General features: G+C 44.7%; 46 protein-coding genes, 1 tRNA gene and 2 pseudogenes. 12 read left to right on the forward strand and 37 right to left on the reverse strand.

All coding sequences use genetic code 11. From position 1 onward, the window contains the following. Nucleotides 1-106: DUF6783 domain-containing protein (locus LIZ66_RS20100; RefSeq protein ID WP_408611552.1), on the forward strand; the 106-nt coding region annotated here is incomplete at its 5' end. Between the two features lie 54 nt (nt 107-160). Further along, nucleotides 161-1,531: an MATE family efflux transporter gene (locus LIZ66_RS13690; protein WP_227200935.1), complete on the forward strand. Its 1,371-nt coding sequence runs from the start codon at nt 161-163 to the stop codon at nt 1,529-1,531. A gap of 80 nt (nt 1,532-1,611) precedes the next feature. Here the strand turns inward: LIZ66_RS13690 and LIZ66_RS13695 are convergent, their stop codons facing one another. Then, on the reverse strand, nt 1,612-1,785 hold the full coding sequence (locus LIZ66_RS13695) for a hypothetical protein (RefSeq protein ID WP_148461707.1): 174 nt from the start codon (nt 1,783-1,785) through the stop codon (nt 1,612-1,614). 87 nt (nt 1,786-1,872) lie between these two features. Next, a complete protein-coding gene (locus tag LIZ66_RS13700; RefSeq protein ID WP_204453979.1) occupies nt 1,873-3,219 on the reverse strand; it encodes an MATE family efflux transporter in 1,347 nt (448 codons plus the stop codon). A 71-nt stretch (nt 3,220-3,290) separates the two neighbouring features. On the opposite strand from LIZ66_RS13700, the gene LIZ66_RS13705 reads away from it, so the two are divergent. Next, complete coding sequence (locus tag LIZ66_RS13705; RefSeq protein ID WP_148461709.1) at nt 3,291-4,193, forward strand: AraC family transcriptional regulator; 903 nt, start codon at nt 3,291-3,293, stop codon at nt 4,191-4,193. A gap of 427 nt (nt 4,194-4,620) precedes the next feature. Here LIZ66_RS13705 and LIZ66_RS13710 read toward each other — a convergent pair whose 3' ends face one another. Both LIZ66_RS13710 and LIZ66_RS13715 read right to left on the reverse strand, forming a co-directional pair. After that, on the reverse strand, nt 4,621-5,979 hold the full coding sequence (locus tag LIZ66_RS13710; protein WP_118582740.1) for a M20 family metallopeptidase: 1,359 nt from the start codon (nt 5,977-5,979) through the stop codon (nt 4,621-4,623). A gap of 83 nt (nt 5,980-6,062) precedes the next feature. Then, nucleotides 6,063-6,953 carry a 4Fe-4S binding protein gene (locus LIZ66_RS13715; RefSeq protein ID WP_173717264.1) on the reverse strand — a complete coding sequence of 297 codons (891 nt, stop codon included), beginning with the start codon at nt 6,951-6,953 and terminating at the stop codon, nt 6,063-6,065. 147 nt (nt 6,954-7,100) lie between these two features. On the opposite strand from LIZ66_RS13715, the gene LIZ66_RS13720 reads away from it, so the two are divergent. Beyond that, nucleotides 7,101-7,274: a chorismate--pyruvate lyase gene (locus LIZ66_RS13720; RefSeq protein ID WP_118582657.1), complete on the forward strand. Its 174-nt coding sequence runs from the start codon at nt 7,101-7,103 to the stop codon at nt 7,272-7,274. Nucleotides 7,275-7,312: 38 nt separating this feature from the next. On the opposite strand, the gene LIZ66_RS13725 is transcribed toward LIZ66_RS13720, so the two are convergent. The 11 genes from LIZ66_RS13725 to LIZ66_RS13775 form a co-directional block, all read right to left on the reverse strand. Then, nucleotides 7,313-7,912 (reverse strand): HDIG domain-containing metalloprotein, encoded by a 600-nt coding sequence (locus LIZ66_RS13725; protein ID WP_173772756.1) that lies wholly within the window; start codon nt 7,910-7,912, stop codon nt 7,313-7,315. 171 nt (nt 7,913-8,083) lie between these two features. Continuing rightward, nucleotides 8,084-8,434, reverse strand: a complete 351-nt coding sequence (locus LIZ66_RS13730; RefSeq protein ID WP_227200934.1) for a molecular chaperone Hsp90 — start codon at nt 8,432-8,434, stop codon at nt 8,084-8,086. A gap of 215 nt (nt 8,435-8,649) precedes the next feature. Further along, nucleotides 8,650-9,450: a transcriptional regulator gene (locus tag LIZ66_RS13735; protein ID WP_227200933.1), complete on the reverse strand. Its 801-nt coding sequence runs from the start codon at nt 9,448-9,450 to the stop codon at nt 8,650-8,652. Nucleotides 9,451-9,618: 168 nt separating this feature from the next. Next, on the reverse strand, nt 9,619-11,241 hold the full coding sequence (locus LIZ66_RS13740) for a recombinase family protein (protein WP_008791695.1): 1,623 nt from the start codon (nt 11,239-11,241) through the stop codon (nt 9,619-9,621). 107 nt (nt 11,242-11,348) lie between these two features. Next, nucleotides 11,349-11,534 carry a hypothetical protein gene (locus LIZ66_RS13745; RefSeq protein ID WP_004849804.1) on the reverse strand — a complete coding sequence of 62 codons (186 nt, stop codon included), beginning with the start codon at nt 11,532-11,534 and terminating at the stop codon, nt 11,349-11,351. A gap of 270 nt (nt 11,535-11,804) precedes the next feature. Next, entirely contained in the window at nt 11,805-13,145 is a 1,341-nt protein-coding gene (locus tag LIZ66_RS13750; RefSeq protein ID WP_009321442.1) for a virulence-associated E family protein, read from the reverse strand. Continuing rightward, the gene (locus tag LIZ66_RS13755; protein ID WP_014079457.1) at nt 13,030-13,770 is read right to left on the reverse strand and encodes a CHC2 zinc finger domain-containing protein; all 741 of its coding nucleotides are present in this window, start codon (nt 13,768-13,770) and stop codon (nt 13,030-13,032) included. The genes LIZ66_RS13750 and LIZ66_RS13755 overlap by 116 nt, the downstream gene beginning before the upstream one ends. Before the next feature lie 47 nt (nt 13,771-13,817). Next, nucleotides 13,818-15,290, reverse strand: coding sequence for a MobQ family relaxase (mobQ, locus tag LIZ66_RS13760; RefSeq protein ID WP_074104019.1), 1,473 nt, complete (start codon nt 15,288-15,290; stop codon nt 13,818-13,820). Nucleotides 15,291-15,292: 2 nt separating this feature from the next. Then, on the reverse strand, nt 15,293-15,610 hold the full coding sequence (locus tag LIZ66_RS13765; RefSeq protein ID WP_008816380.1) for a DUF3847 domain-containing protein: 318 nt from the start codon (nt 15,608-15,610) through the stop codon (nt 15,293-15,295). Nucleotides 15,611-15,896: 286 nt separating this feature from the next. Further along, nucleotides 15,897-16,100 (reverse strand): hypothetical protein, encoded by a 204-nt coding sequence (locus LIZ66_RS13770; protein ID WP_004614949.1) that lies wholly within the window; start codon nt 16,098-16,100, stop codon nt 15,897-15,899. A 147-nt stretch (nt 16,101-16,247) separates the two neighbouring features. Next, a complete protein-coding gene (locus LIZ66_RS13775) occupies nt 16,248-16,472 on the reverse strand; it encodes a helix-turn-helix domain-containing protein (protein WP_005362423.1) in 225 nt (74 codons plus the stop codon). A 302-nt stretch (nt 16,473-16,774) separates the two neighbouring features. Here LIZ66_RS13775 and LIZ66_RS13780 point away from each other — a divergent pair, with 302 nt between their 5' ends. Then, nucleotides 16,775-17,815, forward strand: coding sequence for a DUF6076 domain-containing protein (locus tag LIZ66_RS13780; RefSeq protein WP_008816376.1), 1,041 nt, complete (start codon nt 16,775-16,777; stop codon nt 17,813-17,815). Nucleotides 17,816-18,039: 224 nt separating this feature from the next. Here LIZ66_RS13780 and LIZ66_RS13785 read toward each other — a convergent pair whose 3' ends face one another. The 7 genes and pseudogenes from LIZ66_RS13785 to LIZ66_RS13815 form a co-directional block, all read right to left on the reverse strand. Beyond that, the gene (locus tag LIZ66_RS13785) at nt 18,040-20,406 is read right to left on the reverse strand and encodes an ABC transporter permease (protein WP_118412048.1); all 2,367 of its coding nucleotides are present in this window, start codon (nt 20,404-20,406) and stop codon (nt 18,040-18,042) included. A gap of 14 nt (nt 20,407-20,420) precedes the next feature. Continuing rightward, nucleotides 20,421-21,086 (reverse strand): ABC transporter ATP-binding protein, encoded by a 666-nt coding sequence (locus tag LIZ66_RS13790; protein WP_102289595.1) that lies wholly within the window; start codon nt 21,084-21,086, stop codon nt 20,421-20,423. A 5-nt stretch (nt 21,087-21,091) separates the two neighbouring features. After that, nucleotides 21,092-21,352, reverse strand: a complete 261-nt coding sequence (locus LIZ66_RS13795; protein ID WP_004611617.1) for a hypothetical protein — start codon at nt 21,350-21,352, stop codon at nt 21,092-21,094. A gap of 181 nt (nt 21,353-21,533) precedes the next feature. Continuing rightward, on the reverse strand, nt 21,534-21,950 hold the full coding sequence (locus tag LIZ66_RS13800; RefSeq protein ID WP_004611616.1) for a hypothetical protein: 417 nt from the start codon (nt 21,948-21,950) through the stop codon (nt 21,534-21,536). A 27-nt stretch (nt 21,951-21,977) separates the two neighbouring features. Then, complete coding sequence (locus tag LIZ66_RS13805) at nt 21,978-23,009, reverse strand: sensor histidine kinase (protein ID WP_118412049.1); 1,032 nt, start codon at nt 23,007-23,009, stop codon at nt 21,978-21,980. Further along, nucleotides 23,006-23,698, reverse strand: a complete 693-nt coding sequence (locus LIZ66_RS13810; protein ID WP_035394423.1) for a response regulator transcription factor — start codon at nt 23,696-23,698, stop codon at nt 23,006-23,008. The genes LIZ66_RS13805 and LIZ66_RS13810 overlap by 4 nt, the downstream gene beginning before the upstream one ends. 220 nt (nt 23,699-23,918) lie before the next feature. Next, a pseudogene (locus tag LIZ66_RS13815) lies at nt 23,919-24,038 on the reverse strand (helix-turn-helix domain-containing protein); the annotation flags it as partial. A 335-nt stretch (nt 24,039-24,373) separates the two neighbouring features. Here LIZ66_RS13815 and LIZ66_RS13820 point away from each other — a divergent pair. After that, nucleotides 24,374-24,844, forward strand: coding sequence for an ABC transporter substrate-binding protein (locus LIZ66_RS13820; protein WP_227200932.1), 471 nt, complete (start codon nt 24,374-24,376; stop codon nt 24,842-24,844). Between the two features lie 184 nt (nt 24,845-25,028). Here LIZ66_RS13820 and LIZ66_RS19475 read toward each other — a convergent pair whose 3' ends face one another. Continuing rightward, nucleotides 25,029-25,256, reverse strand: a complete 228-nt coding sequence (locus tag LIZ66_RS19475; protein WP_059070111.1) for a type II toxin-antitoxin system MqsA family antitoxin — start codon at nt 25,254-25,256, stop codon at nt 25,029-25,031. 5 nt (nt 25,257-25,261) lie between these two features. Beyond that, a complete protein-coding gene (locus tag LIZ66_RS13830) occupies nt 25,262-25,573 on the reverse strand; it encodes a DUF4258 domain-containing protein (RefSeq protein WP_195589140.1) in 312 nt (103 codons plus the stop codon). A gap of 206 nt (nt 25,574-25,779) precedes the next feature. Between LIZ66_RS13830 and LIZ66_RS13835 the strand changes: the two genes are divergently transcribed. Then, entirely contained in the window at nt 25,780-25,974 is a 195-nt protein-coding gene (locus LIZ66_RS13835; protein ID WP_227200936.1) for a hypothetical protein, read from the forward strand. Between the two features lie 2 nt (nt 25,975-25,976). On the opposite strand, the gene LIZ66_RS13840 is transcribed toward LIZ66_RS13835, so the two are convergent. Both LIZ66_RS13840 and LIZ66_RS13845 read right to left on the reverse strand, forming a co-directional pair. Continuing rightward, on the reverse strand, nt 25,977-26,552 hold the full coding sequence (locus LIZ66_RS13840; RefSeq protein ID WP_227200931.1) for a GNAT family N-acetyltransferase: 576 nt from the start codon (nt 26,550-26,552) through the stop codon (nt 25,977-25,979). 27 nt (nt 26,553-26,579) lie between these two features. Beyond that, nucleotides 26,580-27,212, reverse strand: coding sequence for a GyrI-like domain-containing protein (locus tag LIZ66_RS13845; protein WP_227200930.1), 633 nt, complete (start codon nt 27,210-27,212; stop codon nt 26,580-26,582). Nucleotides 27,213-27,420: 208 nt separating this feature from the next. On the opposite strand from LIZ66_RS13845, the gene LIZ66_RS13850 reads away from it, so the two are divergent. Further along, nucleotides 27,421-29,379, forward strand: a complete 1,959-nt coding sequence (locus LIZ66_RS13850) for a recombinase family protein (protein ID WP_227200929.1) — start codon at nt 27,421-27,423, stop codon at nt 29,377-29,379. Then, nucleotides 29,354-29,926, forward strand: a pseudogene (locus LIZ66_RS13855) (ABC transporter substrate-binding protein); the annotation flags it as partial. The gene LIZ66_RS13850 and the pseudogene LIZ66_RS13855, both read left to right, overlap by 26 nt. 101 nt (nt 29,927-30,027) lie before the next feature. Here LIZ66_RS13855 and LIZ66_RS13860 read toward each other — a convergent pair. The 6 genes from LIZ66_RS13860 to LIZ66_RS13885 form a co-directional block, all read right to left on the reverse strand. Further along, complete coding sequence (locus tag LIZ66_RS13860) at nt 30,028-31,068, reverse strand: LacI family DNA-binding transcriptional regulator (RefSeq protein WP_118582645.1); 1,041 nt, start codon at nt 31,066-31,068, stop codon at nt 30,028-30,030. Nucleotides 31,069-31,149: 81 nt separating this feature from the next. Beyond that, entirely contained in the window at nt 31,150-31,863 is a 714-nt protein-coding gene (locus LIZ66_RS13865; RefSeq protein WP_118582642.1) for a YesL family protein, read from the reverse strand. 160 nt (nt 31,864-32,023) lie between these two features. Beyond that, nucleotides 32,024-32,881 (reverse strand): carbohydrate ABC transporter permease, encoded by an 858-nt coding sequence (locus tag LIZ66_RS13870; protein ID WP_226815327.1) that lies wholly within the window; start codon nt 32,879-32,881, stop codon nt 32,024-32,026. A gap of 3 nt (nt 32,882-32,884) precedes the next feature. Then, complete coding sequence (locus LIZ66_RS13875) at nt 32,885-33,802, reverse strand: carbohydrate ABC transporter permease (protein ID WP_118582639.1); 918 nt, start codon at nt 33,800-33,802, stop codon at nt 32,885-32,887. Nucleotides 33,803-34,006: 204 nt separating this feature from the next. After that, nucleotides 34,007-35,362: an ABC transporter substrate-binding protein gene (locus LIZ66_RS13880; protein ID WP_204453968.1), complete on the reverse strand. Its 1,356-nt coding sequence runs from the start codon at nt 35,360-35,362 to the stop codon at nt 34,007-34,009. Nucleotides 35,363-35,449: 87 nt separating this feature from the next. Beyond that, nucleotides 35,450-37,393: a glycoside hydrolase family 127 protein gene (locus LIZ66_RS13885; protein WP_118582633.1), complete on the reverse strand. Its 1,944-nt coding sequence runs from the start codon at nt 37,391-37,393 to the stop codon at nt 35,450-35,452. A gap of 849 nt (nt 37,394-38,242) precedes the next feature. Here LIZ66_RS13885 and LIZ66_RS13890 point away from each other — a divergent pair. From LIZ66_RS13890 to LIZ66_RS13900, 3 genes are all read left to right on the forward strand, one after another. Beyond that, nucleotides 38,243-39,142, forward strand: coding sequence for a damage-control phosphatase ARMT1 family protein (locus LIZ66_RS13890; RefSeq protein ID WP_118582630.1), 900 nt, complete (start codon nt 38,243-38,245; stop codon nt 39,140-39,142). A gap of 135 nt (nt 39,143-39,277) precedes the next feature. Further along, nucleotides 39,278-40,390 carry an ABC transporter ATP-binding protein gene (locus LIZ66_RS13895; RefSeq protein WP_118582627.1) on the forward strand — a complete coding sequence of 371 codons (1,113 nt, stop codon included), beginning with the start codon at nt 39,278-39,280 and terminating at the stop codon, nt 40,388-40,390. Between the two features lie 224 nt (nt 40,391-40,614). Then, the gene (locus LIZ66_RS13900; RefSeq protein WP_173735058.1) at nt 40,615-41,697 is read left to right on the forward strand and encodes a PucR family transcriptional regulator; all 1,083 of its coding nucleotides are present in this window, start codon (nt 40,615-40,617) and stop codon (nt 41,695-41,697) included. Between the two features lie 293 nt (nt 41,698-41,990). On the opposite strand, the gene glpK is transcribed toward LIZ66_RS13900, so the two are convergent. The 5 genes from glpK to LIZ66_RS13925 form a co-directional block, all read right to left on the reverse strand. Then, a complete protein-coding gene (glpK, locus tag LIZ66_RS13905; protein ID WP_227200928.1) occupies nt 41,991-43,499 on the reverse strand; it encodes a glycerol kinase GlpK in 1,509 nt (502 codons plus the stop codon). A 911-nt stretch (nt 43,500-44,410) separates the two neighbouring features. Beyond that, on the reverse strand, nt 44,411-45,313 hold the full coding sequence (locus LIZ66_RS13910; RefSeq protein WP_227200927.1) for an undecaprenyl-diphosphate phosphatase: 903 nt from the start codon (nt 45,311-45,313) through the stop codon (nt 44,411-44,413). A gap of 301 nt (nt 45,314-45,614) precedes the next feature. Continuing rightward, on the reverse strand, nt 45,615-48,830 hold the full coding sequence (carB, locus tag LIZ66_RS13915; protein WP_227200926.1) for a carbamoyl-phosphate synthase large subunit: 3,216 nt from the start codon (nt 48,828-48,830) through the stop codon (nt 45,615-45,617). After that, a complete protein-coding gene (locus LIZ66_RS13920; RefSeq protein ID WP_118584285.1) occupies nt 48,830-49,906 on the reverse strand; it encodes a carbamoyl phosphate synthase small subunit in 1,077 nt (358 codons plus the stop codon). Before LIZ66_RS13920 ends, carB begins: the two co-directional genes overlap by 1 nt. Nucleotides 49,907-50,142: 236 nt before the next feature. Then, nucleotides 50,143-50,226, reverse strand: a tRNA-Leu gene (locus LIZ66_RS13925). Between the last annotated feature and the right edge of the window lie 147 nt (nt 50,227-50,373).

Genomic DNA, 50,373 nt, shown 5'->3' on the forward strand with positions numbered 1-50,373 from the left:
TCCCACAAATTGTGACGCACATCTTGCAGAAAGCCTTTTTCAAACACGCTCTAGACTTTTTCAAACAGGCTTTAGAGTATTTTCAAGTCATATTTCATCTTCTTAAAATGCGTTTTCTATGGTATAATAATGATACTTTACTATTTTCAGGAGATCTAAAATGAAAAAGAAACAATTAAATCTCACCTCCGGTCCTATTTTACGGACTTTGTCTGAGCTGGCACTGCCAATCATGGCTTCTTCCTTCCTGTCTACCGCCTACAACATTACAGATATGGCATGGATAGGAATGCTGGGCTCTAAAGCAGTGGCGGGTGTGGGCGTGGGAGGTATGTACGTCTGGCTCTCCCAGGGACTTTCTTCCCTGGCAAGAATGGGAGGACAGGTAAACATGGCGCATTCCCTTGGAAGAGGTGACCAGAAGACTGCCGCAGGCTTTGCACAGGCGGCTCTGCAGCTTACCATACTCTTCTCTCTTTTTGTTACCTTGATCAGTATGTTATTTACTAATCCGCTGCTGCATTTTTTTGCATTAAATGATGCAGCGACTTACAACAGTGCCAGAATTTATATGCGGATTACCTGCGGACTGATCCTGTTTTCCTTCCTTTCCCAGGTGCTGACAGGTCTTTTCACAGCCCAGGGCGATTCCAAAACACCGCTGAAAGCAAACTTCTTTGGCCTGATACTGAATATGATCCTTGATCCGCTTCTTGTTCTTGGTGTAGGACCATTTCCCAGATTAGAAGTTGTAGGAGCAGCAGTTGCAACTGTTACCGCACAGATTATAGTTCTGCTGATCCTTGTTGCAGAAATTCTCCGTGACCACGGTGAAGCCAATGTACTACACAAAATCCGTCTGCTTTCACGACCGGATATTGCCTGTTTAAAAGGTGTCTTTCGCATTGGAACCCCCACTGCACTTCAGGGAAGCCTTTACTGTATCATCTCCATGATACTCACCCGAATGGTTTCCGGATTTGGGGACGGAGCGATTGCCGTACAGCGTGTAGGCGGACAGATTGAGTCCCTTTCCTGGAACACGGCTGACGGTTTTGGCTCTGCCCTGAATGCTTTCATGGGACAGAACTACGGAGCAGGAAAAAAAGACCGAATCAAATCAGGATACCATATTTCCATTCGGCTTCTGATATGCTGGGCTGCACTGATCACTATTGCCTTTGTATTTTTTCCACGGCAGATTTCTGTGCTCTTTTTCCACGAAGAGGAGGTTATCCGGCTTTCCGTTGATTACCTGCGGATCATCGGATTTTCCGAAATTTTTCTCAGCGTGGAAATGATGACTGTGGGCGCCCTGTCTGGTCTTGGACGTACACAGCTTTGCAGTCTGATCAGCGTTGGCCTGACTGTTATACGAATTCCTCTTGCACTAGTCCTGTCAAACACTGCACTGGGACTGAATGGAATCTGGTGGGCACTGACACTTTCCACCGTTTCAAAGGGAATTATTTTTTATTTTGTGTTCCAGTATATTTGCGAACATAGTTTGTTAAGAACTACAAACAGATAATAAAAGGATCCGGCAGATGATATTTTCACAACATCTGTCGGATCTTATTATCTAATAGAATTTTCTGCTACTCCAGGCAGTTATTCTCCTATGAGTACTTCTTTTCCTTTAAATGCAAATCCGTAATGATGAATCTTTTCATTATAAAACTTGAATTCCAGAACCATAGCCGGCAGACTGCCTTCCCTTTGAGGACGCGGAATCAGCATAATATCATAGCGTCCAAAACCACTTTCCCGATTGGAACGAATCATATAATTCTCCCGTCATTCCACCCAAAACACCTTGATTATACCATCTCGCCATGCCAATATCTACTAATTTCATAAAAATACCACAATTTAAGCGGTCTGTGCGCTGTCTTTCATCATCCTGTAATAGCAAGGGATCAGAAGTGCACACGCACCGAACCAGGCCAGTGGACTGGCAATACAGACAGCCGTATAGCCAAGGATTCCTGCCATTCCAACAGTAGCAATGATCCGCATCACCAGCTCGATCATGCAGGCTGTGAAAGGAGCCCGGCCGTTTTGCATGCTCTGAATGGAAGTGCGGTATACGGCAAGCAGACCAAGAATGAAATAAAATGGTGCCACAATTGTGAGATACATATCGGAATAATGATATATTTCCTGTGTTGGATCAGACAGAAACATCCGCACGATCGGATGGCGAAGGATGAGAATTCCAACACACATAAACAGGTTAAAAGCTTCTGTCTGAATCAGGCAGGCGCGTACTCCCTGACGGATTCTGTCCTTCTTTCCAGCACCAAAATTCTGTGCCACATAATTGGAAATTGCAGTCATCATAGCATTATTTACAAGGACGGAAAGCTGGTCTGCTTTGGAAGCGGCAGTGTAACCGGCTACTGCTGCCGTTCCAAGAGAATTTACCACAGCCTGCATAGCCAGCTGTCCAATACACATAACCGACATCTGAAACCCCATTGGAAAACCGGTTTTCAAATGAAGGACTGCTGCGTCTTTCAGGTCATAAAAATCTTCTCTGTGAAGATGAAGAATCTGAAATTTTTTCATTCCTACAAGCAAGGAAAGTACAGCGGAAAGGAACTGGGAAAGTATGGTAGCCCAGGCTGCTCCTGCCACTCCCATATGCATGGGAACAATAAATAAAATATCCAGAAAAATATTCAAAACAGAAGAAAATACCAGGAAATACAGTGGTGTTTTACTGTCTCCAAGAGCCCTCAGCATATTAGAGATCATGTTGTAAAAAACGGTTGCACCGGTGCCCAGAAGCACCACAAACATATAGTCATAGGCTTCTCCGGAAATATCCTCAGGAATCTGCATCCAGCTAAGTATCTGATGCGCAAGCAGACAACAGACAAGTGTAAGAACCACCGTAAAGGCAATACTTAAAAGAGTGGAAACAGCAATGCTTTTTCGCATTCCTTTTTCATCCTTTGCACCACAACGCTGCCCCAGGCAGATACCAAATCCACCGGTAAATCCATTGATAAAACAGAACACAAAGTAGATAATAATGCTGGTGGAACCAACTGCTGCAAGGGACTCTGCTCCCAGCGTTTTTCCCACGATCACAGAATCTGCCAGAGTATAAAAAAGCTGAAACAGGTTTCCTAAAATTACAGGAATGGCAAATTTCAGCAAAGACCAGAACGGATTTCCTGTGGTCAGATCCATTTCTTTTGAACGAGACATCTGTACCTCCCTCTTGCGCTGCACATGTGCTGGCGCTATAATAAAAATATAAACCACTTGGAGAATTGTATATGTCAATGCGAAAAATTCTGGTAGACGATACCAACAGAGAACTTTGCCCTCATGGAACCGAAAGCTTTCCAATGACAGTGAGTCATGATGATCTCTGGGATTTTGAAGGAAAAAGTGTTCCCATTCACTGGCATAATGATCTGGAGATCAGCCTTCCCAGAAAAGGAGAATCTATCTATCAGATTTATCAAAAAAGCTATCATCTGAATCCAGGAGAAGGTCTTCTCATAAATCGAAATGTGCCTCACAGCTGCCATTCACCGGGCAATCAACCAGCCAGATACAGCACCATTCTGGTCCGCCCGGACTTTATGTACGGAGACTTTGGAAGTGATGTGGAGAAAAACTGTTTCAGACCTTTTCTTCAAAACGCAGCAATTCCATGTGTTCTTTTGACGCCTGATACACCTTCGCACCAACAGATCCTGGAAAAGCTTAATCTGATCGAACAGCTTTTTGATCACAAACCTTACTGTTACGAATTGAAAATCAAAGGACTTCTATGCCAGATTTTCAGTGATATTCTCTTTGAGAGTCAGAACTATTCCTCCCATTACACGCCTTCCAATCAGCTGGAGCTTGAACGTCTGGAACAAATGCTGAATTATCTGAATACGCATTTTGATTCTGTAATATCCCTACAGCAGCTTGCAGATCATGTGCATCTGTCCAGAGAGGTCTGCTGCCGTCTTTTCAAAAAAATGACGGGCAAAACCATCACTGCCTATCTGGAAGAATACCGGGCGAAAAAGAGCTTCTCCCTGGTACAAAGCGGGCAGTATTCCATGACTCAGATTGCTGCCCTGACAGGCTTCAGCAATGCAAGCCGTTTTGCCATCGGATTCCGCAAGTATTTCGGCTGCAATCCCGGTGAATACAATTCTCTGAAAAGCCAGGATTAGTGCTAACTCAGTTTAACCTGTGTTGACACTTTCTTTTCAATGCACGCCTATTATATACCTGCTTGTTAAAAAAAGACGATTCTAACATTGTCATTTCTGATACAGATATTGACATTTTCCAATTGCAATATAATCTCAATATTCTCAGAGCTTTTTTTGTGTAAAAGAAGTATTGCAAAGTAATTTCCTGATCACACAAAGAAGCCCTCGAATGCCAGTAACATTCGAGGACTTCTTCTTTTATTTTTGTATTCAAAACTTGTTTAATTGGAGGCAAGCAGATCTTCCAGGTCCGCTTTGCTACTTGCTCATAACCGAATAACTGCTTCGCAGTTTATCAGAAGGAGCTTACACTCCTCCTGATACAAGAAAGTCTCCCACTGCGTATTGCTTTTCGCAATCGCCCCAGGGAACTTACTTGATTCGGTTAAATTGCTAACAAATTCTTAATTGCTTCCATATACACTTCCACAGCCTCTTCCATCTCAGAAACCAGAATGAATTCATCTGCTCCGTGAATACGATAATCCACCCCCAGTTTCTCCGGACCAAATGCAATAATATTTTTCAGAGATTTGGCATAGGTACCACCGCCAATTACCATTGGTTTGTTCTCCGTGTCGCCAGTCACATCCACATAAGCCTTGTACAGGGCATTTACCAGCGGAGATTCTCTTGGGAAGAACAACGGATTACCGATTTCCCCCACCTCAATACGGCCATTTTCATCTTCCAGATTACCCTCTATACGATTCAGAATATCATCCTTTTTGAAGGTTACAGGTACACGGATGTCGATGGTGCAGGAAATCACACCATTCTCTGTTTTTACGATTCCATTGCAGAAGGTCAGCTCACCAAATTCATCGGCAATTTTAAGGCCAACACCGGAGCCATCACAGGCAGTTCCAATGTGCTGATTATAAAATTTAACAAAATCGTCTTCAAAGCCTGCCTTTGCAAGACATTCCATGGTAACACCTGCTGCGTTGATACCAAGTGTCGGGGTGCTGGCATGAGCCGGTACGCCTTTTGCATAAATGGTGATCTGGTTTTCGGTTTCCGTAACTTTATATTCCTGCAGTTTTGTTTCGGAAAGCATCTGCTCCAGTTTCTCCTTAAGACCAGCTTCCGCCGGAATCACAGTGGTACAGTTATCGCATACTGCATTAGAAACAAAGCCACCATTCATGGAGATAATTCTGGTATTTTTGGAATATGCCATCATGGACATATAGCCTTTTTCACCATGAATACATGGGAAATTTGCATCAGGTGTAAAGCCGCAGGATAACTCTTCCTCTACCTCATTATAATGTGCCATACATTTGGAACCGGTCTCCTCATTGCATCCCATGATCAGACGGACTCTTTTGTTCAGTTTCACACCGGAATCCTTTAGAAGTTTCATCGCATAGAGAGCTTCAATTACAGGTCCTTTGTCATCTGTAGTTCCACGTCCGTATACATGGTCGCCATCTCGTGTCAGCTTAAATGGATCGTAGGTCCAGTCACCACCTACAGGTACAATATCAAGATGACCTGCAATACCTACGATTTCCTCGCCTTCTCCCATTTCGGCGTAACCACAGTAATTATCAAGATTTACGGTTTTAAAACCAAGCTCTCTGGCAATTTCAAGCCCGATCTCAAGTGCCTCTGCCGGTCCTTCTCCGAAAGGTTTCCCCTCTGACGGGGTGCCAAGCTGGGAATCAACGGCAACCAGCTTTCCAAGATTTTCAAGCATTTCCTCAGATAATGCATGGATCTGTTCTCTTGTATTCATAGATGTTATATTTCCTCCAAATTCTATTTTATCTGTGCAGAGCATTTCCACCAATTGTAATGACTCTCCCGGGTAACGTCTTTTCACAGCTGCTCCAACAGCTGCTTCTCCACATTTTCAAAGCCAATTCTCTCAATAGTCTCCGCAAAACGTTCTCCCTTTATTCCATTGTCACGGAAGAAAAGAATGGCCTTTTCAATCACATCCAGAGCTTCTTCTTTGGATGTAAAAATCCGGCCAAGGGCTTTTCCCTGAGATACTTTTTTACCCCAGCGTCCACCTATGTATATCTTATAGCCGTAAGCGCCGTCCTCAATGGTATGGAACGGACATTTTCCAACACAGCGGCCGCAGTTTTTACATATGTTTTTGTCAATCTGAATCTTCCCATCAACCACCTTTGCCACTTTGTTTGGACAGGCAGCCTCAATGGCACATTTCTTGCAGCCTTTACATACATCTGCATTGACGTTTGGAATTCTCTGTCCAATAATTCCTACATCATTCAGGTCTGGTTTCACACAGTTATTCGGACAGCCACCCACTGCAATCTTAAATTTATGCGGAAGTGCAACCTCCCTGTAGCCTTCATAAAAACGTCTGTAAATTTCTTCTGATACTGCATAGGAATCCAGAAGTCCATACTGGCATGTAGTTCCTTTGCAGGACACTACAGGACGTACCTTAGCCCCTGTTCCACCTGTTACCAGGCCTTCCTTCGCTATAAATTTCTGAAATTCTTCAATCTTATCGTAGGGAATTCCCGGGATTTCCACGGAAAGTCTGGTGGTATACAAAAGCTCACCGTTTCCAAATTTTTCTGCAGCGTCTGCCATACAGCGATGCTGTGCTGCAGTTACTTTTCCATTTGTTGTAAGAACTCTTGCTGAAAACAGGTCGGTTCCTCTGTTATTCAGAAAGCCCATTCCTTTTACTCTTTTTTCATCTTCCGGACTGATTGTTAATGCTGACATTTTTGATACCTCATTTTCTGATGTTATTCACTGATAATTTTTTCATCTATGAATTCTATTATAGCACCTGAATTGGTATTTGAAAAACGTTTTTCTCTGTGGTATTCTATAAGCATATAAATAATACAAACCGGAGGGATAATTTCTATGTTAATTTGTGATTATATTGTAGAATCTATTGACGGCGACTACGCTCACCTGCGCAGGACAGATCTTCCCGAGGAAGAACTGAAGCTGGTAGCAAGAGCGCTTCTGCCATTTGACATTACAGAAGGATGCAGATTACATTATGAAATGATGCAGTATACCATAGTTGACTGATATACTGCATAGTAATTCATTCGATTGTAAAACAACATTCAGGCATTTTCTAGCTCCGCATTAATCGTATCTTCACTGGCTGCCATTGCCTGCAGTGTCATGGTCAGCAATTTTTCCAGTTCCCATCCAAGCTGCTGCGCACCGCGCTCAATTACTTCCCGGGAGCAGCCTGCTGCGAAACCTTTGCTCTTGTACTTTTTCTTCAGGGATTTCAGTTCCATATCTTTAGTGCTCTTAGACGGACGCATTAAAGCTGCTGCCCAGATCAATCCGGTAAGTTCGTCTGCTGCAAAGAGCACTTTTTCCATCTCCTGTTCCGGTGCTACATCAATCGTTACACCGCAGCCTACGGTTATTCCATATCCGTGAGATACCACACTGTGTATCACATCTTCGCCTACCCCTGCCTCGCGAAGCATTTCCGGTGCTTTCAGGCAATGCTCTTCCGGATAAAGCTCGAAATCAATGTCGTGAAGAAGCCCTACGATTCCCCAGTATTCAGCATCCTCTCCATATCCCAGTTCGTTTGCATACCATTTCATGACCGCTTCCACAGTCAGTGCATGCTGGATATGAAATGGATCCTTGTTGTATTTTTTTAATAATGAAAAAGCATCGTCTCTTGTGATTGTTTCCATTGTTGTCACTCCTCGTATGTCTGTATCTGAACTTGATTTCCGGATTTTTCTCCAATTACCCTCACTCACGAACATGTTGTAAAGTCCTGCTCCCGATTTTTCTTTATTGTCAAGCGGATATTCCAGGTCCGCTTCGCTACGTATCTCTACACCGAATAACTGCGCCGCAGTTTATTCGGTTAAAATCTCCTCTTTCTTCGCAAGCAGTGCCTCGCATGCTGCACATGCCGGACAATCACAGTATTTTTCACCTGCAGCTTTGCGCTCTTTTGCGTGAAGCAAAACATTTTTCACACCATCTGTACCAAAAACCTTAGCTCCCATATCAGACTCAGCAAAGGAAATCAATCCCTCGATAGGCATAATATCCGCTTCCATCTCTGCAACGTATGCTTTGGCTGCATCTGCTTCTTTTTCCGTTCCAACAGCATCCAGATAATTTTGTGCTGCGTCTTTGATCTCTTTACAAGCGGATGGTGCTGCTAATAAATCCCTGGTTAATTCACGAATTGTTTTTTCCATAATAAAACTCCCTTTCTGAAGTGTGTTCTTTCTATACTCTGTTTACCACATGAGCATATTCATGATTTGGAATAAAAGAAAAACCTTGCAAATACTATACATCGTTCTTTATTTATATACAACCATTTTGAGGAAAGTAATAATTTTGATACCAGTGTCAAAAGGTCAAAAAGCCTTATCGTGCTTGCACGATAAGGCTTTTGAATATCATAATTTTAATTCCCTGATAACAATTTTTTCCAGGGTTCGTATTCTTTCATATAAGCAAACTCTTCTGCGTTTCTGAAGCCTTCCAGCAATTCTTTTTTCATTTCTTCCGTATATGGATTTTCAACTTCCTGGAATTTCATATGTTTGTATAATTGGGATTCCTGAAAATCACATATGGTATCCACATTGTTCAGCAATTGCTTTGCAACCTGGAAAGTACCCTCCACATTGTTCTCTGCGGTCACAACATTCAACATTGCTGCACATTCATTGTATTTTCCCATATCAAATCCTGAAGCTAATGTACACATTTTCTCTGCCAGAAACCTTGCGTATCCATGATCTTTTTCCTCAAGAGCCTTAGTAATCATGATTCCAAAAGCCAAATTCAAGGTGGTATACTCTGAAAAAACAGCCTTTTCCAGCATCTCAAATGCCTCTTCTTTTTTCCCCTGCTTCATATATAATTGTCCCTGCTTCACCTTTTTCATGGGATCATAATCGGAAAAATAGTTTAAATATTTTTCTGCCATTTCATAATTCTTTTTTCGCAAATAAAAGCCAAACAGGGAATCAGCTGCATAGTGCTGAATTTTTTCATCTTTATCACTCAGCGCCATTTCGTACCAGGAATTGATCTGCTCATCGTACCTATCCGGATTCTCGCACATGCCAATGATCCGGCGCGAATCAAGCATTACCGCAATTTGCCAGATCAGCAAATTGCAGTTTGGATATTCTTTTATGGTATTTACAGCCCACTGATAAGTCTTCTCAAAGCCTTCCTCAGAAAACATTTTGTCCATTTTGTGGATCAGCTCTTCGATTTCAAAGTCAGTCAGATTTTCGCGAAAAGACAGCAAGGTATCAAGGGAAATATGCAGTAATCTTGCAATAGGAGCTAACAATTCAATATCAGGATTGGAGTTCCCCGTCTCCCTTAATTAAAGATATTGTTGGGTAAAAAAGAAAGGTCAGTCGATTTTGCCGATGAAGCGGTAGTAGATTTCTACTTCCTGCTCACGGCTTCCGTCCTCGCCCTTGACAGCTTCGTGGACGGTTATTTTTTCAATTAGAGTGTTCAGAAGTTCGGCGGTCAGCTCCACAGGGTTGACATACTGTTTCATCAGGGCAATCCACTTTTCAGCATCCGCTGCGGTCTGTACGGCGGCTTCCATCGTTTCGTGAAGCTGTCTTATTTTTGTTTCAAGCTCCTTTTGCTCGTTCTGGTACTTCTCGGACAGCATATTGAAGTTATACTCGGTTATGCGTCCGGCAGACCAGTCCTCATACATTTTAGCAAACAGCCCGTCAACCTCGGCTTTACGCTTCTCTGCCTTTTTCAGCTCCGCAGCCTGCTTTTTCTTCGCAGAGTTTCTTTCCCTGTCGCTGGCATTGAGCAGGCGTTTCAGCAGCTTGTCCTCGTCTTTCTGTGCCAGCATAGACCAGTATTGCAGTCTTGCAAGCACATAGGCATACAGTACATCATAGCGGATATAGTGCATGGAACACTGGCGTAATCCCTGCCCGTTCTTGCTGCAATGGTAGTACCCGTATGGGTTCTTATTCTGCTTGTTTTCCCCATAGGCTAAAGACCATCCGCAGTCTGCACATTTTATCAATCCTGCGAAAATCTGTGTCGTACCGTTTCTGCGTTTCCTGCGTCTGCTTGCAATCAGCTCCTGAACTTTTTGGAACACTTCTTCAGAAATGATGGCTTCGTGGGTATTTTCCACACGATACCATTCTTCCTGCGGCTTCCGCACCTTTTTCTTGTTCTTGAATGAAATGTTGCTCTGCTTGTTGTGAATGCTGTGACCGATGTAGGTTTCCTCTTTCAAAATGCTCTTGACCTGTGCTATCGTCCACGCATAGGCTTTTTCTGCGGGCGCACCGGCGTAGATATTGGCGAAAGTCCCGTATCTTTCATAGTTCAGCCAGCCGGGGGTAGGTACTTTTTCCTCCACCAGAATCCGTGTAATGCTGGCGGCTCCACGCCCGTGTACAGCAAGGTCAAAAATCTTCTCTACAATCCAGCGTGTTTCCGGGTCGATCAGAAGATGACCTTTTTTGTCCGGGTCTTTTACATAGCCCAGCGGTGCATAGGCTCCATAGTGTGCGCCATTGGCAAATCTTGTGTGCATGGCAGCCTTGACCTTTTTGCTGGTCTGTCGGGCGTGCATTTCATTCAGGATGTTTAAGAACGGTGCAAGCTCGCTTTCTCCGTTGATGGTGTCCACATTGTCATTGATGGCAATGTAGCGTACTCCCTTGCTGGGGAAATAGATTTCCGTGTACTGACCGGTCAGGATATAGTTTCTTCCCAGACGGGATAAGTCCTTTGTGACAACGCAGTTGATTTTCCCGTCTTCGATGTCATCAATCATCCTTTGGAAACTTGGACGCTCGAAATTTGTCCCACTCCATCCGTCGTCAATGTACTCGTCTACAACGGTCAGCCCATGCTCTGCGGCATACTGTCTAAGCATCATGCGCTGGGTCTGGATACTGCCGCTTTCCCCCTGTAATTCATCGTCACGGCTCAATCTCAAATATAGTGCAGTGTTATAAATCGTTGTATTGTATGGTTGTTTCACGGTTAAAAATCCTCCTTCTAAAAGAAACAACCCACGCTTATACAATACTCGCTGGTACAAGTATATCATAAGCGTGGGCTGATTGACAGTCGTTATTCCGTATTTTTTCAGGAAGCGGCGGCAGCGTGCTGGATCACATCTTCCAGCAGGCTGTCAAGCGGCTTCCCATCCTGTGCGAAATGCTCCGATACCTTGATACGGACTTTCCCCATGACAAAATACTGGGTGCCGTCTTTTTCGGTAAGCAGGGTGCCGCTGTTTTTGTTATTGCTCTCGTTTTTGCTTTTTGCCATAGGCAGTTACCTCCATAAATGAAATATGCCCGACAAGGGAATGTCAGACAGGTGTACAGCCGCAGACTGTCTCCGTGTCAACCAAACCGTGTCAACCGGCAGAAAAGACTTTGAAAACAATCCATAGGCGCTCTATTATTACTTTTTACTTTTTCTTTGATTTCTTGGTTGACATGGTTGACAAAGGAGAGAAATGCCCCAAATATCAGGCTTTTCCCCGTCAACCGGCTGTCAACCAAAGCGTCAACCAAACTGTCAACCGGTGGCTTTTCAGAATGGAAGTTCCATTTGCCGGGCTTCTTCTTCCGTGATTTCCTGAAAACCGTCCCCCTCCGGCGGAGCTTGGTTGACACGCTCCCAGCCTTTTTGAGAACCGTATTTCTTATACCGCTTCGGGCTTTTGTAGGCTACCCAGCCCTGTATGATGCCGCCCGCAATGCCGGTATTCATAATCTCGCAGATTGCCCGTGTCTCCCAGTCTGCCGGGGAATTTAAGTTCCCCAGCGCTTCCTCATAAAGCTGCTTGGAACATACCCTGTCGCCGGTGTAGTCCTCCAAATAGGCGTAGATCATGCCGGCCTGTGTGTCTTCCTGCATAAAGTCCTGCTGGTGGGCGTTCAGGTATCGGTTCATTTCCATGCTGAATGACAGCTTATACTTCCCACTGCGATAAACCGTCATGGCTTCCGCCCACATCTGTTCGATATACGCCCTCGCCGCCGCTTCATCGTCCAGTATGTGAACCTCCGCCCGTTCCGGGTACACCGTCACGGGGAGAAAGCGCCGGTTGCCGGTGCGGTCACGGGGCAAAAAGTCCTGCCGGTTGGTCGTCCCTCCAAATACACATTGCCGCAGCCGGTCTGCCGGATGTGTCTCATACGGCACTTTGTAGGTTTCTTTCTGGCGGCTTAAGAATGACTTGATTTCCTCAATACTCTTGGCGTTGGCTGTGGCAATCATCTCCGACATCTCGATAATCCAATGCCCTTGCAGCTTGCGGTACACATTTTCATCGTCCAGCTTTTTCAAATCGTCTGAAAACCATTCGTCCCTGCCTGCCAGCAGCCGGAAAAAGGTAGATTTCCCGGCTCCCTGACCACCAACCAGACAGAGCATGACCTCAAACTTGCTCCCCGGTCTGAATACCCGCCGGATGGCTCCCATCAGGAACAGTTTCAAGGCTTCATAGGTGTATTCGTCCGTATCGGCTCCCAGAAAGTGATGCAGGGCGTAACGGATGCGCTCTGTGCCGTCCCATTGCAGGCTGTTCAGGTAATCCCTGACTGGATGGTAGCGGTTTTCATTGGCAACAATCTTGATGGCGCTCTGCACCTTTTTCTCGCTGGTAAGCCCGTAATTTTCTTCCAGATACAAAAGCAGGTAGTTCATGTCCATGTCGGTCAGCGTGGTACTGGTGCGCTCCCAGCCCAGCGGCTTCACAATGTCAATCTGCTCCGTCAAAAGGTTCAGGCGCAGCGCCCCGCGAAACAGAGGGTCACGCTGGAACACCGTCAGGCAGTTTCGGATGCTGTTCTTCACGCCGCCTTTCTGCGTCCCCTCTAATGTTTCCCGGATTTCTGCCGGTGTCTGCGCCGGTTCCATTGTGTCCATCGTCCTTTTGACCGCTTCCTGCGTTTCCGGCGGCAAGCTCTGAAATTCGCTGTTCAAGCCGCAACACCTCCTTTCCCTGTGCGGCGATCAATGCCGCTTTTTCTTCTATTTCTCCGTATAACAAAATATCCAAAAGGTATTCTGTGTAGCTTATCCTCTGCAACGCTTCCACAAAAAGAGGATGCCAGATGGCATCCTGCGGCTGTGGGGCGTGTGCTGTTTTCCAATGCTCCAGCAGGCGCAGATAATCGCATAGCACCCGGAAACAATACCGTTCCGTTTCCTGAAATCTCTGCTCCGCTGATTTTTGTCGGGGCTGTGACCTGTTGTGACGCTTCCTATCTGGCGGCGCATTGCCGGATTTCTCATAGGAAACGCCGAAGTCCTCCGCAAGCCTGACCGCAGCTTCCCGTTTCCCCAATCCATGCAGCAAAGCGGCAAAGTCGATCACATCCCCGGAAGCCCCGCAGCCGAAGCAGTAAAAGCGGCTGTCCACTTTCATGCTGGGCGTGCGGTCATTGTGGAATGGACAGCAGACCATGCCGTTTCTCCCCACCCGGATTCCATAGAATGAAGCAGCCTGCCGGGTGGTAACAGACTGTTTCACCGCTTCAAATACATTCAAATGCTCCCTCCATAAAAATACTGGTAGCGGTAAAGCTGCCGGTTATATCATAGCTCCATCTCATGTTTCTTTCTCTGTACTGCCTGTGGCTGCTCCCTCCGGCGCAGTGCGGTATCTACGGCGTTCTGCACCTGCCGTAGCCGTATGACTTCCTCCCGGAGTGGCTTGTGCTGCGGAGACAGTTCGGCATACTCTGTTTTTAACTGTGCGTATTCCTGTTTCCATGCTTTCAGGGCAATGGGTTTTCCGTCCAGTTTTTCTTTCAAAATACGGCGGGCGGCATAAAACAGCCGTAACTCCGCATCGTGGGATGTTTCAAATTTCTCCCTCTGTTTCTTAAACTTGATATTGTTCAATTCCGTATGAACAGGTTTTAGCCGCTGGTAATTCTCGCCCTCCCGTATCAATTCCTGCAATTCCTTTATCCGGGCAGATTTCTTTTTCATGGAGTCGCTTAACGCTTCAAATTCTTCGTTGACAGAGGAAAGACGCTCCTGCAAATCCTCTAATGTGAGCAGCTTGTTTTCCGTCAGATAATTGACGGCTTCGGCAAACTGCTTTAAGTTTCCGGTTCTGGCTTTATTGCTCCATGCCCCTGCGTTGCGCTGGTTGTAATAAGCGATCAACAGGTCGGCAAGGCTCGGTGTCTGCGGTTTGGAAAGTTCTTCTTTTACCTCTGCCATCCAGACAAACAGGGCTTTGATCTTCTTCCTCACATCCTGCATGAGCCGGTTGGTGGCTTTAATCCAGCGGTTCAGTTCCCCTTTCTCGGTGCGGATGCCCTTTGCTTCCATCTGCCGGACATTAGCTCCCTCGTGGACAGTAGGTATCAGGTCAAGCCCCTGCCGCACATAGGAACGGTGGTCGATACGCACATCCAGCCCTTTTTCCTCAAATTTTGTATTAACGGCAGCCGCCCACTGCTCCCGCCAGTGTTCCAGCGTTTCCGGCTCATGCCAGTCTGTTGTATGGACAGCGTTAAACATATAATCGCCGTTTTTATCCCGGATTCGGTTTCCATCTTCATCAAGAAGATATTCCCGACGCTGTTTTTGTCCCCATGTGCCATCCGGGTTCAAAGGCCGCATGGTTGTCATCACATGAAAATGCGGGTTAGGGATGCCGCCGTCCTCTTTCTCCGGGCTGTGAAAAGCAAGGTCGGCAATCATGCCTTTTGTCACAAACTGCTCCTGTACGAACTTCCTCGCCAGCTCCATGTTTTCTTCCAGCGTCAATTCATTCTGCATGGCAATATCAAAGGAATAGGCAAGCTGTGCTTTTGGATGTTTCTCGCAGTTCTCCACAGCATTCCAGAGGGTCGCCCGGTCAAGATATATTTCCGGCGCATGGGGCGGCAGCATGATTTCCGAAGCGATCACGCCGCCCTTTTTGGTGTAGTCGCTGACTTCTCCATAGTAGCTGCTGTAAAGACGCTCCCCGGCTCGATAGGCTGCGCTGGCAATGGCGCTCTGACCGGCGCTGCGCTTGATCTGTGCGATTGAAAAATGATAAAGTGCTATCCTTAGTCACCGCCTTTCTCCTGCCCGGAAATACGGGCGTGGTTCTCTGTGGCAGACCGGATGAAATGCTCCGCCTGCGGCAGATTCAAAATGCTTTCCATGAGGGAATAAAATTCCGCTTCGGATAGCTCCTTTGTCTGTGGTGCAATGCTCTCAATAGCTGCCCCACGGGTAATCAGCCGGTGCGTCCTCTGTTTCCGGGAACCGCTTTCCAGATACGCCTGCCGGTTTTTCAAACGCTGCATTTTCCGTTTTTCCTGTTCCAGCAGGACAGTGGTTTTTTCATATTCCTGCTTCAACTGTTCCAAAGATTTTTCCATGTTCTCACATCCTTTGCTGATAAGATAAAGAAAGACCATCCGCAGACAGTCCGTGTGTCAGTGCTTCTATAAAACCCGATGAAAAGGGAAAACCGCAGAGCGGATTTCTCTTTGCGGCGGGTACACAGGGGATAGCCGCTTTAGCGGCGCAAGGGGGTGTAGCCACCTTGTCGGAGCGAAGCGAACGCAGACCTCGGATTGCTGATTTTATCAGCGGCAGAGGTAAGCTCCGCAGGACGCACGATACATGGTCTTTAGACTATGTATAGAAGTGCGCCCTTAGTTCCTAAGGGATTTTGCCGTTTCCGGCAGTCTTGTCCTTTTTCTTGGAACGCTTGGAAAGATACTTCGGGCAGTCAACCACAACCGCCCGGAAGCTCTGTTTACATTCGTGCTGGCATTTCCGGCACAGTTCGTTGTAAGTGATACGGCTGCGGTCATTTAAGAAGAAAGACCATTCCAACCGCCGCTTGTTACTCATTCTTGCCATAACCGGCTCCTTTCTCCGTTTCTATCTGATGTACGCAGATAGGCTGTTTTGATGTAGCGTCTCGGTATCATTTTTAAGTTTTTTTCCCTCTGTATGCCCCTTTGGAAAGTGCGGCAGTATTGCAAGTCAGGGAATGATACCTCACGCTTATTTGTCGCTTCCCGGTACGGTTTCGGAGCCTTTTGCCATCCATTCAAAGAAAGCAATTTTGCTGACCTTGATAAGTCTGCCCCTGCGGAACGCTGGAAAGCCGGGTGTGTGTACCAGCTCATAGGCGCTCGCTCTTGAAATTCCCATAATCCGCTGAATGTCCGCCACATCCAGAACCAGCGGTAAATCCTCGTAGCTGTTCAATCTCTTTTTATCGTTCATTCTGTTCCTCCCATAAATCAAATAGGTTAAAATGCTTCCTGTTGCCGTTCTCCCCAAAAGCCGTTTTCCTGCCCCATTCCTGCGGTGTTTCCCTGCATTGGTGCGCCGAATGCGTCACTTCTCCTGCCGGTCATATCCCTTTTGGACGGTCATTCACTTGTCAAGGTACTGTGCGGTACGAAATTACCAACCGCAATCATCATAGCGTACTATCCTTGACAAAGCAATGATTCTGCGATACCATGAGTGTAACGAATATAACTGAATTATATAATTACCATAAACAAAGGCAGGGGATAGGGATGGAGAATCAGTTTATACGGCATGAGCCATGTTTTGAGAGGATTTTGTTTGTCCTGACGCTGGACAGGAAGAAAATGAAAGAGCGGATTTTGATTGGGGAAGAACAGCAGATCCGCTTCCGTCTGAACGGGAGCCAAAACGCAGAGGTGCTTTGTGATATGACACGCCCACTGGGAACTTTTTTGATAAACTTTGAGCGTGACACGGACAGAGACTGGAACTTATACGGGCTTTCTCCGCTGCGGCAAGCTCTCCACTCCAACCGATGGAAACAGCCGGAGCTGGAGCAGGCGGCAAGCGAATTTCTTTGGGAGAAATATCTTAGCAACGACCCTCTGAAAATGTATGTGGCGTTCCGTATCTGGAACAGCTATCTGCTTGCCAGAGAACCCCGTGACCGTAACGCTGCCTGTGACCGCTTCATGGATAAAATGAGCAGACTGACCGGGGTATTCCAAAACGAAACCATGAGCTTTGACAGGGAGACAGGAAAACCGAAACAATTTCAAGCTGGCAGCCTTTATTTCAAAGGCGCACCGTCAGAAGATACCCGGCTTGACCTCTGGTTCCCGGACAACCGGCGCACAGAAGAATGTGTGTCTGCCTATGCGTCCCTCTACCCGTTGATTACCTATTATCTGAACAGGCTGAATGACTGGGGGCTTTGCTTCCGGCGGTGCAAGGTCTGTGGAAAATATTTTCTGGCAAAGAGCCAGCGGTATGAGCTGTGCAGCGACAAGTGCCGAAAAGCACAGGCGCTTCAAAACAAGCGGGAATTTGACGAGAGGTCAAGAGAAAATAACTATGACCTGCTTTATAAAAATGAATGCCAGAACTGGCGCAACAAAATAAACCGGGTAAAAAATACCGCAGGCTTTCCGGCTGACCGTCTGGAAAAAATACAGGCTTCCTTTTCCGACTTTAAGAAAGAAGCCTTACAGAGAAAAAAGGCTGTAAAAACAGGAACGGCCAGCCCGAAAGAATTTACGGACTGGCTGTATCAGCAGAGTAATGTAATTGTTGAGCTGACCGAGATATGAAAAACTTTCTATCGTCAATTTCGCATTATTGCAATAACAGATTGCTTCTTCCATGAATGGTAATATTATCATCAAACTTTTGGAAGAACTATAAATGTCCGAGGTGCCTTTGATTTCGACAAAAAAACAGGCTGAATTGTTACAAAGCTCGGACATTTCAAAAATTTTTTGAGAAATGGCGAAAAAAGCGGGGCAGCACACGCCGCCCCGCCGATCCCATACGGTTATTCCATCGCCCGCATTTGTTCGATCAGGGATTGTTTTTTCTGTCTGCGGACTGTCCATACAGACAAAATCAGCTCCATTCCGAACAATACCAGAATGAACAGACCCATTTCCAAAACCGGGAATTTGTAAGGCACTACTTTTCCGGCAAAAGCTCCTACACTAAATTTGCTGCAAGCAAAGATGGAAGCCGGAAGCCCAACGATCAGCGTCGCCAATGTTGCAAAGAATGCATAGCACAGCCCCTCGCAGATATTCATTTTACATAGCTGCTTTTGGGTCAGTCCGATGGAACGCAAAACACTGTTTTCCTGTTTTCTGGACATTTGATTAGAGAGGGTCGTGTTAATTAGGTTGATAACGCCAAAGAGGAATACCAGCCATGAAAGTACCTCCATACTGCCAAATACAAAAGAATTTATATTTTTTTCATACTCAATTACAGTGTTAATATCATCTAATGCAATATCCGTATGAGCGGATATAATATTTTTTAATTCATCCCTCACATGATCCGCTTTTTGGGGATCACTTACAATGCTCCATGAATAATCGAAAGAGGTGATTTCCGGGTGCAGTTCATGGAACAATGCTTCCGGTGCAAATTCCAATACACCGTCAAAGTGATGTGTTCCATGTCCATTATCCAGATTATTGTTAAACACCCCGGATATAGTAACCGGAATGGTTGATTTCCCGGAGATAAGTTCAGCTGTTTCTCCGACACCTATATGTTCACGGTTACTTGTTGCCGAATCAATTAGGATGCTGTGTGTATCCGTCGGCATAGTGCCCTCTATCAATGAAGCTTCAACCTTAGAATAATTTTGATCAGTCAGTATATCACACATACCACCATATTCAATTCCGTTGACGTTATAATTTATATGAAGGCTTTGCCTTTTTGCAATCACATCGGTTACACCGTCAATAGACAAAATTTCCTGTTTGAGTTCCTCATTCAGTGGATTTCCTGCTGCCATGACTTCTTGTTCTGACAACTTTGAATCCAGATAAACCTTATAGTCACCATCCGGGAACTCTTGTCTTGCAAGCGCCTCTGGGGAGCGCAGCAAAACAATGGAGGATACCACAAGCAGGATAATTCCACCCAAACTCAATGAGGCTACAATAGCAACGGTCTTTTTGCGGTCACGCTTAAAATTCGCAATTCCCATTGAAACAGGATTGAGCTTGATATTCTTTTTCCGGCTGCGGATGTCCTTTTGCGCCGGGGTAAAACGGACGGCTTCAATGGGGGAAATTCCTGCCGCTATTTTCACCGGCTTACGGATGGAAACAGATACCATGATCCAACTGCTTATGAGTGTCAAAATAACCGTTGCCACATAGGAAACAGCGTTAAATCCCTTGGAAAACAGGAGAAAACCAGCGCATACGCCCAGCACTGTACCGATCAAAATTCCGATACTGCCGAGTTTGCGTCCCTCTCGCTTTACAATCCGCTTGATTTGCTTTGGCGTTGCACCAATCGTCCGAAGCTGTCCGTAGCTCCTGATTTTGTCATTGATGGAGATACGGAAGATACTCTGGATCACAATATAGCCGCCGATCAGAACAATGGCAATCACGCCAGCCATCAGTGCAAAATCAAAGGATTTAGAAGCATAGGCAAAATACTTGCTGTTCATTTTGGGCATAGGAAGCTGATATTCCTCCGCAATCTCCCTGCAATAAGAGGTCATCAGTTCTTCGCCCAACTGGTCGCTGTTTTTGAAATGGGCATAGGCACGATACCCAGCCGGGTCAAACCCATCCCATTCTGTCAGGGCAGCGTTGGAAAGAATGATCGCGCAGGTATTTGCTTCTTTCTCATTTACGCTGTCCATAATGCCGGTAACGACATAATCACCATGAAAGCTCTCGGTGTCTAAGGTCACAGTGTCCCCGATCTTGGCATTGTTTCCATAGGTGGAAAGAAAGTATTCGCTTACGACAACTTCATTTGCTTTTTCAGGAACCCGGCCCTCTAACAACTCCATCTGCACCTTGGTAATCTCCATCATTTGCGCGTCACAATACACATAGGACGCATGATAGCCCTGTTCCGAAAGTTCCTCACCCAGCATATAGTAGCCGCCTACGCGCTCAAACTCTGGCACTCCTTTCAGGGTTTCAATGTCGTTTTCCTCTACGCCCATCCAAACCGCCTCATAAGTATCGACAACCTGATTGCGCTGCATTTGTGTCAGGGAAGTGGACACAATTCCCGTAAAGCAGATTAGAAACGCCGCCAGCGCAACGGCAATCACCACCATCAGATTCCGGCGCTTCTCGCTTTGCAAACTTTTCTTTGCCAGTTTCTTTGTAATGGCGCTGGTATCATTTTCAAAAGGCCATGTCATATCTTGCCACCTCCTTATTCCACGATCTTGCCGTCCTCAATGCGGACAATCCGATCTGCAAGGCGGGCAATGTCGTTGTTGTGGGTAATCATCACTACGGTTTGCCGAAACTCTGCGCTGGTGCGCTTGATAAGCCCCAGCACCTCGGCGCTGGTCTTACTGTCAAGGTTGCCGGTCGGCTCGTCGGCCAGCACAATGGCCGGTTTGGTAATCAGGGCGCGGGCAATCGCCACACGCTGCTGCTGTCCGCCGGAAAGATTGTTCGGCATGTTTTTCAGTTTATCTTCCAGCCCCAGCAGGTGAACGATCTCGTCCAAAAACTTCTGATCCACCGTGTCCCCGTCCAGCTCCACCGGCAGGACGATGTTCTCATACACATTCAGGATCGGAATAAGGTTATAGTTCTGGAAGATAAAGCCGATGTTGCGGCGGCGAAAGATGGTAAGCTGTTCGTCGTTCATCTTCGACAGTTCTTTGTCCCGGACAATCACATTGCCAGAAGTAGGGGTGTCCAGCCCGCCCATCATGTGAAGCAGGGTAGACTTGCCGCTGCCGGAGGTTCCCACAACGGCCACAAATTCGCCGTCCTCCACGGAGAAGTTCACACCGTCAAGGGCGCGGGTGATGTTCGGCTCTGTGCCGTAATACTTTTTCAGGTCGATAGTCTGTAAAATGCTCATAAAATTCAATCCTTTTTTTGTTTGTTGTAAATGCGGAACGCTGCTGCGCCGGTGGCCGCCAACTGCACCAGAATCAGCACAGCGAACAGGCCGAAGCTCTCATAGTAGAACAGTTCATCCCAAAATAGGAGAACATCACAGAGAGCAGTCAAGGCAACCGTCCAGCGGATGTGCCGGGCCAGCCATTGCCGGAACACCAGCACAAGGGCAACGGGCGGGACGATCAGCAGCGCCAGATTCAAAATCAATGTCGGGGTCAGTTCCATTGCGTCGCCTCCTCACTTTTGTTGATAAGGGTATTGTAAAACCCAAATGTCCGCGAAATGTTACAGCGGCCAAAAAATTTCATTGAAAATCGGGGTGAAATGTTACAACGCTCGGACATTTCAAAAAATTCACGGCGGACAGCCGGAAATGGTCGTCCGCCGAATCATACTACACAATCTTTTAGATAGATTGATTGTGAAATAATTTCAATCCAATCACCACATCTATCATAAGTTCCACAATGAGAATTATACTAATGGCAACATTAAAATTACATAGGTTATATAATCCGATATAGATTTCACAAGTAAGAAATACAACTTGCAGACACAAATTTAAGTATGTCACTAAATGCTCGTTAGTTCTATTCCACAATCTAAACAGGAACATTGTAAAAATAGGTTTTCCCGTAAAAGCAAAAAGCACTGACAATACCGGCACCAAAAATACATAGTAAGAATCTACTGCATTGCTGGGGGATGTACCTACCCATTGAATTGCTATTTTATCAGGAACAACGAAAAATAAAACAATAGATAAAATAACATTGATTATTAAGATGATTGTTGTTGCTTTGCAAAAATTGATTTTTTTCATGGTGTTTTCTCCTGTTATAAGTGTGCTTTATTTAGTCGGCAACATAATGGAAAATTCCGAACCCTTGCCCGGCTCCGAAACCACTTTGATATAGCCGCCCTGCCGTGTTACGATCTCGCGGGCCAGATACAGGCCAATGCCCACGCCCTGCTGTTCGTGTACTTCTTCCTCACGATAGAAGCGCCGGAAGATGGCGGCCTGATTGCTTTCGGAAATGCCCTTGCCGGTGTCGGCTACTTTGATTTCCACATACATTTCCCACAGCACCACAGACACAGCGATTTTCCCGCCTGCCGGGGTGTACTTCACCGCATTGTCCAGCAGGTTAAAGAGGGCTTCCGATGTCCACTTGCTGTCATGGGAAACGGTCAAATCCTCCGGGCAGTCCACGGACACGGCGATTTCCTTTTTCTCCGCTGCATACACGATCCCACTCATGGCCTGTGCCACGGTATCAAAGAGGCGGCCCGGTTTCTTGTCCAACTGGATCACGCCTGTTTCCAGACGGGAGGTTTTCACAAGGGCCTGAAAGAGAAAGTCCAGCTTATCCGTCTGGCTGCGGATTCCCCGGATAAAGTCGGTGCGCTCTGCCTCGGCCATAGGCTTTTCCAGCAGGGTGTCCGTCGCCATTTTCAGATTGCTTACCGGCGTTTTCACCTGATGGGAAATATCCGATACAAGGGTCTGTAACTCCTGCCGTTCCTCGTCCACCCGGCGGCGGTTCTCCTGCATGATCTGGTAGAGCCTTGCCAGACGGTGCCCAATTCTGGCAAGCTGGGTTTCGCTGTCCTCTGGGCGCTGGGGCGCTTCATTCCCGGCGATCATGTGGTCTAAGGTCTGGCACAGGTCAGCGGTAAACTGCGACAGCCGCTTTCCAAACGCCTGCGTCAGTACGAAAATCCCCACAAGGGCACACAGCAGCAGCGCCCCGCCTGTCAGCAGCACCGCCGTCTGTTTTGTCACAAAAAACAGGACTATGGTGATCCCGGACATGGAGAGGACAAGCCCTATTGCCACCCGGCCAAACAGCCGCTTTACCGAGAGGTTTTGAACCTTCATTTTGCCTCGCCTCCCGTCCATTGATAGCCCATGCCGTAAACAGTCTTGATGTAGGGTGCGCCGCCGTCGGATTCGATCTTGCTGCGAATCCGGCTGATGGAGGTTGTCAGGGTGTGTTCGTCTACAAACCTCTCGTCTATATCCCACAGCTTTTCCAAAAGCTGCCCACGGGTCAGCACTTGCCGGGGATTTTTACGAAACAGGTTCAGCATTTTGTACTCCATCGGGGATAGGGTCAGGGGCTTGCCGTTTAGGGAAGCCGTCTGCTCCGAGAAGTCCAGAAACAGCCGTCCGTCATCGTAAATGTCCTTAGCCGGTTTGTGGTGTTCCAGCATGGCGAACATGGCTTTGATCTTCCGCTGCAAGGCCCCGATTACAAAGGGCTTTGTGATGTAGTCCACCGCGCCCACCTCATAGCCCCGTATCTGGTCGCTCTCCTGATCGTTGGCGGTCAGGAATATTACGATGGTGTCCGGGTGCTGGGGCTTTATCAGCTTGCACAGTTCAAAACCGTTCCCGTCCGGCAGGTTGATGTCCAGCAGCACTAAATCAAATTCCCGCTGGCGGATGGCTTCGGCTGCGGTTCTGGCATTTAGGGCAGAAGTCACGCCGTAGCCGTCTGCGGTCAGGTTATAGTCTAACATCTTATTCAAAAAACTGTCGTCCTCGACAATTAAAATCTGCTCCATATTCTCACTTCCTTTGCTTTTTGCAGATAGTATAACAGGCAAATGTCCGAGAATTGTTACAAGGACAAATATATTTATCATTTTACAGCTTTTTTATGTGTACTGCAATTTTATAAAAGAAAGGACAGCAGTATCATCAAATTGCTGTCCTTGCGGTTTATTATAGCTGGTAGTGTATAAGCGTGGGTTCATCATATTTGGTGTGGTATCTTTAACTATGGGAAACTCCATTTTCCCACTTATTCACCGCCGGAGTGGTTACTCCCAGACGGTTTGCCATTTCTTCCTGCGTGTAACCTAATTCTTTTCTATATTTTTTAATCACATTTCCAATATTCATCATATTTTTCTCCTGAGTCAAGCGGATATTCCAGGTCCGCTTCGCTACTTGCTCATAACCGAATGCTGCTTCGCAGCTTATTCGGTTAAAATTCCAAAAGCTTTTGTGATTAAAGCATAGCAGAATTGACAGATGAGCACAATTGAATTGTTGTTAAATACATTTCATATTTTTTAACTGTTAGGAAAGTTAAAAATTCAATTACAAATTTTATCAGAAAAGGCAGGTAAATAACTTTTCTCGACCCTCTTTTTAAGCTTTGCAATATACTTATTACGAACATCTTTCCCATATTTTGCATATCCTAACAGCAGAAGTCAAAAAGGAGTCTCTGTATGAAGAATAAAAAATGGATCTCACTGGCAGCAGCTGTGATTCTTGCAGTAACTGCACTGCCAGCCACAGTCTTTGCTGCAAAGGATGGAGAATCAAAAGAGGAGCTTACAAAGGTTACCTTAAACGAAGTGGCACATTCAATTTTCTATGCACCGCAATATGTGGCGATTGAAGAAGGGTATTTCGCAGAGGAAGGGCTGGATCTGACACTTGTCACAGGATTTGGTGCGGATAAGACTATGACTGCTGTCATTTCCGGAGAAGCTGATATTGGATTTATGGGGGCCGAGGCATCTATCTATGCCTATCAGGAAGGTGCCACTGATCCGGTTGTGAATTTCGCACAGCTCACCCAGAGGGCTGGAAACTTCCTTGTGGCAAGGGAAGAAATGCCGGATTTCTCATGGGATGATCTGAGAGATACGAGAGTTCTTGGCGGTCGTAAGGGTGGCGTACATATATCCATGTAAATTATGAGACGATTGTGGTTTTGTGCAACTGGGTGGATGGGATGAATAGTGCGAAGAATGTATAAAAGAAAAAGGGGAGGGGCCTTAAGCACCCTCTCCCGATTGCAGGCTTCACAAGTTTCTGCAATCTGATCACTGATGAATACTATATTCTACTAAAACGCAATAAAAATATAGAAAATTATTAAGCTACCTGTGGATAGTCAATAACTGCGATTTCCTGCATTAATTTTTTCGCCATATCAACAATTAATTCAAGGCGTTCAGCAACTTCGTCTGTATAGTATTTTTCGCCACACTGATCACATTCAAGGCATGGAACATTTTTGATTACGATAATACAATTTTTATAATTTACGACGTGCGTTGTTGTGCTATTGACAGTTGTACTATTCTTACAATACATACACATATCCATCACCTCTTTCTTCGAGTTTTCAAATCATTTTCAAATTTCTTTGTGTCTGGGTAATATGCGGTTATGATATATATATTTATATTATCACATCCGGCGACAATATGCAAAATCCGGCCATTTACATTATATCCAAAAATCAGACAACTGGGATTTGGATAGTCATCAGGATAATCTTCTATAATTTCTCCGGTTGCAATTCCATTTTTTACATCAGCACGACTGATATCTCTTTCCTGCATCCGTTGCAGACAATGCTGTGTCCAGAGTATTTTTGACTCTGAACATAATTTCTGATATATATCTAAATTCATTCGCTCCCTCCTTAATTTTTGCTGTAATGTATATGTATTATACAACAATTTTATTGCTGATAGCGCCTCAAAAATATTTACAAGTCAGGTAAAAAGAGGTCAGTTAAGCCATTCAGGTCGTGAACGATAAAATTATTTTAAAGTGGACAGACACAAAAACTGTCCACTTTTTATATGATAATGATAGAAAATTTAACAAAAAGGATGTGATAGCCTTGCGTAAACCAACGTATTATCTCTGGCGCAGCGACTTCTCCTCGCAGGAAAAATTTGAAGCTGAATGTAAGAAATATACGGATAGTGGTTTCCGGGTTGTCACATTTCTGGATGGGAACTCGGATGCCGATATTCACAATGGTATCAAAGCAATGGTTAGAAATCACTGGGATGATATATCATGATTTCAACAAGCTGGAATTTGCTGCAATACCCAATCTTCTCTTTTTAGAATGTTTACCTCATTTTCTTCCGTTGTACCGAATGCTGTCTCATAGGTATCAAATGCATAGTGCTTGAAACCACTTTTTTCCTGAACTCTATGAGATTGCTCATTCCACAAGAAGTGACCACAGAAGATTACATCAAGATTAGCGTTCTCAAAGAGAAAACGAATTACTTCTTTCAACGCTTCCGGCATCAAACCTTGTCCCCAATATTCTTTGCTCAGAACATAGCCTATCTCACGGCATTTCTTATTTTTAAATTCCGGGAAGTGAGTTTCATTGTATTTTTCGATCCCAACAGAACCTATTACTTTGCCCTGATATTCGAGTGCAAATGTTTTCTTATGGCTAATGAACATATCAAGAATAATCTTAGATTCTTCCTTGCTTTCATGAGGCTTCCAACCCGCCATTTGCCCGACTCCATCTACTGAAGCGTAGGAATAAAAGTCATCAAGGTCGGATTGCCGCCACGGGCGAATCAACAAACGCTCTGTTTTTAGGATAACATTACTTATATCTATTTCAGGATTCATAATATTTTACTCCTCTAAATTTCGATTTCACGCTTTCTTAATTGGATGTCTAATTACAGTTTTCCATTTTTCCGGGGCAACCTTTCTTGCATCAGACATATAAATCTCGTGGTGCAATCTATCTTTGTTAATATCATTCACATACCCATTTTGTTCTAAATAAGTATCCATAAGCGCAACGGTTGCTGGCTCATCATCAAAAGAACCTATGTGCATAATTTGGACGCATAATCCTTCATCAATCGTAAGATACTCTGCGGATGAACAATCGAGTTTCTTCTTTTTTGTTGCTGTTTCTACCGCCCAGTCAAAATCAGCTTTAGAAATGAAATCAGGCAGACGAATGACAGAAATCCAGTTAAAAGCAGATTTATTTGTATAATCTACACCCTCGACATCGTCCTGCCACCAAAAGCCTTCCAATGGCGGGACAACATATTCAAAAAAACCTTCAATTTTATAATCTGTCTTGTAACTCATTTTTAATGTGTATGCAACAGCATATAAAACACTAATCGCTTGTTGATATGCACCGCCTTCTTCGTTTGGATTGCCTTTACCTCTGACTGCAATGTAATTAGCCTTCGGGACATTTACAATCTCTGGTTTTTTCTTCGGCATATAAAATTCTTTATATTCTTTCTTAAAATCAAAAGCCATAACTACCTCCGTCAAATTTCCAAAATCTATTAAATATTTTCTTAAAATCATATCAAATCTCACATGTTTTCGCAATCTATCATCAATATCAAATATTTCATATGTTTAAATTCCTTCAATTTGACTATATACTTTTTCTTACCCATTATATATATAATAAAATTACATAGTGCATAACATTTGTATTTACATTTAGAAAGGAACAATTATGAATGCAGGATATGTCCGTCTCTCCAGAGATGATGAAAAGAAAAATTACGTTTCCATAGAAAATCAGAAGCTGATCATCAGTCAATATGCCGATGATCATGGTGTAAAAATTGACCGCTGGTATGAAGATGATGGAATTTCCGGTTATATCTTTGACAGACCGGGATTTCGTCAAATGATGGCAGATCTGGATAAAGAGATTGATACCGTATACGTCAAAGACTTCTCCCGTCTTGGCAGACATAACGCAAAGGTGCTTCTGCTTCTGGATGAGTTTCAGGAACGTGGCAAACACCTGATCGTCATTGATGATAATTATGATTCTATGGATTCCAGTGATGACACCATTGGTATCAAAACCTGGTTTAATGAAAGGTATGTGAAAGATACCAGTAAAAAGATCAAACGAGCCATCGGAGCAAGGCAAAAAGAAGGAACTTTGATCACCAGACCGCCTTTTGGATACCGGCGCAATGAAAAAGATAAGACGATTCTGGAAATCGTACCAAAAGAAGCAGAATATATTAAGCAAATTTACGACTTATATCTTTCCGGTTCCGGCTATCGAAAAATCGCCACGTATCTGACAGAACATGGTGCACCTACACCTTCTATGATCCAGCGGGAACGCGAAATCGAAGAGGGAAGATTATCCAAAAGGCTGGTCGCTTCCAAATGGTCGGATGCCATGATAAAAGAAATCCTGGACAATGATTTTTATATTGGAACGTTCCGGCTGAAAAAGCGTGCAAGGAATACCGTTCATGGAAAGGACAAACGTGTCCCAAAGGAAGAACAATGTATTTTTGAAAATCATCATCCGGCGATTATTGATAAAGCAACCTTTTCACTGATGCAGGAATTAAAAGAAAAGCGTAACTGCACGAATTATCGTGGAAGCCGGGGACAATGGCTTGGTTCAGAGATTCCCCATCCCTTCGGAAGCTGTCTGTATTGTAAGGACTGCGGAAGTCGTCTTACACCAATTAAGCGCCAGACATCCAGCAGGGAACGGAAATATTATATCTGTACGACATATAATACCAAAGGCAGACGTTATTGCTCCAAGGCTCATCTGATTGAAGAAGATAATTTGATGGAGGATGTTCTGACTTATATCAAAATGTGCAGAAATGCACTCTGTGAAGTCATTGCTACCTACGATTTAAAAGATTTTGAAGCTGAAAAGAAAACAGTAGAGGAAAAACGAAAGGAACTGCATGGAGAAATATCTGACCGAAAAAATCAGTTAAAAGTTTTACTCACACAAAAAGTAAAAGACCTGGCTACCTCTTCCGGAAATGAGGATTTGATTCATGAGACTTATGATTCCATGCAAAAAGATTTACTGGCTCAGATTCATGGTCTTGAAATGCAGTTAAAAGAGCTAGCCGAAACTGCAATCGAAACACCGGATGTAAAAGATACATTACGGAATGCTCTTGATGTCGTAGATAAGATTATTGACGGGGGAACACTTGACCGCAGGGATATTGAACTACTCATAGAAAAAATTGTGGTAGACGAAGATGGAATGCCGGAAATAACTTTAAAATATGGATTATCTAATCTGATCAGCTACAGCCCTGCCAATGAAATGAACCGCAGGGAAAATACGATCATTGCCATTGTGCTGATGTTGATTGCCGAAGATACGCGTGGCTACACATCCGCCAAATATCTGTCCGAACATATCACAGACCTGGGATTCAAAAAGACAAAGCAGAGTATTCTGCCATATATTGAACTGGCGAAAAGCCTTGGCATTCTGGAGCCTACCGAAAACTCGCTGAAACCATACAGAATCGTAAAAGCAAAAAAAGAAATCACATTGCTTGCCAGTGACTATCTGCCAGAAACGTTTAATTTATCTGCAGAAATGACTGCAAAACAGCTATCGAACGGATATTTACATTGTGTTACAGACGACAGGTGGCATGCCGGAAATGGTATTTGAGTATATTTTAAAGAATCATAATATTGATCCGGCGTCGGATCTGGAAATCGACCAGAGTATTGATTTTGGTTCCACTGCAGCTGCATTTACCGGTGACATGTCGGCAGATTTTACTGTTGAATTTGAGCCTTCTGCAACCGCCCTGGAAAAAGAAGGAAAAGGCTATGTAGTGGCTTCTCTGGGCGTGGATTCCGGCTATGTCCCCTATACCTCTTACAGTGCAAAGACCAGCTTTCTTAACGAAAACCCACAGATTATCCAGAGCTTCACAAACGCCCTTCAAAAAGGCATGGACTATGTACAAAGCCATTCCCCTGAGGAAATTGCGCAGGTGATTTCCCCTCAATTCCCGGAAACAGATATGGATACCCTTACCACAATTGTCAAGCGTTATTATGAGCAGGATACCTGGAAAGAGAATCTGATATTCGAAAAAGATAGTTTTGAACTTTTGCAGGATATTCTGGAGAGTGCAGGAGAATTATCTGACAGGGCAGATTGTGAAAACCTGGTTACAACTGCATTCGCTGAAGCTGCGATTTCTTAAAAAAGTTGCTATTTAATGTGCTGGTCGTTATTCCGGACGCATTTGGACAATGCGTCCCTCCTGAAGAATTTTTCAACACATTAAATAGCAAATACCGTTCTCTATGCCTCCACCGCATTCACCGACTCCCGAATACAAGGAATACACTCCACAAAGCAATTTCCATTATCCAACTCCACTTCTTCTTTTGTCAGAATCCCAATAATGATCTGACAGGCTTTATAGCCAATATCATGAAGAGGAAGAGCCATGGTAGTAAGCGGCGGCTTTTCATAGCATGCCATTTCACGGTTATCATAGCCAGCCACAGCCACATCTTTCCCAGCATGAAGCCCAAGCTCTTCCAAACGGTCATAGGTTCCACCAGCCATGAAATCATTCATACAGAAAATAGCTGTTGCACCCTTTTCCAAAAGAATATCCGTGTTCTCATAGCCACTCTGCCGATCCCAGTCCCCATAAGTAACCATATCCGGATCATAGAGAATCCCTCCTTCGAACAAAGCCTTCTGGTAGCCCTCCAGACGGGACTGGGTATGAATACTCTCCTTCTTACCTGCGATAACACCAATTTTCCTGTGTCCTCTGGAAACAATATAACTGACCAGATCATGGGCACCTTTGATATCCTTCACCACTACAGATGGGATTTTCCCACTGCCAGTAAAGCCATAAGCAACTACCGTTGGAATGGGCAGATCCTCTGGGATAATATCGATCAGGCGCTCATGGGCAGCCACATAAATAATTCCTTCGACCTGCTTTGCCAGAAGCTTCTGGAACTCCTGACGTACAATTTCTTTGTGACGGTTATCACGGTAATAATTATCCTGGAATTTCTTATAAAGACGGAGATTTACAAGAAGAATCTGGTAATCAGCTTCCTCACAGTATTCCGTAATGCCGTCGATAATATCAGGAAGAGCAAAAACTGTCATATCTTCTGCAATAACACCGATACTTCTGGTGTTTTTGGTTTTCAGATTTTTGGCAACATAATTAGGCGTATAATTCATCTCGCGAATCACCTTCTCTACACGCTCCCTGGTGGCATCACCAACGCTGCCTTTATGATTTATAATATTGGAAACAGTCGCAACTGATACGTTACAGGCTTTTGCAATTTCTTTTATGGTCGGCATGGAACTTCTCCCTCCGGTTTTTTTATTAATTCTTTCTATCACAATCTTATCATATTTTATTCACAGCCACAATCGCCATCTCTACTCCCCTGCTCTTCTACTTTGTAATTTTTCAAAGGGCTGCAGCACCCTTCGCTCCACGGCCCTGTCCACACAGGCATATATCACCATCTGCGGAAAAGAAACGCCGATCGTAAGCAGCAGAAACAGAGAATATGGTGCCAGTGCCAGCAAAATTCCGCCGGCAATTACCACAGTGATTACGATCACCATACTCAGCTTCCATTCCAATACCATAATGAGAAATGTATTTTTCAGCAATACCCCCACGCCAAGGTCTAACATAGCGGACATTACAAAATAATATCCACCAATAAGTATGGCAAAGATCATTACACCAATCCCACACCCAATCAGCACATCATGGGTAGTTCCCTTGCCGAAATTTCCAGCAAGACTGAGCAGATAACAGGAATAGAATCCCAGAGCGCCGGTGAGCACTCCCGCCGGAAGATTTTTCAGAATATCAGACTTAAATTCTTTCCAGTAATCCTCCAGGGAAAAACCATATCCTACCCGGTAAATCGCCGAAAGATAACGGTTCAGTGCTGACAGAGCTGCCGGAATCGTCACGATTGGAATACAGCACAAAAGGAACAGCACATTTGCCCCAACCAGTCTGCCGGCGTAATTCCAGAGTACATAACCAACTCTCTTCACACCGCCCTTTGGCGTCTCTTTCTCCTTATCATTATTTCCCTGATACCAGTCCATGAATCTTTTTGTCAGTCTCATATGCTTTTCCTCAAAATTACTGCCTGATTACAGCCTCTTCATACACCCCACAAAGCATTGTCTTAGAGCGTGTTTGAAAAAGAGGCTTTTTACATCCTCATTTTAAATTTCGTACAGGCAGGACCACCGCCCTGCCTGAAAATGTTAATATTGTTATAATTTAATTTTTCATACCAGTCAGCACAATTCCTTCCACAAAGCTCTTCTGCCCGAAGATATAAATCACAATACCAGGAAGGATTGTCATAAACGTGGCTGCCAGTGCCACCGGCCAGTTAGTTCCGAATGAGCCGGTAAAGTTGGTCAGCGCAATGGCAAAGGTAAATTTGCTCATGCTGTTAATGTAAATGATCTGCTGAAGCAGGTCGTTCCATATCTGGATGAACAGCATCATTCCAACTACAACTACCGCCGGTTTAATTGAAGGAACAAGAATTGTCCATAGGATTCTCATTCTTCCAGCCCCGTCAATGGAAGCCGCCTCATCAAGTTCCTTTGGAATCGTCATCAGAAACTGCCGGATCAGGAAAATGTTGAAAAAGCCACCACCTGTTAAGAACGGCAAGATCAACGGCCAATATGTATCACCCAGTCCCATTCCCTTTGTCCAGAAAATATACAGAGGAATCAAGGTTACCATTCCCGGAAGAAGAATCGTGCCAACACAGATGTTGAAGATCAGCTTTTTCCCGCGGAAACGAAGTCTTGCAAAGGCATATCCGCAAAAAATCGCAGTGATGGTACCAAAGGTAACTGCCGGAATGATAATGGTGAATGTGTTCTTAAAATAAGTCCAGTACTCAAAAGTCTCCAGCGCTTTGGAATAGTTTGACCAGAGCCACTCATGAGGAATAAAGGAAGGCGGATATTCATTCAATGCTGCCGTGCTCATCAGGGAAGAACGGAAAATCCACCAGATGGGAAGAAGTACCAATGCAGCCAGAATCAGTACAATGAAAAACGCCAGAACATTAAAGGCTTTTTCTTTTTTCTTTCTGCTTGCCATTTTTCCAGCCATTTCTCATTCCCCCTCTCCGAAAATCTGTTCTTTCTGCGTCTTAAAGAGTACTGCCGTAAAAATTCCAACCAGGATAAAGAAGATCACAGAATAAGCAGCTGCATATCCCAGTTTGTTTTTCTTAAATGCATAAAGATAAATAACATAGGACATAAACATGGACTTTTTTCCTGGGCCGCCATCTGTAAGAGCCAGCGCCGGGTTAATAACCTGCAGGTGTGTGATCAGGGCAGTCAGCACGTTGTAAAAAATAATCGGGGAAATGCTTGGAATGGTAACGTTCCAGAAGCGCTGCCATGCATTTGCACCATCAATTTCCGCTGCTTCCATGTAAACCCGCGGTACATTCTGAAGTCCTGCAAGGAAAACCACGATCAGGTTGCCGCTTGTCCAGATTGCAATTACTACCAGGGAAGGTACTACCTGACTCGGACTGTCCAGGAATCTCTGAGGTTTCAGTCCCACCATTCGAAGGACAAAGTTAAAAAGTCCGAAGTTACCTTCATATAACCATTGCCATCCTTTGTAAACACCGATTGCAGGCAAAAGGTATGGAATGAAGAAAACAGAACGGAATAATGTCCGTCCCCATATTTTCATATTCAAAAGCAGGGCTACCAGAAGAGAATAGATAATAGCGCCTACCACAGCCAGAAGAGCGTACAAAATTGTCGCTTTTATAGAATCTGCGAAATAAATATCTTTTGTAAAAATACGCTGGAAGTTCTCCAGACCTACAAACTCCGGTGAGGAAAGACCATTCCACTTAAATACGCTTAAAACAAATACTGCCAGTGTCGGCAGATAACTGATCAGACTTACTCCAAGGAATGCCGGTATCAGACAGAGATAAGCGGTCCTTTCTTCTTTTCTACCGGCCCTTGATGTCACTTTTATTTTGTTTTTCTTATTTGCTTTCATGCCCGCACCTCTTAAAAGGGAGCTGACCGGTATCTGTCAGTAATATGAAATAATATCCTTGGACAGTAACCGGTCAGTCCAGTTGCTTTTCCTATTTTTCAGCAGATTTTCACTGCTGCTTCATGTTACCTATTATCAGTAACTGTTTCGTTCACTATTTTGCTATAAAATAACCAGCTCTAGAGCCTGTATGAACAGCTCCGATCAGCCATTGTTCTCAGCAAAGATATCCTGAAGCTCTTCCAGGTTCTCGTTAATCGCTTCTTCCATGGTCTCCTCACCAGCCCATACGCTGGAGAATACAGAATCAAGTGTGGCGTTGAACTCTTCAGTTCCGTTTACATAATACCAGGAGGTAGATTGTGCGTTGTTCATAGCATAATCCACAACTGCGCTCTTGTACATGTCTTTATCCGGATAGTTCGGGTTGTTGATCCATTTATCTGTTTTCTCAGGATCTGTGTACCAGGAATCCAGGATCGGCATCCATGTTCCAGCCTCGATCAGGGACCAGGAATTCTCTTCCTGATAATACCATTTCAGCCATTCCATAGCTTCTTCCGGGTGCTCTGTTGTGGAGAATACCACGTTTGGTCCACCAGTACAGATAGTAACTTTTTCTTTCATGTAAGGCAGAACACCTACACCGTAATCAAAATCAGCGCTTGGTCCAAGGAAGGTGCCGACGTTCCATGCACCGTCTGTTGCCATAACCACCTTTTTGCTTCCAAGGGAGGATTCCAGAGCATTAGCAGCACTTGTTACAGGAGGTGCGCAGTGGTAAACGTCTGACAGATCTGCGATTCTCTGAAGTGCTTCTACCGTTTCCGGAGAGTCAATGGTGCATTCAGAGCCATCTTCGCTGTAATATCCGCCGCCATTGGATTTTGCCCATACTTCCAGCTGCCATGGCAGTGTGTTAATGGTACATCCGTAAATATCTACATTGTCCGGATCAAAATCAGGATCCAAAGCATTCTTTCCATTGATATCCAGAGTCAGCTTCTGTGCTGTCTGGACAAAAGTATCCCAATCCCATGCATCCTCAGCATCTGCCGGAGGAGTCACCTCTGAAGGATCGATTCCCTGCTTCTCACAAACCTCTTTCAGAAGATCGTTGTTGTACCAAAGGTTCAGAACTTCGTTTGCTGCAGAATATGCAACTGGTGTGCCGTCGTAACGGAATGTCAGACAATCCAGAGGTTTGGCATCGCCTTCACCATACATAGAGCTGATGTCTGCAAGAAGTCCGTTCTCTGCAAATTTCAGCACGCCGGCCTCACTCATAATACCGGTATCCGGAAGCTCACCAGCTGTAGCCATGGCATTCAGCTTGGTAACGTAGGTATCGTGATCGATCTTCACTACTTCTACTTCGATCTTGTCCTGTTCGCTGTTGAACTTATCAGCAACTGCCTGTGTAGCTGCTGTCTCAGTTTCATTTCCCCACTGTGCATATGTGATCTTTACTCTGTCACCATCTGCTGCAAAAACCGGAACTGCTGCTCCAACCATCATTGTACCTGCAAGTAAAATCCCCAATAACTGTTTTTTCTTCATACTACTTCTCCTTTTCTTAATCTTATTATAACGGCTTTGCCTGGCCGCTGTAAACATTTACTGTTTTAAAGTTAATCTGTAATACTGTCATATCCGCAGCTTGTGCCATACAAGCATTTCCCCCTGTCCCCGGTTGTTCCACATACAATACGGAACGGCCCGCAGAGAAACTTCTTCTTTTTCCAGCTCTACACTTCCGTACAACTGATTTTCGCCGTCTGCACCTTTGTTTCTTACACGTATTCCTTTATAGGAAAGAGTTGGAACATTTCCTACCAGTTCTTCTGCGGGAGCGTTTTCTTCTATCGAAGTGTTCTCTTCTACAAAAATCTCTGAAAGGAATCTGCCGTTTTCTTTTTCCTCCAGGCAATACACCAGCGGACCTTTCATCAGGGCTGTTTTTCCTGCATCTGCCCTCACCTGGTCATTGGCTCCCATCCATCTGGGAACCACATGGAAATCAATACTGATCCGTGTGTCTCCCGGTGAAATGCAAAGCCTCTGATAGCCTTTGTCAGGCTGCGTTTTTATGGAAATTCCATTCTGCACACATTCCCATTTCTCACTGTACCAGGGAATGCGGATGTTCAGGATTCCTGGTCCGGACGACTGCACCTGGAGCTGAACCTTTCCATCCTGCAAAAGCGTGGAATCCATTTTTATCTTCATACGGCTCTCTTTGATTTCTGTATCTGCTGTAGAGGAGATAAACTGGTTAATATAAACCCCTTCCTCATCTTCTGCGTATATGTACTGTCCCAAAGAAGCAAGGGTTCTTCCCACATTTGGCGGGCAACAGGCAACTCCAAACCATTTCTGCCTTACCGGTTTCACATGCTCCATGTAAGTGTGCTCTGTGCAAAATTCCGGAACCACCTCAAGTGGGTTTACATAAAAGTACCGGTCTCCTGCAATATTGATTCCTGCAATCACAGTGTTATACAACGCTTTCTCTACATAGTCATAATAAGAAGCATCTCCTGTGATGGCTGCCATTCTCTGCCCGAACATCATCACACCGATAGATGCGCAGGTTTCAGAATAGTTGGTACTGTTTGGAAGATCGTAATCTGTAGTAAACCGCTCGCGGAAGCCGCTGCTTCCGATTCCTCCTGTAATGTACATCCGCCGTGTCGTCATGTTCTCCCAAATTCTGCTGCAAGCTTCCATAAGCCCTGAATCGGCATCTTCTCCGGCCAGATCAGCCATTGCGGAGCACATATACATTTCCCTTACTGCATGTCCAACTGCCTCATCCTGCTCTACAGGAGGCTTGTGAGCCTGGGAATATTCCAGATCGTACCTCTCGAACTCCGGAAAAAATTCCGGATGTCCTCTTCCCGCAATTTCTGCCTGCAAATAATTAGGATTCCTGCCCCTCTCCTGGATAAAATACCTGGCCTGCTGAAGATAAATCTTCTTTCCGGTCTCCCGGTAAAGCTTCACCAGGGCCAGTTCAATTTCCTGATGTCCCGGATAACCTCGTTTCTGGCCTTTTCCTGTACCAAACACCCTGCATATGAGATCTGCATTTTTCTTTGCAATATTAAGGATTTTCTCCTTACCTGTAGCCTGGTAATAAGCAACAGCAGCTTCGATCATATGTCCGGCTGTGTACAATTCGTGGCCCTCCACCAGATTGGTCCACTTCTTCGCAGGGGCATTTACGGAAAAATAAGTATTCAGATATCCATCTGGTTCCTGTGCTTTCCCTATCAGATCAATAACCTGATCTGCCAGCTCTTCCAGATGCTCCCCACGGCCACCTGCTATGGTGTAGGCAACCGCTTCCAGCCATTTGTAAAGATCTGTGTCCTGGAAAACAACTCCTTTTCTCTCTCCCTTTTCTTCACCTGCGGCAATACGGAAATTATGGATACAATAGGTAGGCTCTGAATCTTCCAGCTGGTCATTGAGAATTTTCCACTGATGGGGAATGATCTTCTCGCTTACTTTATTCACATATTCCCCAAACAGACTGTCTGTGATCCGGATTCTCTTCAGATCCAACTGTTTCAAGTGTTTTTTCATATTTGCACCTGCCTTTGCCGATTTTAATTAATCGTTTAATCTTCTTTGTAAAAAATAAAAAACCGGATTAATTCCATGTTTTTCTTTTAGTTTACTGGTTTCTCGTTAATCGTTTTACTTATCTTTAAACTGATAGTAGCACGTCAAATGGATTTTGTAAATACTATTTATTTTTTTCAGCTTTTTTTATAGATTATATACTTAATTTTTATGGATTATCACTATATTTTTCGTCTAATTAAACGTTTTTCTATATTATTTTCTCTCTATAATACATTTTATGACATACAACCTTTCAAATAACGTACAAGTTTATTTTGTTACTGTTCGCTCCGTTCGCAGTAACGCGCTTTGCGAAGCACAGAAAGACGAACCTTCTTGTGACAAGCACAAGAAGTAGCGTTTGCTGCGCAAACTTAATTCTCGGGTTTTCTGTGAACTTTGTTCACAAAAAACGCCTCGCGGAACGTTACCAGTGAACAGTGACTTTATTTTTCAAACATTCTCTGGTTCTGTCAGACAATTTCTGCTATAATGTAAGTAATTATGATACCAGTGTCAACAGGTCAAAAAGCTGTTCGTGCTTGCACAATAAGGCTTTTGAACTTGGATGAGAAAGCAGCGATTTACGCAGTAAATCAGCGGATTTCGAATATTTGAAGGATTGCGGGAGCAGCGCAGCTGCGTAGCAATCCGGGTATCAAATGAGTGCCAAAAGACCTTTTGACACTCATTTCATTAATTATAGTTTCTTTCAATGATGTGAATGTCAAAATATCTTTTGCCCTGGCTAATTTTTCAATAATGTTATTGAAAAATTAGCCAGCAACTTATTTTCAGGAGGTACGAATGAAATTAAATTCAAAATGTATGGCCTGTCAGATACGCAAACAGGAAGCAAAAATTCGTCATTTTAACGACGAAGACAGAAAAAAACAATATATGGAAGCAATCCGCCAGCGTTTTGAACATCCAAAGGATGACGACTGCGTTCCAAGCATCTCCACAGAACTGAAGAAATTCTACTGTTCCTTCTGGGGCGTTCCTATGGAAGATTTCACCCGGATCAACAAAGAATATGACCAGCTTATGCTGGATTTGGAAGCTGAGCTTCGTTCCACTATCCGTTATTCAGAAGATCCCTTAAAAGCCGCACTTATTTATGCCCGCACCGGCAACTATATCGACTTTGCGGCGCTTCCGGAAGTCAGCAAGGAAACTGCACTTTCTCTTATTAAAAGTGAAAACAAGGATGATCTTGACGAACAGGAATATCGTCAATTCTGCCAGGATATGAAAAAGGCAGAGAATGTTGTATATATTACCGATAACTGCGGTGAGATCGTTCTGGACAAAATTGCCATCCAGATTCTGAAAAAGATATTTCCAAATATACGGATCACAGCATTAGTACGCGGACTGCCCGCTGGAAATGACGCAACCATGGAGGACGCTGAATTTTGCGGTCTTACTGATGTTGTGCCTGTACTTGGAAACGGAAACGACGTAGGCGGTACCTGGCTTCACGGGATCAGTACCCACGCCAGAGAACTTCTATATAATGCTGACGTGATCATTGCCAAAGGTCAGGGAAATTACGAGACTATGCATGGCTGCGGACTGAACATCTACTACCTGTTTTTATGCAAATGTGACTGGTTTCAACAGCTTTTTCATGCAAAATTACTACAAGGAATGTTCATAAATGAGAAGCGAGCGCCAAAGGCTACTGCTTTTTCGTCAGATTGACAAGAAACTGTTTAAAAGTTTGTACGATTCTGCCCTAGCCCTTTTGGATGGTTTTCGCTATACTAACATCAGATGAAAAAAGCATCGAAACAATTTTGATTATAATAATTAATTTAGAAATTTGGAGGAAAAATCATGGCAAGCTTATCATTACAGCACATTAACAAAACTTACCCGAATGGTTTCCAGGCAGTTAAAGATTTCAACCTTGAAATCGAAGACAAAGAGTTCATCATCTTCGTTGGACCATCTGGATGTGGAAAATCTACAACACTTCGTATGATCGCAGGTCTTGAGGAGATCAGCGGTGGTACATTAAAAATCGGTGACAAGGTTATGAACGATGTAGAGCCGAAAGACCGTGATATCGCAATGGTTTTCCAGAACTACGCTCTGTATCCTCATATGACAGTATATGATAACATGGCATTTGGTCTGAAACTTCGTAAAGTTCCGAAAGATCAGATTGACAAAGCTGTTAGAGAAGCAGCCAGAATCCTTGACCTTGAGAAACTTCTTGATCGTAAACCTAAGGCTCTTTCCGGTGGACAGAGACAGCGTGTTGCTATGGGACGTGCTATCGTTCGTAATCCTAAGGTATTCCTTATGGATGAGCCTCTTTCCAACCTGGATGCTAAACTTCGTGTTCAGATGCGTATCGAGATTTCCAAGATCCATCAGAGACTGGGCGCAACAATCATCTATGTAACACATGACCAGACAGAGGCTATGACCCTTGGTACCAGAATCGTTGTTATGAAAGATGGTGTTGTTCAGCAGGTTGATACACCACAGCACCTTTATGAGCAGCCAGGCAACCTGTTCGTTGCAGGATTCATGGGATCCCCGCAGATGAACTTCCTTGACGCTCAGATTGCTGAAAAAGGCGGCGACCTTATTGCTAAAGTTGGTGAGTATGACATTGTTATCCCAGCAGCAAAAGCGAAAGTTCTGAAAGACGGCGGTTATGTTGGCAAGACAGTTGTTCTTGGTATCCGTCCAGAGGATATTCATGATTCTCAGATGTTCATCGAAGCTTCTCCAAGCGTTCCAATGACATCTACAGTTAAAGTTTATGAGCTTCTTGGTGCTGAAGTATTCCTGTACTTCGATGTAAACGGAACTCAGGTTACAGCACGAGTTGATCCTCGTACAAACTCCAAGACAGGCGATACAATCAAATTCGCATTCGATATGGAGAAATCTCACTTCTTTGATAAAGAGACAGAGCTTACTATCTGCAACTAATATTTAGAAGAATGAATTTAGTTAGGCCTCAGGGGTTTTCCCCTGGGGCTTTTTTGTGGTATACTATGAGCACTTAATGAGCGTAAGCCCACAGGTGCAGTGCGAATTTAGTGCGAATGCACACCCGGACACTTAGCAAGTCCAAGCCACAGACGCCGGACGCGCTTCGTGTGTACGCACACCTTGAGCAAACTTTATTACTTTTCTACTAAAGGAGCACACCTATGAAATTACTTCAGATTCTCCAGAAATGTCTGGAAGACTGGAAGAATATCAGTCATCTGGATTTCTGCCTTGTAAATTTAGATAACACCATTTATATCAGCACCTGCGATAGAGCCCTTCCTTCCGAAGAGAAACTGGAAGAATTTAAGGAAGATGAGGTGCTGTGTATTTCCAATATGAACTGCCGGCTGTATAAAGTGACAGAGAGTCACCAGCTTCAATATGTCCTGATCGTATGGGGAAATGCGGAGGCCGCTTCCACTATCGGGGAACTGGCAGTCTGCCAGATTGAGAGCCTGCTTACCGCTTACATGGAAAAGAGCGACAAAAACGTATTTATGCAGAATCTTCTCCTTGGCTCCTACTCTGAGGTAGACGCTTTTAACCGTGCGAAAAAGCTTCATATCACAACCACTGTACGGCGTGCTGTTTTCCTGGTGGAGACCAAACAGAGCAAGGACGAAAATGCCCTGGCTACCATCCGTAATATTTTTGCAGCTAAGACAAGAGATTTTATTACTGCTATAGACGATTCCGGAATTATTATTCTCCGTGAACTCCAGCCTTCTGAGGATTATTCCGATCTGGATGATATTGCCCATATGCTGGTGGACATGCTGAATACAGAGGCCATGACTTCCGCCTGGGTTTCCTACAGCAATATTGCAGATGACCTGAAGCAGCTCCCGGATGCTTACAAGGAAGCACGTACTGCCTTAGAAGTGGGCAAGATTTTCTATACTGGCAAGAATGTGTTTGGATATAACCGTCTTGGAATCGGTCGCCTGATCTATCAGCTGCCGGTGGAGATCTGCGAGATGTTTATCGATGAGTTTTTCAAAGAAGAAACTCTGGATTCTATTGATGACGAAACACTCGCTACCATCCGCACCTTCTTCGAAAACAACCTGAATCTTTCCGAAACCTCCAGACAGCTTTACGTACACCGAAATACACTGGTGTACCGCTTCGAAAAGCTGCAGAAAAAATTCGGGCTGGATATCCGAACCTTTGAGGATGCGTTAACGTTTAAGTTAGCGATGATGGTGGTGAATTATATTAAGTATAAGAAAGCAGAATAAAATTCCCCCTCTTAAACAATCATTTTTAACTTAACAATTTCTCTTTTAGTGGCTTTTTCAATTTGCCGACTCTGTTCTTCTGTCAGCTGCTGATTCCTATTCAAAGTAACTGTCTTGATCAAAGTAAATGCTACTTTCTTGAAAGACTGTCCATAGAGCAGAAAGGAGATTCTGGGAAACCTGAAATTGCTCTATGGTCAGATCTATTTTCTTTATTATACATGTTAAAGTGGATTTTAAATCACACGTTTATTGTAAAGTGTAAAAATAAATTCCTGATTATGTGGCATTTTTTACTTATATTCTTCTTCATCCTTCGCCCACTCAAACGTACACTTCACAGCCTTCTTCCACCCTTTCAGCTTCTTCTTACGCTCCTCTTCTGTCATCTGTGGGGTGAACTGACGGCCGATCTGCCAGTTGCTTTTTACTTCGGAGGCGTCTTTCCAGAAACCGGTGGCGAGCCCTGCAAGATAAGAGGCGCCAAGGGCGGTGGTTTCGATGCAGCTAGGGCGGACTACCTGAGTGTCGAGAAGGTCAGCCTGGAACTGCATGAGGAAGTTATTGGCGCTGGCGCCACCGTCTACGCGGAGGGCGCTGAGATCAATGCCAGAATCCTTCTCCATGGCTTCCAGAACGTCGTGTACCTGATAGGCCAGGGACTCTACCGTGGCACGCACCAGATGAGATTTTCCTGCGCCTCTGGTAAGACCAAGGATAGCGCCTCTTGCATACTGATCCCAGTATGGTGCACCGAGACCTGTGAACGCAGGAACCACGTATACGCCGTTTGTGTCCGGCACTGACAGACAATATTTCTCAGAATCCGGGGAACTCTCCAGAATTCCCACTTCGTCTCTCAGCCACTGAATAGCAGCACCTGCCACGAAAACACTTCCCTCCAGGGCATATCCCGGTGTTCCGTCTGCTTTCACTGCAATGGTGGTAAGAAGTCCGTTCTTTGACTCTACTGCCTTATCTCCTGTATGCATAAGCATAAAGCAGCCGGTACCATATGTATTCTTTACATCACCTGACTCAAAGCAACACTGTCCGAAAAGAGCTGCCTGCTGGTCTCCTGCCGCCCCGGCAATTGGGATTCTGCCCCCAATCAGGTTCTCATTGGTATAACCATAAATACAACTGCTTGGCTTCACTTCCGGCAGCATGCACTCTGGGATATCCAGGTATTCCAGAATCTCTTTATCCCATTTTCTCTCATGGATGTCAAAAAGCATGGTTCTGGAAGCGTTGGTGTAATCCGTCACATGAACTTTCCCTTTTGTCAATTTCCAGATCAGCCAGGTATCTACTGTTCCAAAGAGAAGTTCCCCATTCTTCGCACGCTCTCTGGCATCTTCTACATGATCCAGGATCCATTTCAGTTTCGTTCCGGAAAAATAGGCGTCCGGAATCAGACCGGTTTTCTTTCGAACCAACTCTGACATGCCGTCTTTTTCCATCTTCTCAATCATATCAGCTGTTCTGCGGCACTGCCATACAATTGCCGGATAAACCGGCTCTCCTGTCTTCTTATCCCACACAATCGTAGTCTCTCGCTGATTCGTGATTCCGATAGCGTGAATATCCTCTGCATCTACACTGATCTTACTCATGGCTTCTGTAGCCACTGAAATCTGGGAGGACCAGATTTCCTTCGGATCATGTTCCACCCAGCCTGGCTTCGGGTAATACTGTTTGTACTCTTTCTGTGCTACGCTGCACATATTTCCCTTTTTATCAAATAAAATACATCTGGAACTGGTAGTTCCCTGGTCCAATGCCATTATATATTTTCCCATAGTACACCTCGTTTACTTTGCTTGAATTATTTATATTATAGCCTATTTTCACATACAAGAAAATACCTTAACTTGTTATTTAATGTGTTGAAAGTTGTTAAAGGCGGACGCATTCGGGCAATGGTGATTGCTCACTCGCCGGCGCAACGCTCCAGCGAACTAACTGCTAACTGCGACTAAATCGTTCAGGAGAGCCTTCACGATTAAGTCTCCGTAAGCAGTGGATTTCGCCTACGCTAAAACCGCGCCTGAAATGGCTCGCTAGAGCAATCACCATTGCCCGAATGCAGTGTACTGGCTGGGACTTATTTGTGCGTAGGAACTTTCGACAGGTGGAGAGGGTGAGTGACTGGTTTCCCTATACTGTATCGGAAACGAAAATTTATGGGAAACTTGCCGGAAATAAGCGGCTTTTACAATTTCTATGAAGTATTTGCACATTTTAAGGGTTGTTTTGCAAACAAAAACTTGACATATTATTTTATGTGTCTTCGATACCCCATTTAGCTGGTTGATACTTCGCAACTTTATTGGTTTTACCTAATCTATCATTGTCAAGAAAGTATTGGGAAACCAATCACTTCCCCTCCCCCTCGTTAAAAGTTCCTAAATAACCTCAGTTCCAGCCGACACACAGCATTTGGGCAATGTGTATTACTCCAGCGAGCCATTTCAGGCGCGCTCTTAGCGTAAGCGAAATCCAGCGCTTACGGAGACTTATGCGTGAGGGCTCTCCCGAACGCATTAGTCGCAGTTAGCGATTAGTTCGCTGGAGCGTTGCGCCGGCGAGTGAGTAATACACATTGTCCAAATGCGTCCCTCCTGAAGAACTTTTCAACACATTAAATAGCAAAAACGCCAGCCTGCAGATTTTCCCCTGCAGGCTGGCGCCGAAATTTCTTATATGTAATTTATGCCAGTAAAATCTTGCCAATAAAGTAAACCAGAACCAGCACACCAAGTACGATTCTGTACCATCCAAATGCCTTGAAATCATGTTTCTTGATATAGCCCATTAGGAACTTGATTGCCAGGATAGAAACTACAAACGCTACCACCATACCGATCACCAGGATCAGCACCTCTGTACCGGTAAATCCAAAACCAAATTTCACAATCTTCAAAAAGCTGGCTCCGAACATAACCGGGATTCCAAGGAAAAAGGTAAACTCAGCTGCAACGGTACGGGAAGTACCAACCAGGATTCCTCCAATGATGGTAGAACCAGATCTGGATGTTCCTGGAATAACGGAAAGCACCTGAAAACAGCCGATGAGAAACGCCGTCTTGAAAGATAAATCTTCCAGACTTGTGCACTGCGGCTCTCTGCCTTTATTATAGTTTTCCACAATAATAAACAGAACACCGTAGACGATCAGTGCAATGGCAACAACCACATAGTTATTAAAATGTTCTTCAATGAAATCATCAAACGGAAGTGCGATCACAATGGTCGGCAGACATGCTACCACAATCTTAAACCACAGCACCCATTTCTCTTTATCGCAGAAGCGCTCCACAAAATTCAGGATCACCTGTGCCCATTTGGGCTTCTTCGCAATAGCCATCTGGGTTCTTCTTGGAAGCTTCTTTATGTAAAAAGGCCACAGCTTATTCCAATACAAAACAACAACTGCAAGGATGGCTCCAAGCTGGATCACAACCAGAAATACGTCCATAAAATCCTGTGAAACATTCAGATGAATAAATTCATCAACCAGGATCATATGCCCGGTGCTGCTGATAGGGAGCCACTCAGTAATTCCCTCAACAATACCCAGGAAAATTACCTTTAAAAGTTCGATAATATCCATTTCTACCCCTTTCTAACTTCAACAAAATGAGGACGGAGACCTGAACTTCTCCGTCCTCTTTAGTATATTACACAACTTTGCTTTCGTAAACTTGTATTTTGCATTTTTCGCAAAATTTAGCCTTTGTTTGTTACTGTTCACTGGTAACGTTCCGCGAGGCGTTTTTTGTGAACAAAGTTCACAGAAAACCCGAGAATTGCGGCGCGAAATCATGCGAATGCATGATTTCTGTGCATCGCGAAGCGCGTTACTGTGAACGGAGTGAACAGTAACCTTTGTTTAATATCTTAGAGCGTGTTTATTACCTTCTTGCGATAGTCGCAATATCAATCAGGCTCAGCTTGTTAGCATCTGTGTTTTCCAGACTTGTTACCAGAGCCTCTGCAGTATCGAGGCTGGTAAGAACATTTACACCTGTCTCAATAGCATTACGTCTGATCACGAAACCATCCTTCTGATGCTCAACACCCTGGGATGGGATATCAATAACCACATCAATCTTATGACCAAGAATCAAGTCCATAAGGTTCGGTGCAGGCTGCTCCAGCTTGTTGGTACGGATCACCTTAACACCATGCTCTTTCAGAGTATTGGCTGTTCCTCTTGTGGCATAGATGCGGTATCCAAGTGCCTCAAATCTCTTAGCGATCGGTACAGCGTCCTCCTGCTCTTCCGGTCTTACAGTCATGATCATGTTCTTATACTTCGGCAGACGAATTCCAGCTCCAAGGAATGCTTTGTAAAGAGCCTCATTGAAGGTCTCTGCAATACCAAGGCACTCACCGGTAGATTTCATCTCCGGTCCAAGGCTGATATCAGCGCCGCGGATCTTCTCGAAGGAGAATACCGGCATCTTGATGGCAATGTGTTTTGCCTCTGGCTGAAGACCAGGCTCATAGCCCATATCTTTCAGTTTGTATCCAAGGATTACCTTGGTTGCCAGCGGTACGATCGGGATTCCGGTAACCTTGCTGATGTAAGGTACGGTACGGCTGGAACGTGGATTAACCTCGATTACATATACATCATCCCCAAGAACGATGAACTGGATATTGATCATACCCACTACATGAAGTGCTCTTGCAAGACGTCTGGTGTACTCTGCAATAGTCTCTTTGGCTTTCTCGCTGATGGTTCTTGCCGGATATACGGAAATACTGTCACCGGAGTGGATTCCGGCACGCTCAATATGCTCCATAATACCAGGAATCAGGATGTCCTCGCCATCGCAAACGGCATCAACCTCGATTTCTTTTCCCATCAGGTACTTGTCAACAAGAATCGGATGCTCCTGTGCAATCTGGTTGATCACACCAATGTACTCTTCCACATCCTCATCGCTTACAGCAATTCTCATGCCCTGTCCGCCAAGTACGTAGGAAGGACGAACCAGAACCGGATAGCCCAGCTCATTTGCTGCTTTCTTCGCTTCTTCTGCGGTAAATACAGTGTGTCCCTTCGGTCTCGGAATTTGACATTTCTCCAGGATTTCATCGAACAGCTCACGGTCCTCTGCAGCATCTACATTCTCAGCAGATGTTCCAAGGATCTTCACGCCCATCTTGGTAAGGGCTTCTGTCAGCTTGATGGCTGTCTGTCCGCCGAACTGAACAACTGCTCCGTCCGGTTTCTCAATATTTACAATATTTTCAACATCTTCCGGTGTAAGAGGTTCGAAATACAGCTTGTCTGCAATATCAAAGTCAGTACTTACTGTCTCCGGGTTGTTGTTGATAATGATAGTTTCATATCCTTCTTTTGCAAAAGCCCAGGTACAATGTACAGAGCAGAAGTCAAACTCAATACCCTGTCCAATACGGATCGGGCCGGAGCCAAGTACCAGGATTTTTTTCTTATCTGGTGTGGCAATTGCTTCATTCTCTGTTCCTTCATCACCGTATACAGAATAGTAATACGGAGTGGCAGCAGCAAATTCTGCGGCACAGGTATCAACCATCTTGTAAGCGGCTTTGATACCAGCCTCTGCGCGGAAAGCTTTGATTTCCTCTTCTGTTTTGCCTGTAAGGCGGGCGATAATGTAGTCCGGGAACTCCATACGTTTTGCTTCCAGAAGAAGCTCTTTGGTAAGTTTTCTGGTCTTCAGGGCATTTTCCATTCCAACAAGGATTGCCAACTTGTCAATGAACCAGATGTCGATCTGGGTAATGTCATGAAGCATGGACTGCGGCATACCACGGCGGATTGCTTCTGCAATCTTCCAGATTCTGCGGTCGTCCACGATTGCCAGCTCATCCAGCAGTTCCTCATCTGTAAGCTGTGTAAAATCGTAGGACATCAGGCTGTCTACATGCTGCTCCAGGGAACGGATTGCTTTCATAAGAGCACCCTCAAAGTTATGGCAGATACTCATAACCTCACCAGTAGCTTTCATCTGAGTGGTAAGGGTTCTCTTAGCTGTGATAAATTTATCAAATGGAAGTCTCGGAATCTTAACGACACAGTAGTCAAGCATCGGCTCGAAACTTGCGTATGTTTTTCCAGTGATGGCATTCGGGATCTCATCCAGTGTATATCCAAGTGCGATCTTCGCTGCAACCTTCGCGATCGGGTAACCAGTTGCCTTACTTGCAAGTGCAGAGGAACGGCTTACACGAGGGTTAACCTCGATAACACAGTATTCGAAGCTGTCTGGTTTCAGTGCGTACTGAACGTTACATCCACCTGTGATTCCAAGCTCTGTGATAATGTTCAGGGCAGAGGTACGGAGCATCTGGTACTCTTTGTCCCCAAGAGTCTGGGACGGAGCAACTACGATGGAGTCTCCTGTGTGGACACCAACCGGGTCAATGTTCTCCATGTTGCAGACAGTGATGCAGTTTCCTGCACTGTCACGCATTACCTCATACTCGATTTCTTTCCAGCCGGCGATGCAGCGCTCTACCAGAACCTCTCCAACACGGGAAAGACGAAGACCATTCTCCAGGATCTCACGAAGCTCGTATTCATTGTGGGCAATTCCACCGCCGCTTCCGCCAAGGGTGTAAGCAGGACGAAGAACAACCGGATAGCCAATGGTATTGGTAAATGCAAGACCATCCTCCACCGTAGTAACAACCTTGGAAGCTGCAACCGGCTCACCGATTTTCTCCATGGTATCCTTGAATTCCTGACGATCCTCAGCTTTCTTAATGGTCTGGGCTGTGGTACCGATCAGTCTTACATTATGCTCTTTCAGGAAGCCTTTCTCATCCAGCTCCATGGCAAGGTTCAGACCTGCCTGGCCGCCCAGAGTAGGAAGAACGCTGTCTGGCTTCTCTTTCAGGATCAGCTGCTCTACCACTTCTACGGTAAGAGGCTCGATGTAAACGCGGTCTGCAATGTCTTTATCTGTCATGATTGTAGCCGGATTGGAGTTCAGAAGAACAACCTCCAGACCTTCTTCCTTCAGGGAACGGCAGGCCTGTGTTCCTGCGTAGTCAAACTCTGCTGCCTGGCCGATGATGATCGGACCTGAACCAATAACAAGTACTTTTTTAATGTCTTTATTTCTTGGCATTATTTATTTCCTCCCATCATATCCATAAATCTGTCAAACAGGTAACTGGAATCCTGCGGTCCCGGGCATGCCTCCGGATGGAACTGTACAGTGAAAATATTCTTTCCAACGTATGCCATTCCTTCGTTTGTTCCGTCGTTTACGTTCACAAATGCAGGATGAGCAATATTTTTCTCCTCAAGGTCCTTGGCATCTACTACGTAGCCATGATTCTGGGAAGAGATGTAAACTCTGCCTGTTGTAAGGTCTTTTACCGGATGGTTGCCACCGCGGTGACCATATTTCATCTTATAGGTATCTCCGCCTGTTGCAAGTGCCATCAGCTGATGTCCAAGACAGATTGCAAAAATCGGAACATCGGAATCGTAAAGTTTCTTTACTTCTTTAATAATAGAAGTGCATTCTTTCGGGTCTCCAGGGCCATTGCTGAGCATGATTCCGTCTGGATGATCTCCAAGGATCTCCTCTGCCGGTGTAAGAGCCGGATAAATGGTTACCTGGCATCCGCGCTTGTTCAGGGAACGGGCAATATTACGTTTCGCACCAAAATCCATGAGGGCTACCTTCGGGCCATTTCCAGGAAGGATTTCTTTCTCACGGCAGGTTACTTTTTCCACTACTTTACCAGTTGTATATGCTTTTAACTTGGGGAGAATTGCGTTTAAGTCATAATTTTCATCCACTGTGATCATACCGTTCATGGTACCTTTCTCACGGAGGATCTTGGTAAGAGCTCTGGTGTCGATTCCTGCGATTCCAGGAATATCATGCTTAGTCAAGAAATGCTGAATGGTATCAACGCTTCTGAAATTGCTTGGAACACGGGATAATTCACGTACGATAAATGCGTCGATCCACGGTCTGGTGGATTCCTGGTCATCATAACAGATTCCGTAATTTCCTATTAATGGATAGGTCATGCATACCGCCTGTCCTGCGTAAGACGGGTCTGTCATTACTTCCAGATAACCGGTCATGGAAGTATTAAAAACAATCTCACTGATGACTTCCCTTGCAGAACCAATGCTGGTTCCTGTAAATACATGGCCATCTTCTAATATCAGAAATGCTTTCATACAATCTCCCTTTCTTATGTCATTTTCTTTCTTATTTTATCCTAAATCTTCAAAATTGTATCATAGCAAAATGCTTTTTTCAACAAAATATGAGCAAAAAAAAATTCTGTTGTGCTGAAAAAAATTGCACAACAGAAAAAAGCTACTGGATCCGAGTCTGAATAAAAGAGACATCCTGTGCCTCACAGCCAACCTTATACGCAACTCTGGCATTCGTAACAAAAGAAAAAAAATAATGCAGGAGATGGGACTTGAACCCACACGATCTTGCGACCACAGGCACCTGAAGCCTGCGCGTCTGCCAATTCCGCCACTCCTGCATTTCTTATGTTTCAATCGCTCTCTCGCGACTGCTTGATTATAATACAACACATTCAGTCAAATGTCAACACTAATTTTCAAAAAAATTTGAAAAATTATGAACCATTTATGATAATGTCCTAATATACCACAAAGGAAAATGTCCC

This window comes from Blautia faecis (assembly GCF_020554845.1).
GTDB lineage: Bacteria > Bacillota > Clostridia > Lachnospirales > Lachnospiraceae > Blautia_A > Blautia_A faecis.

What these genes read in the sequence shown, in the direction of transcription:
- LIZ66_RS13880 (WP_204453968.1), bottom strand. Translation starts at nt 35,362, where the DNA reads ATGAAGAAAAAACAGTTATTGGGGATTTTACTTGCAGGTACAATGATG.
- LIZ66_RS13860 (WP_118582645.1), bottom strand. Translation starts at nt 31,068, where the DNA reads ATGCCGACCATAAAAGAAATTGCAAAAGCCTGTAACGTATCAGTTGCG.
- LIZ66_RS13745 (WP_004849804.1), bottom strand. Translation starts at nt 11,534, where the DNA reads ATGGCAAAAAGCAAAAACGAGAGCAATAACAAAAACAGCGGCACCCTG.
- LIZ66_RS13695 (WP_148461707.1), bottom strand. Translation starts at nt 1,785, where the DNA reads ATGATTCGTTCCAATCGGGAAAGTGGTTTTGGACGCTATGATATTATG.
- LIZ66_RS13820 (WP_227200932.1), top strand. Translation starts at nt 24,374, where the DNA reads ATGAAGAATAAAAAATGGATCTCACTGGCAGCAGCTGTGATTCTTGCA.
- LIZ66_RS13850 (WP_227200929.1), top strand. Translation starts at nt 27,421, where the DNA reads ATGAATGCAGGATATGTCCGTCTCTCCAGAGATGATGAAAAGAAAAAT.
- LIZ66_RS19475 (WP_059070111.1), bottom strand. Translation starts at nt 25,256, where the DNA reads ATGTGTATGTATTGTAAGAATAGTACAACTGTCAATAGCACAACAACG.
- LIZ66_RS13735 (WP_227200933.1), bottom strand. Translation starts at nt 9,450, where the DNA reads ATGGACAAAATGTTTTCTGAGGAAGGCTTTGAGAAGACTTATCAGTGG.
- carB (WP_227200926.1), bottom strand. Translation starts at nt 48,830, where the DNA reads ATGCCAAGAAATAAAGACATTAAAAAAGTACTTGTTATTGGTTCAGGT.
- LIZ66_RS13700 (WP_204453979.1), bottom strand. Translation starts at nt 3,219, where the DNA reads ATGTCTCGTTCAAAAGAAATGGATCTGACCACAGGAAATCCGTTCTGG.
- LIZ66_RS13780 (WP_008816376.1), top strand. Translation starts at nt 16,775, where the DNA reads ATGGAGAATCAGTTTATACGGCATGAGCCATGTTTTGAGAGGATTTTG.
- LIZ66_RS13885 (WP_118582633.1), bottom strand. Translation starts at nt 37,393, where the DNA reads ATGAAAAAACACTTGAAACAGTTGGATCTGAAGAGAATCCGGATCACA.
- LIZ66_RS13870 (WP_226815327.1), bottom strand. Translation starts at nt 32,881, where the DNA reads ATGGCTGGAAAAATGGCAAGCAGAAAGAAAAAAGAAAAAGCCTTTAAT.
- LIZ66_RS13900 (WP_173735058.1), top strand. Translation starts at nt 40,615, where the DNA reads ATGAAATTACTTCAGATTCTCCAGAAATGTCTGGAAGACTGGAAGAAT.
- LIZ66_RS13770 (WP_004614949.1), bottom strand. Translation starts at nt 16,100, where the DNA reads ATGGCAAGAATGAGTAACAAGCGGCGGTTGGAATGGTCTTTCTTCTTA.
- LIZ66_RS13830 (WP_195589140.1), bottom strand. Translation starts at nt 25,573, where the DNA reads ATGAATTTAGATATATATCAGAAATTATGTTCAGAGTCAAAAATACTC.
- LIZ66_RS13785 (WP_118412048.1), bottom strand. Translation starts at nt 20,406, where the DNA reads ATGACATGGCCTTTTGAAAATGATACCAGCGCCATTACAAAGAAACTG.
- LIZ66_RS13910 (WP_227200927.1), bottom strand. Translation starts at nt 45,313, where the DNA reads ATGGATATTATCGAACTTTTAAAGGTAATTTTCCTGGGTATTGTTGAG.
- LIZ66_RS13765 (WP_008816380.1), bottom strand. Translation starts at nt 15,610, where the DNA reads ATGGAAAAATCTTTGGAACAGTTGAAGCAGGAATATGAAAAAACCACT.
- LIZ66_RS13810 (WP_035394423.1), bottom strand. Translation starts at nt 23,698, where the DNA reads ATGGAGCAGATTTTAATTGTCGAGGACGACAGTTTTTTGAATAAGATG.
- glpK (WP_227200928.1), bottom strand. Translation starts at nt 43,499, where the DNA reads ATGGGAAAATATATAATGGCATTGGACCAGGGAACTACCAGTTCCAGA.
- LIZ66_RS13840 (WP_227200931.1), bottom strand. Translation starts at nt 26,552, where the DNA reads ATGAATCCTGAAATAGATATAAGTAATGTTATCCTAAAAACAGAGCGT.
- LIZ66_RS13750 (WP_009321442.1), bottom strand. Translation starts at nt 13,145, where the DNA reads ATGGACACAATGGAACCGGCGCAGACACCGGCAGAAATCCGGGAAACA.
- LIZ66_RS13710 (WP_118582740.1), bottom strand. Translation starts at nt 5,979, where the DNA reads ATGAATACAAGAGAACAGATCCATGCATTATCTGAGGAAATGCTTGAA.
- LIZ66_RS13865 (WP_118582642.1), bottom strand. Translation starts at nt 31,863, where the DNA reads ATGAGACTGACAAAAAGATTCATGGACTGGTATCAGGGAAATAATGAT.
- LIZ66_RS13720 (WP_118582657.1), top strand. Translation starts at nt 7,101, where the DNA reads ATGTTAATTTGTGATTATATTGTAGAATCTATTGACGGCGACTACGCT.
- LIZ66_RS13790 (WP_102289595.1), bottom strand. Translation starts at nt 21,086, where the DNA reads ATGAGCATTTTACAGACTATCGACCTGAAAAAGTATTACGGCACAGAG.
- LIZ66_RS13890 (WP_118582630.1), top strand. Translation starts at nt 38,243, where the DNA reads ATGAAATTAAATTCAAAATGTATGGCCTGTCAGATACGCAAACAGGAA.
- LIZ66_RS13895 (WP_118582627.1), top strand. Translation starts at nt 39,278, where the DNA reads ATGGCAAGCTTATCATTACAGCACATTAACAAAACTTACCCGAATGGT.
- LIZ66_RS13690 (WP_227200935.1), top strand. Translation starts at nt 161, where the DNA reads ATGAAAAAGAAACAATTAAATCTCACCTCCGGTCCTATTTTACGGACT.
- LIZ66_RS13795 (WP_004611617.1), bottom strand. Translation starts at nt 21,352, where the DNA reads ATGGAACTGACCCCGACATTGATTTTGAATCTGGCGCTGCTGATCGTC.
- LIZ66_RS13730 (WP_227200934.1), bottom strand. Translation starts at nt 8,434, where the DNA reads ATGGAAAAAACAATTCGTGAATTAACCAGGGATTTATTAGCAGCACCA.
- LIZ66_RS13705 (WP_148461709.1), top strand. Translation starts at nt 3,291, where the DNA reads ATGTCAATGCGAAAAATTCTGGTAGACGATACCAACAGAGAACTTTGC.
- LIZ66_RS13920 (WP_118584285.1), bottom strand. Translation starts at nt 49,906, where the DNA reads ATGAAAGCATTTCTGATATTAGAAGATGGCCATGTATTTACAGGAACC.
- LIZ66_RS13775 (WP_005362423.1), bottom strand. Translation starts at nt 16,472, where the DNA reads ATGAACGATAAAAAGAGATTGAACAGCTACGAGGATTTACCGCTGGTT.
- LIZ66_RS13800 (WP_004611616.1), bottom strand. Translation starts at nt 21,950, where the DNA reads ATGAAAAAAATCAATTTTTGCAAAGCAACAACAATCATCTTAATAATC.
- LIZ66_RS13845 (WP_227200930.1), bottom strand. Translation starts at nt 27,212, where the DNA reads ATGGCTTTTGATTTTAAGAAAGAATATAAAGAATTTTATATGCCGAAG.
- LIZ66_RS13875 (WP_118582639.1), bottom strand. Translation starts at nt 33,802, where the DNA reads ATGAAAGCAAATAAGAAAAACAAAATAAAAGTGACATCAAGGGCCGGT.
- LIZ66_RS13715 (WP_173717264.1), bottom strand. Translation starts at nt 6,953, where the DNA reads ATGTCAGCATTAACAATCAGTCCGGAAGATGAAAAAAGAGTAAAAGGA.
- LIZ66_RS13805 (WP_118412049.1), bottom strand. Translation starts at nt 23,009, where the DNA reads ATGAAGGTTCAAAACCTCTCGGTAAAGCGGCTGTTTGGCCGGGTGGCA.
- LIZ66_RS13725 (WP_173772756.1), bottom strand. Translation starts at nt 7,912, where the DNA reads ATGGAAACAATCACAAGAGACGATGCTTTTTCATTATTAAAAAAATAC.